Here is a 57,671-nt window from a genome sequence, read left to right on the forward strand (position 1 = left end):
GTCGACATTGGCCGCCGTACGGGTGACGCCGTCCGTCACCACGCCGGGGAACGTCGCGCCGACCGGCCCCGACCAGCCGAAATGATCCACGACCTGCTGGACGCAGTCCGCGACCGCATCCGGGGTCGCCGGATGCGGGGTCAGTACCTTGTACCGCTCGTCCGCCAGGTCACCGCGCTCCAGGTCCACCGGAGCGCCCTTGATGCCCGACCCGCCGATGTCCACACCAAAGACCTTCATGCCTAGAGGCTAGGCGGGGACGGGACGGTTCACCCCTTGGCATGCGAGTTCGGTGGAGGGGGATCGTGGAGGGTTGATGGTGGAGGGCGGAGGGTTGATGGTGGATGTGGCGGGCGGGCCGTGTCGGGTCCGTGGCGCGGCCGGCGCTCAGCCTTCGGTGGCGGTCTTCAGCGCTCCGCGGCGGTCTTCGCCTCGGAGCGCAGGTCGCGGCGGAGTTCCTTGGGCAGCGAGAAGGTGATCGACTCCTCGGCCGCCTTGACCGTCTCCACGTCTTCGTAGCCGCGCTGGGCGAGCCAGTCCAGTACGCCGTGGACCAGCACCTCGGGGACGGACGCGCCGGAGGTGAGGCCGACGGTGGTCACGCCCTCCAGCCAGCTCTCGTCGATCTCCTCCGCGCCGTCCACCAGGTGGGCGGCGCCGGCGCCGGCGCCCAGGGCGACCTCGACGAGGCGGACCGAGTTCGAGGAGTTCTTCGAGCCGACGACGATGACGAGGTCGGCCTCGGCGCCCATCTGCTTGACGGCGATCTGGCGGTTCTGCGTGGCGTAGCAGATGTCGTCGCTGGGCGGGGAGAGGAGGTTCGGGTAGCGGCCCTTGATGGCGTCGACCGTCTCCATGGTCTCGTCGACCGAGAGGGTGGTCTGGGAGAGCCAGACGACCTTGTCCGGGTCGCGGACCTCGATGTTCTGCACGTCCTCGGGGCCGTCGACGAGGGTGATGTGGTCGGGGGCCTCGCCGCTGGTGCCGATGACCTCTTCGTGGCCCTCATGGCCGATCAGGAGGATGTCGAAGTCCTCCTTGGCGTAGCGGACGGCTTCCTTGTGGACCTTGGTGACCAGCGGGCAGGTGGCGTCGATGGTGGCCAGCTTGCCCTGCTTGGCCTCGTCGTGGACGACCGGGGCGACACCGTGCGCGGAGAAGATGACGATGTTGCCCTCGGGCACCTCCGCCGTCTCCTCGACGAAGATCGCGCCCTTCTTCTCCAGGGTCTTGACGACGTACTTGTTGTGGACGATCTCGTGGCGCACATAGACGGGCGCGCCGTACTGTTCCAAGGCTTTCTCGACGGCGATCACGGCACGGTCCACGCCCGCGCAATAGCCGCGGGGCGCGGCGAGCAGGACCCGGCGGCGGTCCTCGCGCGGTGCGGCGGCTCCGTCCGGAGCGGTGGCGGGCGACGGGCTGGGCGTAGCAGCAGTCATACGATCCATCGTACGGGGCCGAATTCGGGGTGCGTGATGCCGCCGGGATGTGGCGGGGTGCGCGGCGCGGTGGGGGCGCGCGGGTGCCATGTGCACGCGGGCGTGGGCGCGGGCGCCCCTTCGGCTTACGTCGCGCTCGCCCTGGCCCCTCCCGGCCCCCTCGCGCGTCGCCCTGTCATCCGTCCTGGCGCGTCACCCCCGTCCGGGACGCGGCCTTGCCCGAAGCTGGGAGACAGCCGACGATCATCGTCGGCCGTACGTCCCCTGCTGGAGTGACCGTCATGAGCGCACCGTCCGGGCCGAACCCGCCGTCCCCGCCGTCCGCCGGCACCGCCCCGTCCGCCGGCGCGTCCGCCGAGTCCGGTGGCGGCGGGCTCCGGCGCACGCTGTCCTTCCGCGACCTGGTCGTCTACGGGCTGCTGTTCATCGCCCCGATGGCGCCCGTCGGGATCTTCGGCACGCTCCAGGCCAAGTCGCACGGCGCGATCACCCTCGTCTACGTGGTGGCGACGGTCGCGATGGCCTTCACCGCGTACTCGTACGCGCAGATGGTGCGGGTCGCCCCGCAGGCCGGATCGGTCTTCACCTACGCGCGGGCCGGGCTCGGCGACGGGGCGGGCTTCATCGCCGGATGGATGGCGATGCTCGACTATCTGCTGATCCCGGCGGTGGCGTACCTCTTCTCCGGCATCGCGATGCACGCGCTGGTGCCGTCCGTGCACCAGTGGGTGTGGACGGCGCTCGCGGTGGTCGTCACCACGCTGCTGAACCTCCTGGGGGTACGGACGGCGGCGGTGGCCGGCTTCGTGGTGCTGGCGATGGAGCTGGCGGTGCTGGTGGTGTTCGTGGTGGCGGCGGTGTGGGTGCTGGCCACGGATGGCGCGCAGCGCGGCTGGTCGGTGCCGCTGACCGGCGAGGGGGCGTTCTCCATGAGCGCGGTGCTGGCCGCGGTGTCGGTCGCGGTGCTGTCGTATCTGGGGTTCGACGCGATCGCGTCGTTCGCGGAGGAGGCAAAGGATGTGCCGCGCGACGCCCGCCCAGGAAAGGGCGGTGGCGGGCGACGGGCGGGCGGGGCCGTCGGAGTGGCGCGGGCCGTGCTGACCTGCCTGGTCGTGGCCGGTGTGCTGTTCGCCGTACAGACGTACCTGGCGGCGCTGCTGGCACCGATGACGGCGGCCGAGTTGGCGGAGCGGCCCGCCGAGCAGGGCGACGCCTTCTACACGACGGCGAACGCGGCGGCCGGCGAGTGGCTGCAGAAGCTGGTGGCGGCCAGCAAGGCGATCGGCGCGGCCTTCGCGGCGCTGGCGGGGCAGGCGGCGGCCGGGCGGCTGCTCTTTGCCATGGCGCGGGACCGGCGGCTGCCGGGTGCGATGTCGAAGGTGGACGCGGGCAGCGGGGTGCCGCGGCGGGCGCTGCTGGGCGCCGCGGTGGTGACGCTGGTCGCGGCGGTGTGGGCGGCCCGCCGCGACGACGGGCTGGACCACCTGTCCTCGATCGTCAACGTGGGCGCGCTGACCGCCTTCGGGCTGCTGCACGCCTCGGTGATCGGCTGGTTCTGGGTACGCAAGCGGGCCGAGCGGCCGAACCTGCTGAAGCACGTGCTGGTGCCGGTGCTGGGTCTGGGGGTGGTGGTCGCGGTCGTCGTGGAGGCGTCCGGGACCGCGCAGATCGTGGGTGCGGTGTGGCTGGTGGTGGGGCTGGTGGTGCTCGCGGTGCAGTACGGGCGGAGGAGGGGCGGGACGGTGGGCGGCTGACCCGACCGCCGTCGCGCCGCGCCGATCCGAGCCGGTCCGAGCCGCTTCGAGCCGCCCTGCGTTGTCAGTGCCGGGCTATACGCTCGTGGCATGAGTGTGAGGACGTCTGCGGAGGCGCCGATTCCCGTCGGCGAGGTGTCGCGGCTCATCGGGGGGTGGATCGACCGGCTGGGGGCCGTCTGGGTCGAGGGGCAGATCACCCAGCTGTCCCGGCGCCCGGGTGCCGGTGTCGTCTTCCTGACGCTGCGGGACCCGTCGTACGACATCTCGGTGAGCGTGACGTGCTACCGCCAGGTCTTCGACAAGGTCGCGGACGTGGTGAGCGAGGGCGCGCGCGTCGTCGTGCACGCCAAACCCGAGTGGTACGCCCCGCGCGGCCAGCTCTCGCTGCGCGCCGCCGAGATCAAGCCGGTCGGCGTCGGTGAGCTGCTGGCGCGGCTGGAGCAGCTGAAGAAGTCCCTGGCCGCCGAGGGCCTGTTCCGGGCAGAGCGCAAGCGGGGGCTGCCGTTCCTGCCGCAGCTGATCGGCCTGGTGTGCGGCCGGGCCAGCGCCGCCGAACGGGACGTCCTGGAGAACGCCCGGCTGCGCTGGCCGGCGGTCCGCTTCGAGGTGCGCAACGTACCGGTGCAGGGCGTGCACGCGGTGCCGCAGGTGATCGAGGCGGTCAAGGAGCTGGACGCGCTGCCCGAGGTCGACGTGATCATCGTGGCGCGGGGCGGCGGCAGCGTCGAGGATCTGCTGCCGTTCTCGGACGAGCAGCTGGTACGGGCGGTGGGCGCGACCCGTACGCCCGTCGTGTCCGCGATCGGGCACGAACCGGACTCGCCGCTGCTGGACCTGGTCGCCGACCTGCGCGCCTCGACCCCGACGGACGCGGCGAAGAAGGTCGTACCGGACGTCGGCGAGGAGTCCGCGCGCATCCAGCAGCTGCGGGAGCGGGCACTGCGCGCGGTCGGCGGCTACCTGGACCGCGAGGAGCGGGGGCTGGCGTCGGCGCTGAGCCGACCCTCGATGGAGCGGCCCCACCGGATGGTCGAGGAGCGCGAGGACCAGGTCACGGCCCTGCTGGAGCGCGGCCGTCGCACGCTGGGGCATCTGCTCGACCGGGCGGACTCCGAACTGTCGCACACCTTGGCGCGCGTGGTCGCCCTCTCCCCCAAGGCGACCCTGGAGCGCGGGTACGCGGTGCTCCAGCGGCCGGACGGCTCGGCTGTGCGCTCGCCCGGCGAGGTCGCGCCGGACGACGAACTGCGGGCCCGGGTCGCCGAGGGCGAGTTCCGGGTACGGGTGTCCGGCGCACCGTCCGATGTCACACCCCCGGATTAGGGTGGGAGCCATGGCGAAGGCGAAGACGGACGACACGGTGGCGGACGGCGCGGCGGACGCGGCGCGGCCGGAGGGTTCCGCGCTCGGGTACGAACAGGCCCGGGACGAACTGATCGAGGTCGTCCGCAGCCTGGAGGCCGGCGGGACCACGCTGGAGGAGTCCCTCGCGCTCTGGGAGCGCGGCGAGGAGCTGGCAAAGGTCTGCCGCCGCTGGCTGGACGGGGCGCGGGCGCGGCTCGACGCGGCACTGGCGGGGGAAGAGGACGAAGACGAGGAAGCGGCCGAGGACGCGACCAGGTAGAGGCCGATACGGGGCCCGGCGGAGTCCGGGGGCCGGGGGCCGGGGGCCGCTCAAAAGGCGCGGCGACGCCGCCGATGCGGCCACGCGGGCTCAGGCGCGCGGCGGCCGCCCAAGGCCCACGATCCCGACCGCCCCGCGGCCGCCCCAAACCCGCCGTCCCGGACAGCTGCGGCCGACCCCGGCCTGCACCCCCAAACACCCAACCCACCCCCTTGTGAATCGGGTCACCATTCCCTCGCATTAGTTGAAACTTAATCTATCTTGGTTACAGTTGATGACGAACACGGAAAATCACCGACCCACGAGGTGCCCTCATGTCTCTCGCGCTCGACGCCGCCGCCCAGGACCTCCTCTTCCGCGAGGCCCAGACCGCCAACTCGTTCACGGACGAGCCGGTGACGGACGAGCAGGTACAGGCCATCTACGACCTGGTGAAGTTCGCCCCGACCGCCTTCAACCAGTCGCCGCTGCGTATCACCATGGTCCGCTCCGAGGACGCCCGCGAGCGTCTGGTGCGGCACGCGATGGGTGCCAACGGCCCGAAGACGCTGAGCGCGCCGCTGACCGTGATCCTCTCCACGGACCTGGACTTCCACGAGAAGCTGCCGACGCTGTTCCCGCACGCCCCGGGCATCAAGGACACGTTCTTCTCCGAGGCCGCCGTCCGTGAGGTCGCGGGCGTCCAGAACGCGACGCTGCAGGCCGGTTACTTCATCGTCGGCATCCGCGCGGCCGGCCTGGCCGCCGGCCCGATGACCGGCTTCGACTTCGGTGCCGTCGACAAGGAGTTCTTCGGCGACGGCAAGCAGAAGTCCTTCATGGTCATCAACATCGGCAAGCCGGGCGCCGACGCCTTCTTCCCGCGGTCGCCGCGGCTGGGCTTCGACGAGGCCGTCACCACCGTCTGACACGGCCGGGGGTCCGGGGGTTGCCCCCGGAAAGACACAGCCCGCGGTCGCCGCGGCTGGGCTTCGACGAAGCCGTCACCACCGTCTGAGCCGGCGCCGACGGCTCACCCCGTACGACGAGGCCGCCGCACCCGACCCGGGTGCGGCGGCCTCGTCGTATGTGAGCCCGTCGTATGCGGCCCGCCGTCAGCCCTTCTTCGTCTCCAGGGACGCCGCCAGCTCCGCGAGGCGCCCGTACGGCGCGGTGCCGGTGAGGACGGTGGTGACGCCGTCCTCCTCGCGCACCAGCGCCCGGTACTTCTCGCCCTTGTAGCGGTCCCACTTGACGCCGCCGACGGCCTGCTTGCCCGCGGCCTTCTCCGCGCCCAGCGTGACGTCCTGGACGAACTTCTTCGCGGGGGCGTCGCTCTGCTCCAGCGCCGCGTACTCCTGCTCGGGGTCGAGGAAGCCCAGGTGCCAGGCGCCGCCCTTGCCGTCCTTGCTGGCCTTGTACGTGACGGAGGTCGCGCGCCAGCCTTCGGGCAGGCCCTTGGGCGCGGCGACCGGGTACGGCGCGGCGCGCCGGGCGGTCGCGAGCTCCACGCGGTAGTCGACCGTCTTGACCGCGTTCACCTCGGCGGTCCTGCTGTCGTTGTGCGGGATGAAGAGATAGATGCCTGCGACGAGGGCGCCGATCACCGCCATCGACAGGACCATGTCCCGAACCGTCTGCTTGCCTCGCATACCTGCCACGTCTCCATGTTCCCCCATGCCCGGCTCCGTGAAGACACGCCCCCTGTCATCGGGCGGTCGGTGCCCGCGGGGCGGGGACACGCCCGCATGGCTCCTTGTCGCCGCTCATGCGTAGGGCCCGCTGCTCATTTTGGCGACGTACCGATAAAGTCATAGCCACCCTCACCATTCCGGCCGTCGCCGTACAGAAAGGTGCGCTCGATGACCGAGCATCATCTGCCGTCCCAACTCGAGGTCAGCCCCGAGGCTCCCGACCGCAACCTCGCACTGGAGCTCGTCCGGGTGACCGAGGCCGGAGCCATGGCCTCGGGCCGCTGGGTCGGGCGCGGCGACAAGAACGGCGCCGACGGCGCCGCCGTCAAGGCCATGCGCGCCTTGATCCACACCGTCTCGATGAACGGCGTCGTGGTCATCGGGGAGGGCGAGAAGGACAACGCCCCGATGCTCTACAACGGGGAGCGGGTCGGTGACGGCACCGGCGCCGAGTGCGACGTGGCCGTGGACCCGGTCGACGGTACGACGCTGACCGCCAAGGGCATGGCCAACGCCGTCTCCGTGATGGCCGTGGCCGAGCGCGGCGCCATGTTCGACCCGTCCGCGGTCTTCTACATGGACAAGCTGGCGACCGGCCCCGAGGCCGCCGACTTCGTGGACATCACCGCGCCGGTCGGCGTGAACATCCGCCGGATCGCCAAGGCCAAGAAGTCCGCCGTCGAGGACGTCACCGTCGTCATCCTGGACCGGCCGCGCCACGAGGGCCTGGTCAAGGAGGTACGGGAGGCCGGCGCCCGGATCAAGTTCATCTCCGACGGCGACGTGGCCGGCGCCATCATGGCGGCCCGCGAGGGCACCGGCGTCGACCTGCTGCTGGGCATCGGCGGTACGCCGGAGGGCATCATCGCCGCGTGCGCCCTCAAGTGCCTGGGCGGCACCCTGCAGGCCAGGCTGTGGCCGAAGGACGACGAGGAGCGGCAGCGCGCGATCGACGCCGGGCACGATCTGGACAAGGTGCTGCAGACCGACGACCTGGTCCGCGGTGACAACGTCTTCTTCGTCGCCACCGGCATCACCGACGGCGACCTGCTGCGCGGGGTGCGCTACCGCGCCGAGACCGCGACCACCTCGTCGCTGGTGATGCGCTCCAAGTCAGGCACGATCCGCCGGGTCGACTCCGAGCACCGGCTCTCCAAGCTGCGCGCGTACAGCTCGGTCGACTTCGAGCGCCCCAACTAGGGCGCGGCGCGCCCAAACGCTCGGGCCGGGACTCCGCCGTCTTCTTCGGCGGGGCCCCGGCCCGTCACGCGTGCCGGTCGCATGGGCCGCTCAACCGGCGGCCTGCATACGGGCCGAGCGCTGCAGCTCGGGCTCCCGGCGCCGGCGGCGGGCCAGTACGACCCGGCGTTCGGCGGCGGTCAGCCCGCCCCACACTCCGTAGGGCTCCGGCTGCACGAGGGCGTGTTCCCGGCACTCGATCATCACCGGGCAGCGGGCACAGACCCGCTTGGCGGCTTCCTCCCTCGCCAGACGTGCGGCGGTCGGTTCCTTGGACGGTGCGAAGAACAGGCCCGCCTCGTCACGGCGGCACACCGCCTCCGCGTGCCAGGGACCGGCCTCTTCGCGAGAGGGAACCCGCTGGGGCGGAACAACTGCGGTGTCCTGCAGAGGCTGATGCGGTAGCAGCACGGTCTACTCCTGACGACGGCTTCGGCGAAGAGTCACCCTTGCCCGTCTCGCTGCGCACGACTTTTCGCACCCCGCAGCCGTACGAGAGACGATGCACCCAGCCCTACCCGCTGTACGCGTGCTTATGCACACGGTTGCGAACGGTCCCCGAGCAGTGCGGACGCGCGGTGGAAACACCGGCTCCGGGGGCGGGGTGCCGCCGTCGGCCCGTCGGCCCGTCAGTCGCGGTGGCCGCCGTGCAGCCGCCCGTGCCGCTCGCGCCGCTCGTCCCGGCGGTCTTCGTACCGCTCGCGCCGCTCGTCGTGCCGCTGCTCCCGCCACGCGCGCCGGGCGCCGCGCAGGTCGTCGCGCAGGTCGCGAAGCCACTTGCCGCGCTTGGCCTTCGCCTCGACGCTGCCGAGCACCGCGTAGCCGTTGACGACGACGACCGGCGCGCCGTCTTCCACCGACTCGTTGCTCTCGACCTCGAAGGCGCCGAGCACGCCGGAACCGCTGCTGCGCAGGGTCACGTTCTCCGGCACCCGGATCTCCACGCTGCCGAAGATCGCGGTGACGTTGATCTGGACGTGCTGCTGCTGGAAGATCCCTTCGGTCAGGTCGATCTCGACGCTGCCGAAGATCGCGACGGCGTTGATCCGGCCGGGCACCCGCCAGCGGCCCTTGCGGGTCGAGGCGCTGAAGATCGCGACCATGGTCTGGTCCGGCAGCGCGCCGCCCGGCTCCGCCGCGTACCCGGCGGCCGCGGGCCGGGGTCCGGGGGTGCCGGCCTCCGCGGGCAGGTCGCGTACCAGCGGCTCCAGTTCGCCCATCGTCTTGGCGCGGTAGACCAGGTCGATGCGCTCGGAGTGCTCCTCGGCGTCCAGTCGCCCCACCGCCAGCGCCTCGCGCAGGATCTCCGCGATCCGGTCCCGGTCGGCGTCGGAGGCCCTCAGCTCGGCCTCGGCCACGGGCTTGGTCAGGTTCACCGGCTGCTGGGCTCGCTTGGCGAGCGACGATTCGTCCACGGGAGGCAGCCTACCGAAACGCGATAGATCGCGACTAGAGGACGCACGCCCCCGAAGGCGTTCCAGGTGAGCCTTACCTCACAGCGGCGACCGCGGGCGGGGGTTCTACGCTGGTCAGGCGCTGCCGCAGATGTCAGCCGAAAACCACCGCCCAGTGAGGAATGGCCCCCATGCCCCCCGTCTCCCGCCCAACCGGCCCGGCATTCGCCTATACCGACCTGCTCCCCGTAGGCGAGGACAACACCCCCTACCGCCTGGTCACTTCCGAGGGTGTGAGCACCTTCGAGGCCGACGGGCGCACGTTCCTCAAGGTCGAGCCGGAGGCGCTGCGCAAGCTGGCCGCCGAGGCGATGCACGACATCTCGCACTATCTGCGACCGGCCCACCTCGCCCAGCTGCGCCGCATCCTGGACGACCCCGAGGCGTCCGCGAACGACCGCTTCGTGGCGCTGGACCTGCTGAAGAACGCGAACATCGCGGCGGCGGGCGTGCTGCCGATGTGCCAGGACACGGGTACGGCGATCGTGATGGGCAAGCGCGGGCAGAACGTGCTGACCGAGGGCCGGGACGAGGAGGCCCTGTCCCGCGGCATCTATGACGCGTACACGCAGCTGAACCTGCGGTACTCGCAGATGGCCCCGCTGACCATGTGGGACGAGAAGAACACCGGCTCCAACCTGCCGGCCCAGATCGAGCTGTACGCCACCGACGGGGACGCGTACAAGTTCCTGTTCATGGCCAAGGGCGGCGGCAGCGCCAACAAGTCCTTCCTCTTCCAGGAGACGAAGGCCGTGCTCAACGAGGCGAGCATGATGAAGTTCCTGGAGCAGAAGATCCGCTCGCTGGGCACGGCCGCCTGCCCGCCGTACCATCTGGCGATCGTCGTCGGCGGCACCAGCGCCGAGTACGCGATGAAGACCGCGAAGTACGCCTCCGCGCACTACCTGGACGAGCTGCCCGCCGAGGGCTCCCCCACCGGCCACGGCTTCCGGGACAAGGAGCTGGAGGAGAAGGTCTTCGAGCTGACGCAGAAGATCGGCATCGGCGCCCAGTTCGGCGGCAAGTACTTCTGCCACGACGTACGCGTGGTCCGCCTGCCCCGGCACGGCGCGTCCTGCCCGGTCGCCATCGCCGTGTCCTGCTCCGCCGACCGCCAGGCAGTCGCGAAGATCACCGCCGAGGGCGTCTTCCTGGAGCAGCTGGAGAAGGACCCGGCGCGCTTCCTGCCGGAGACGACCGAGGCGGAGCTGACCGAGGGCGCGGGCCCGGACCTCGACGCGGTGCAGATCGACCTGAACCGCCCGATGGACGAGATGCTCGCCGAGCTGTCGAAGCACCCGGTCAAGACCCGGCTGTCGCTCACCGGCACGCTGGTCGTCGCCCGCGACATCGCGCACGCGAAGATCAAGGAGCGGCTGGACGCGGGCGAGGAGATGCCCGCGTACCTGAAGAACCACCCGGTGTACTACGCGGGCCCGGCGAAGACCCCCGAGGGGTACGCGTCCGGCTCCTTCGGCCCGACCACGGCCGGCCGGATGGACGCGTACGTCGAGCAGTTCCAGGCGGCCGGCGGCTCGAAGGTCATGCTGGCCAAGGGCAACCGCTCCCAGCAGGTCACCGACGCGTGCGCCGCGCACGGCGGCTTCTACCTGGGCTCGATCGGCGGCCCGGCGGCGCGCCTGGCGCAGGACTGCATCAAGAAGGTCGAGGTCCTCGAATACGAGGAGCTGGGCATGGAGGCGGTCTGGCGGATCGAGGTCGAGGACTTCCCGGCGTTCATCGTCGTGGACGACAAGGGCAACGACTTCTTCCAGGACCCGGCGCCCGCTCCGACGTTCACCAGCATTCCGGTGCGGACCGCCTGACGGCCGTACTGCTCTTGCGGGGCGTACGGCGACGTACGGCCGCACGCCCGCGCCCGGGTGTACGCCCCGCGCGTACCGCCTGACGGACGAAACGTGCCGGTGCCCGGGAACAGAATCACGGTTCCCGGGCACTGACACAGGTATGAGCGACAACGGCCTGAGCGGCGACAACGGCGAGTACCGGACCGAGCACGACTCGATGGGCGAGGTGAAGGTCCCGGCCCGCGCGAAGTGGCGGGCGCAGACGCAGCGCGCGGTGGAGAACTTCCCGGTCTCCGGGCAGCGGCTGGAGCGGGCGCACATCGAGGCGCTGGCCCGTATCAAGGCCGCGGCGGCCAAGGCCAACGCCGGGCTGGGCGTGCTGGACGAGGACGTGGCGGCGGCGATCCAGGAGGCCGCGGCGGAGGTCGCGGACGGCAAGTGGGACGGCCACTTCCCCGTCGACGTGTTCCAGACCGGTTCCGGCACGTCGTCCAACATGAACACCAACGAGGTGCTCGCGACCCTCGCCACCGAGCGGCTGGGCCGCGCCGTGCACCCCAACGACCACGTCAATGCCTCCCAGTCGTCCAACGACGTCTTCCCCTCCTCGATCCACATCGCGGCGACCGCGGCCGTCACCCACGACCTGATCCCGGCACTGGAGCACCTGGCGGCCGCGCTGGAGCGCAAGGAGACCGAGTTCGCCGAGGTGGTGAAGGCGGGGCGGACGCATCTGATGGACGCCACGCCCGTCACCCTCGGCCAGGAGTTCGGCGGCTTCGCGGCGCAGGTCCGCTACGGCGTGGAGCGGCTGCGCTCGGCGCTGCCGCGGCTGGCCGAACTGCCACTGGGCGGTACGGCGGTGGGCACCGGCATCAACACCCCGCCCGGCTTCCCCGCAGCGGTGATCGCGGAGGTGGCGCGGACGACGGGGCTGCCGCTGACCGAGGCGCGCAACCACTTCGAGGCGCAGGGCGCGCGGGACGCGGTCGTGGAGACCAGCGGGCAGCTGCGCACCATCGGCGTCGGCCTGACGAAGATCGCCAACGATCTGCGGTGGATGGCCTCGGGGCCGCGCACCGGCCTCGCCGAGATCAGCCTGCCCGACCTCCAGCCCGGTTCGTCCATCATGCCGGGCAAGGTCAACCCGGTGATCCCGGAGGCGGTGCTGATGGTGGCCGCGCAGGTCACGGGCAACGATGCGACGGTGGCCGCGGCGGGTGCGGCGGGCAACTTCGAGCTGAACGTGATGCTGCCGGTCATCGCGAAGAACGTGCTGGAGTCGGTACGGCTGCTGGCCAACGTCTCCCGGCTGCTCGCGGACCGCACGGTCGACGGCATCACCGCCAACGTCGAACGGGCCCGCGAGTACGCCGAGTCGTCGCCCTCGGTCGTCACGCCGCTGAACAAGTACATCGGGTACGAGGAGGCCGCCAAGGTCGCCAAGAAGTCCCTCTCCGAGCGCAAGACGATCCGCGAGGTGGTCATCGAGTCCGGGTACGTCGACCAGGGGCTGCTGACGGAACAGCAGTTGGACGAGGCGCTCGACGTGCTGAGCATGACACATCCGTAACAGTCCGTGCGGCTTCCGTCACAGCCAGGGCACGGGCGCCCCTCTAAGATCTGCTCATGACAGCGGACATGGTGGAGACGAGGAAGGGCGCCGCCGGGGCGAAGGGCACGCGGGCCGCCGCGGACGGACCGGGCCGCTGGGCGCCCGGGGACCAGATCCTGTGGCGGTACCGCGACAACGCCGGCGACGGTATCCACATCTGCCGTCCGATGACCGTCGTACAGGACACCGACGAGCTGCTCGCGGTGTGGATGGCCCCCGGCACGCCCTGCGTCAAGCCGGTGCTGGCCGACGGGACGCCCGTCCACCGCGAGCCGCTCGCCAGCCGCTACACCAAGCCGCGCCGCACCACCCGCGACCAGTGGTTCGGCACCGGTGTGCTGAAGCTGGCCCGGCCGCTCGACCCCTGGTCGGTGTGGCTGTTCTGGGAGCCCGGCTGGCACTTCAAGAACTGGTACGTGAACCTGGAGGAGCCGCGTCGCCGTTGGGCGGGCGGCATCGACTCCCAGGATCACTTCCTGGACATCTGCGTGTATCCGGACCGGCATTGGGAGTGGCGGGACGAGGACGAGTTCGCGCAGGCGCAGCGGGACGGGCTGATGCCGTCCGCGCTGGCCGCGGACGTGCGGGCGGCGGGTCGCGCGGCGGTCGAGCACATCGCCGCGTGGGGGGTGCCGTTCGGGTCCGGCTGGGAGGACTGGCGGCCCGACCCGGCGTGGGAGGTGCCGGGGCTGCCGGAGGACTGGGACCGGGACGCGCCCGGCGCGCGGGAGTGAACGGGACGCCCGCCGGACGGTCCGGTCGCACGGGGCGGCTCCCGGCACACCGGTGAGCGGGGACGGGCGCGGTGTGGCGTGCGAGTGAGCCCCCTTGATGCGCCCCTGGGGATCAACCGTAGGATCGTCCTCCACAAGACTGCACAGGCGTAACTCAAGACTGCACGGAACTGCACGGACGTGGCTCCCGAGCCGGAGCACGGAACTTGACCGCGGTCGCAGGAGAGGCGAGGTCGTGAGCGCTGAAGGCTACGACGGATACGAAGGCCTGAACGGGTTAGTCCTGGACCGGGCGGGGCAGGCGGAGGCGTTCGACGCGATCGGCGACCGGTACGACGAGGCCTTCCCGCACAAGGACGGTCAGCTCGCGGCCGGCGCACGGCTCGCGGCCGCGCTGCCGCCCGGGTCGCGGGTGCTGGACGTCGGCTGCGGCACGGGCCTGCCGACGGCCCGTCAGCTCGCTGACGCGGGACACACGGTCGTCGGTGTGGACCTCTCCCCCTCGATGGTCTCGCTGGCCCGGGAGAACGTTCCGGCAGGCCGCTTCCACCAGCTGGACATCGCCGACCTGCGCGACGGCCGGCTCGGCGGCCCCGGCACCTTTGACGGGGTCGCCGCCTTCTTCTCGCTGCTCATGCTGCCCCGCGCGGAGATCCCGTACACCCTGCGGATGCTGCACACCCTGCTGCGGCCCGGCGGACTGGTGGCCCTGTCCATGGTCGAGGCCGATCTGGACGACTGCCCGATTCCGTTCCTGGGCAGCACGATCCGGGTATCGGGTTACCTGCGGGACGACTTGCGCCAGGTCGTGCACGACGCGGGCTTCGAAGTCACCGGGGAGGACTCGTATGCGTATGCCCCGGCCAGTACGGACACCCCACCCGAGTTCCAGCTCTTCCTGCACCTGCGACGCGCTTGAGACGCGGCGCGCCTCGCGCGCAGCCCCGGACGGATGGAATCCCACGCGTGACGGAGCACCCGACCTCCCACGAACCGCTGCAGGCCGCCCCGCCTGCCGCGTCCTCGGCGACCCCGCACGGGGGCCTGCCCGAGCCGGCGCCGTTCGCCGCGGCCGCCGATCCCCGCGATGTCCCGGGGCAGTCCGCGCCGCCCGGCTCCGGCCCGGCGGCCCGCAGACCGGCCGAGGTGGCTGACATGACGCCGGCGGCGCCGCGCGGTGACGATTCTGCGTACGCCGCGGACAGCGGGCCCGGCGGCGCCACCGGTGGCGTCGGCCGGCCGCGGGACGGCGGCCGTACCGGCGACGGCACCGGCCGGCCACGCCCCGAGGAGACGCCCGGCATCCCGCCGCCCGCCGCGCCGCACGGCGTCCCGGTGGAGACCGGCGCACGCGGCGGGGCGGCGCGGGCGCCCGAGCAGACCGGCGGCCCGGACGCGCCGCCCGCCCGCTCCGCGCACCCCGCGCAGTCCGCCGAGAGCGCCGAGCTGCTGGCGGCGCGTCAGGCGGGCGGCGACCGGCTGCGGTTCATCGGCGCGGCCACCCGGCGGATCGCCCGCGGCATAGATCTCGACGAGATCGTGCTGGGGCTGTGCCGGGCGACGGTGCCGACGTTCGCCGACGCGATCCTGGTCTATCTGCGCGACCCGCTGCCGGTGGGCGACGAGCGGCCGACCGGCCCGGTGGTGCTGCGGCTGCGCCGTACCGACCGGATTCCCGAGGAGCCGGACACCAACGGCGGGCGGCTGCCGATGCTGCCCGCGCAGCCGGACCTGAGCCCGGCGATGGGCGGCAGCGCGGCGGAGCTGTCCGAGGTGCTGCCGGGCGGGCCGCTGGCGGAGGTGCTGCGGGGCGTACGGCCGCTGTTCGGCGAGGTGCAGGCGGCGCGCGCCGCGCTGCCCGAGCTGCTCGGCCCGCTCACCCACCTGCCGGCCGGGCACCGGGTGATCCTGGCGCCGCTGCGCGGCCGCCGCCGGGTGATCGGCGCGGCGGTGTTCCTGCGCCGCCCGGACCGTCCGGCCTTCGAGGCGGACGACCTGCTGGTGGCGGCGCAGCTGGCGACGCACACGGCGCTGGGCGTCGACAAGGCGGTGCTGTACGGGCGCGAGGCGTACATCGCCGACGCGCTGCAGCGCACGATGCTGCCGGACTCGCTGCCGCAGCCCACCGGCGTACGGCTGGCCAGCCGCTATCTGCCGGCCGCGGAGACGGCGCGGGTCGGCGGCGACTGGTACGACGCGATCCCGCTGCCCGGCAGCCGGGTGGCGCTGGTCGTCGGCGACGTGATGGGCCACTCCATGACCTCGGCGGCGATCATGGGCCAGCTGCGCACCACCGCGCAGACCCTGGCCGGGCTGGACCTGCCGCCGCAGGAGGTGCTGCACCACCTCGACGAGCAGGCGCAGCGGCTCGGTTCGGACCGGATGGCGACCTGCCTGTACGCGGTCTACGACCCGGTCGCGCACCGCATCATGGTGGCCAACGCCGGGCATCCGCCGCCCGTGATGCTGCACCGCGGCGGGCGTGCGGAGGTGCTGCGGGTGCCGCCGGGCGCGCCGATCGGCGTGGGCGGGGTGGACTTCGAGGCGGTCGAGCTGGACGCGCCCGCGGGTGCCACGCTCGTGCTGTACACGGACGGCCTGGTGGAGTCCCGTATCCGCGACGTGTGGACTGGCATCGAGCAGTTGCGGGAGCGGCTGACCGAGACGGCCCGGCTGACCGGGCCGAACCCGCCGCCGCTGGAGCCTTTGTGCGACGAGGTGCTGGACATGCTCGGTCCCGGCGACCGGGACGACGACATCGCGCTGCTCGCGGCCCGCTTCGACGGCATCGCGCCGAGCGACGTCGCGTACTGGTACCTGGACCCGAAGGCCCAGACGGCCGGGCAGGCCCGCCGGCTGGCCCGCCGGGCACTGTCCCGGTGGGGCCTGGAGGAGCTGACCGACCAGCTGGAGCTGCTGGTCAGCGAGGTGGTCACGAACGCGGTGCGGTATGCGGAGCGGCCGATCACACTGCGGCTGCTGCGGACGGACGTACTGCGCTGCGAGGTCGGCGACGACGTGCCGCAGCTGCCCCGGCTGCGCCAGGCCCGGCCGTCCGACGAGGGCGGGCGTGGTCTGTACCTGGTCAACCGGATGGCCCGGCGGTGGGGCGCGACGCGGCTGAGCACGGGCAAGGTGGTGTGGTTCGAGCTGTCGATGCCGTTCGGGGGCACGCCGTAGGCACGAATCCGCGGGCGTCGCCGTACGCGGCCGCCGGGGCGCCTGGGCGCGTACCGGCGGCCGGACTTCGTCTCGAACCGGACGGCGTCCAACGGTTGCCGACACCGCGTCGGCGGAGTTGACTTCTCGGGTGGACAGGGACTGACGACCCCACCACCGGGAGGCGCTCCGCCATGACCAGCTCCGCGCACGACGTCCCGCGTACGACGACCAACGCCGGCGTCCCGGTCGAGAGCGACGAGCACTCGCTCTCGGTGGGCTCCGATGGTCCGCTGCTGCTCCAGGACCACTACCTCATCGAGAAGATGGCCCAGTTCAACCGGGAACGGGTGCCCGAGCGGGTGGTGCACGCCAAGGGCAGCGGCGCGTACGGGTTCTTCGAAGTGACCAACGACGTCAGCCAGTTCACCAAGGCGGACCTCTTCCAGCCGGGCCGGCGCACCGAGATGCTGGCCCGTTTCTCGACGGTCGCGGGCGAGCAGGGCTCGCCGGACACCTGGCGCGACCCGCGCGGCTTCGCGCTGAAGTTCTACACCGAGTACGGCAACTACGACCTGGTCGGGAACAACACGCCGGTCTTCTTCGTGCGGGACCCGAGCAAGTTCCAGGACTTCATCCGCTCGCAGAAGCGCCGCCCGGACAGCGGGGTGCGCGACCATGACATGCAGTGGGACTTCTGGACGCTGTCGCCGGAGACGGCGCACATGGTCACGTGGCTGATGGGCGACCGGGGCATCCCGAAGACGTACCGGCACATGAACGGTTACGGCTCGCACACGTACATGTGGGTCAACGGCGGCGGCGAGCGGTTCTGGATCAAGTACCACATCAAGACCGACCAGGGCATCGACTTCCTGACGCAGGAGGAGGCGGACCGGCTGGCGGGTGAGGACGGCGATCTGCACCGCCGTGACCTGCACCAGGCGATCGCGGCCGGCGATCCGCCCTCGTGGACCATGTACGTCCAGGTGATGCCGTTCGACGACGCGCCGGACTACCGCTTCAACCCGTTCGACCTGACCAAGGTGTGGCCGCACGGTGACTACCCGCTGACCGAGGTCGGCCGGATGACGCTGGACCGCAATCCGCAGGACTTCTTCGTCCACATCGAGCAGGCGGCGTTCGAGCCGTCCAACATGGTGCCGGGCATCGGCCCGTCGCCGGACAAGATGCTGCTGGGCCGGCTGTTCTCGTACCCGGACACCCACCGCTACCGCATCGGCCCGAACTACGCGCAGCTGCCGCCCAACCGCCCGCACTCGGTGGTCACCTCGTACGCGAAGGACGGCCCGATGCGCTACGAGCCGTCCCGTACGGCGGCGGTGTACGCGCCGAACTCGTACGGCGGGCCGACGGCCGACACCCAGAACTTCGGCGACCCGGCGGGCTGGCACGCGGCGGGCGAGATGGTGCGGGAGGCGTACCGGCTGCGCCGTGACGACGACGACGACTGGAGTCAGGCGGGCACCCAGGTACGCCAGGTGCTGGACGACGCGGCGCGCGGGCGGCTGGTCGACAACGTCGCCGGGCACCTGTCGAAGGGCGTGAGCCGCCCGGTGCTGCTGCGCGCCCTGCAGTACTGGCGCAACGTGGACAAGGCGATCGGTGACCGGATCGCCGCGCGCTTCAACGGCGGCTGAGCCCCGGCCCGGCCCCGGTGCGAAACGGCCGTGGCCCCCGCCCGGAGGCGGGGGCCACGGCTCAGCGGCGTCAGGCGCCGGTCACGGCAGGTCCTCGAAGCCGGGCGGCCGGCCGTTGTTGCCGTTTCCGCCGCTGCCGCCGGACGGGGAGGCCGGGGGCGACTCCGGGGGCGACGAGGGCGTCCGCGACGGCGAGTGCGACGGTGTGCGGGACGGCGTCCCCGACGGCGAGTGCGACGGTGTGCGGGACGGCGTCTCCGACGGCGAGTGCGACGCCGTGGGGGGCGGCGAGTGCGAGGGGGGGCCGGCCGGCGGCGGGGTGACGGTCGGGGCCACTCCGGCGCCGAGGTTCGTGTCGAGGTCGAACTTGGCCCCGGTCTCGTCGCCGATCGCCGCCGCGGTGTAGGCGGCCCAGACCTCGGCCGGGTAACCGCCGCCGTTGACGCGCCCGCCGCCGCCGGCGCCCTTGAGCGAGACCTGCTTGCCGCCCTTGGTCTCCTCGCCGAACATGCCGACCGCGGTGACCAGCTTCGGCGTGTAGCCGACGAACCACGCCGACTTGTTGTCGTCGGAGGTGCCGGTCTTGCCCGCCGCCTGGTAGTCGGTGCCGCCGATCGCGTTCTTGGCCGTACCGTCGTTGACCACCCCGCGCAGCACGGAGGTGACGGTGTCGGCGGTCTCACGGGTCAGCACCTGGGAGCCGATGGGGCTGGCCAGCTCGACCTCCTGCGCGCCGTGCTGGGCCTTGGCGACCAGGGCCGGTTCGACCTTCTTGCCGTGGTTGTCGAGCGTGGCGTAGGCGGCGGCCATCTGCATCGGACTGGCGCCCATGCTGCCGAGCGTCATCGCGGGCTGGACGTCCATCCGGCTGCCGTCCATGCCGAGGCTGACCGCGGTCTTCTTGACCTCGTCCAGGCCGACGTCCGCGCCCATCTGCGCGAAGACGGAGTTGACGGAGTTGTTGGTCGCCTGCTGGACGCTGACCTTGCCGTAGGAGACCTCGTCCTCGTTCGGCGGCGCGAAGGGCTTGATGCTGTTGGCCACCGGGCGGCGGTTGCGGCCGTCGTAGACGGTGTCGGGCGTGATGGGCACGCCGGCCTGGGTCTTGGCGTGGTTCTCCAGAGCCGAGGCGAAGATCAGCGGCTTGAACGTGGAGGCGGGCTGGAAGTCGGCGCGCGTGGCGTTGTTCGTGTAGTGCTTGGTGTAGCCCGCGCCGCCGTACATCGCGACGACGTGACCGGTCTTGGGGTCGACCGAGACGGCGCCGAGCTGGGCGTCCCGGTCGGCCTTGCGGCTCTCCGGCTGGAGCTTGTCGGTCAGCTTGCGCTTGACGGCCTTCTCCAGCTCCTGCTGCTTCTTCTTGTCGATGGCCAGGGTGATGGTCCAGCCGCCGGCGGCCAGTTCCTTCTCGTCGACGCCCTTGCGGATCAGCTCGTCGTTGGCGGCGTTGATGAAGTAGCCGACCTGGCCGGCCACGCCGGGCAGCGGCTTGGGCTTGATGGGCTGCTGGAACGTCTGCTGCTGCCGGTCGGCGGCGTCGAGCCACTTCATCTCGACCATGTTGTTGAGCGTGTACGCCCAGCGCTCCTGCACGCGCTTCTTGCCGGCGTCGGAGGCGATGGCCCAGTCGTACTGGCTGGGCGCCTGGAGCAGGGAGGCCAGGTATGCGCCCTGGCTGACGGACAGCTTGTCGACGTCCACACCGTAGTACGCCTGGGCCGCGGCCTGGATGCCGTACGCGCCGCGGCCGTAGTAGCTGGTGTTCATGTACCCGGCGAGGATGTCGTCCTTGCTGAGCTTGTTGTCGACCTTGAGGGAGATGACGATTTCCTGGAGCTTGCGGCTGACCGTCTGCTCCTGGCTCAGGTAGTAGTTCTTGACGTACTGCTGGGTGATGGTCGAGCCACCCTGCTTGCCCTGGCCCTTGAGGGTGTTGAGGACGCCGCGCAGGGTGCCCTTCAGGTCGACGCCGGAGTCCTGGTAGAAGGTCTTGTTCTCGGCCGCGACGAAGGCGTGCTGGACGTGCTTGGGGATCTGGTCGATCTTGACGGTCTCGCGGTTCACCGCTTTGTCCGCGCCCTTGCGGGCCATGACCGAGCCGTCGGCGTACTTGTAGACGTTGCTCTGGCTGGTGGCCTGGAAGTTGCCCTCGTCGGGGACGTCCACGTACAGGTACAGCCCGATGAAACCGAGGATGCCCAGCAGGCACACGCCGAGGAAGGCTCCGAGGACCTTCTTCCAGGTGAAGAACCGGCGTATGCCGCCCTTCTCGCCCTTCGGCTTCGCCCGGCGTTTACGCCCTTGCGCCGCTCGCCTCGCGTCCGCTCGCCCCATCGCTCCCGCAACTCCAGTCGTTCCGCCCCCAATAACTCAGCTCACGAAGCTAACACCGCATCTGTCAACAAATCCTCATCGATCAAGGCTTTTCCCGACGTGACAAAGAGCACCCGGACCGGGGGAACCGTCCCGTCAGGATGCCGTACCGACCTGAGAGCCCCCTTAAAGTGCTATCACTTTGCTAAGCTGACGACAGCACAATCGATCCGTACGGCCACGGACGCGGCAACGATCGCGCCGCGGCCCGCCACGGGGAACTCACGAGGAACGGGGACCACCCATGACCGACCAGACACCGGCCGGCGGCAACGACGCGACGGGCGGCGACGCACAGCTCGCGGCCGACGCGCCGGAGATGCCCCGCCCGCAGGTCCGCGAGACGCCGGCGCACAGCATTCCGGGCGGCCTGGGCCTGCTGCTCACCGTCCTGGGCGTGTTCGCCGGGCTCGGCATGATCATCGGTGGCGGCGTGCTCGCCTCCAACGGGACCAAGGCGGTGGGCGTACCGCTGATCATCGTCGGCGTCCTGCTGCTGGTGGGCTCGCTGTTCTGCATGACCGGCGTGAAGATGGTCGCCCCCGGCGAGGCCCGGGTCATCCAGCTCTTCGGCCGCTACGTCGGCACCATCCGCGAGGACGGCCTGCGCTGGGTCAACCCGCTGACCGCCGACCGCAAGATCTCCACCCGCGTGCGCAACCACGAGACCGCGGTCCTGAAGGTCAACGACGCGTACGGCAACCCGATCGAACTGGCCTCCATCGTCGTGTGGCAGGTCGAGGACACCGCGCAGGCGCTGTTCGAGGTCGACGACTTCCTGGAGTTCGTCGCCACCCAGACCGAGGCGGCGGTGCGGCACATCGCGATCGAGTACCCGTACGACGCGCACGACGAGGACGCGCTGTCGCTGCGCGGCAACGCCGAGGAGATCACCGAGAAGCTGGCCGCCGAACTGACCGCCCGGGTGCAGGCCGCGGGCGTACGGATCATCGAGTCCCGCTTCAGCCACCTCGCGTACGCTCCGGAGATCGCCTCGGCGATGCTCCAGCGGCAGCAGGCCGGCGCGGTCGTGGCGGCCCGCCAGCAGATCGTCGAGGGCGCGGTCGGCATGGTCGAGATGGCGCTGGCCCGCATCAGCGAGCAGGACATCGTGGAACTGGACGAGGAGCGGAAGGCAGCCATGGTCAGCAACCTGATGGTGGTGCTGTGCGGCGACCGGGCCGCCCAGCCCGTACTGAACACCGGCTCCCTCTACCAGTGAGTGCGGGCGGCTCCCAGGACGCGCCCCGGGACGCTTCCGGGGCCGCCGGACCCGCGGACGGCGACCGGGCCGCGAAACGGCGGGCGCAGCGGCGCAAGCAGATGCTGCTGCGGCTCGATCCGCTGGTGCACGACGCGCTCGCCCGCTGGGCCGACGACGAGCTGCGCAGCGCCAACGCCCAGGTGGAGTTCCTGCTGCGGAAGGCGCTGGCGGACGCGGGGCGGCTGCCGAAGGGCGCGGGCGGGCTGCCGCGGCGGGGGCGGCCGCCAAAGGCCGCCGGGCCGCGGGACGAGGCGGCCGGCGGGGAGCCGGAAGGGCCGGAGGAGTCCGGGCCGGGCGGGTGAGACACCAGGGAAGCCGGAGGTCCGGTCCGTGCGCGGGCGGGGCCTCCGGCCGCTTCCGGGCCGGGTATACACCACAGGTATACACGCCATGTAGAGTGACGCCATGTCCTACCGGGGCAGTCCCGGAGACCGCCAGCGGTCCCCGGCGCCCCTCGGCGGAGCCCCGGCCCCGCCGCCCGGACCACCCCCGTCCGCACTTCCGGAGGCCCTCGTATGACCCCGGCCGGTTCTCTGCTCAAGGCCAGCGCCCTGCACAAGGCGTACGGCTCGACCCGCGCGCTCGACGGCGCCGAGTTCTCCATCCACCCCGGCGAGGTCGTCGCCGTCATGGGCCCCTCCGGCTCCGGCAAATCGACCCTGCTGCACTGCCTCGCCGGGATCGTCCGCCCGGACTCCGGCAGCGTCATGTACGGCTCCCGCGACCTGACGCAGATGAGCGACGCCCAGCGCAGCGCCCTGCGCCGCGCCGACTTCGGCTTCGTCTTCCAGTTCGGCCAGCTCGTCCCCGAACTGACCTGCGTGGAGAACGTCGCGCTGCCGCTGCGCCTGAACGGCGTCAAGCGCAAGGAGGCCGAGGAGCGCTCCCAGGAGTGGCTGGAGCGGCTGGAGGTCGGCGCGGTGGCGGCCAAGCGGCCCGGCGAGGTCTCGGGCGGCCAGGGCCAGCGGGTCGCGGTGGCCCGCGCGCTCGCCGCCCGGCCGCGCGTGATCTTCGCCGACGAGCCCACCGGCGCCCTGGACTCCCTCAACGGCGAACGGGTGATGACCCTGCTGACCGAAGCCGCCCGCGACACCAGCGCCGCGGTCGTCCTGGTCACCCACGAGGCCCGGGTCGCCGCGTACTCCGACCGCGAGATCGTCGTCCGCGACGGCCAGGCCCGGGAAATGGCGGGCACCGTATGACCACCGTCGACCACCACCCCGGCCCCACGGACCAGGAGGAACCTTCCGGCAAGGCCCCGGCCGGTCTCGCCGTCTGGTTCCGCGACCTCGTCATGGGCATGCGCTTCGCCGTCGGCAGCGGCCGCGAGGGCTGGACCCGTACGGCGCTGACCGCCGTCGGCGTCGGCCTGGGCGTGGCCCTGCTGCTGGGCGCCTCCTCCGTACCGACCTTGCTGGGCAACCGCACCGAGCGGAGCGACGCGCGCCGCATCGTCATGTCGGAACATGAGGCGAAGCCCTCCGACAGCACCGTCGTCTACCGGCACCTGGGTTCCAAGTTCCGCGGCACCGACGTGGACGGTGTCCTGCTGCGCCCGGACGGCGTCAGTCCGGCGCTGCCGCCCGGCGTGGACCGGATGCCGGGCCCCGGCGAGATGGTGGTCTCGCCCGTACTGAAGAAGCTCCTGGAGTCCCCGGACGGCGAACTGCTGCGCGAGCGGCTCCCGTGGCGCGTGGTGGGCACCATCGGCGACGAGGGCCTGGTGGGCCCCGCCGAGCACTACTACTACGCGGGCAGCGCCAGTCTCGTACCGGGGGACGGCGTCAACCGCACCACCGGGTTCGGCGAAACCATCCGTTCGCAGGGCATGGACCCGATCCTGCTCGTCCTGATCCTCGTCGGCTGCGTCGTCCTGCTGATGCCGGTGGCCATCTTCATCGCCACCGCCGTCCGCTTCGGCGGCGAGCGCCGCGACCGGCGGCTGGCCGCGCTGCGCCTGGTGGGCGCCGACAACCGCATGACGCGCCGGATCGCCGCCGGGGAGGCCCTGCTCGGCTCGCTGTTCGGGCTGGCCGTCGGCGCCGGGCTGTTCCTGTTCGGCCGGCAGTTCATCGGCGCGGTCGACATCAGCAGCCTCAACGCCTTCCCCGCCGACCTGTCGCCGGTCCCGGCCCTGGCCGTCCTGATCCTGCTGGCCGTCCCCGCGTCGGCCGTCGCCGTCACCCTCTTCGCGCTGCGCGGTATCGCCATCGAGCCGCTGGGCGTCGTACGCAACGCCGTACCGCGCCGGCGGCGGCTGTGGTGGCGGCTGCCGATCCCGCTCATCGGGCTGGGGATGCTGGTGGCGTACGGCTCGCTCGGCAAGGAAACGGAGTCCGTCAACCCGTACCAGATCGGCGGCGGCGCGGTCCTGACGCTGCTGGGCCTGACCATGCTGCTGCCCTGGCTGGTGGAAGCGGTCGTGACGCGGCTCAACGGCGGCGCGGTCCCGTGGCAGCTGGCCACCCGCCGGCTCCAGCTGAGCAGCAGCAGCGCGGCCCGCGCGGTCAGCGGCATCACCGTGGCCGTGGCCGGTGCCATCGCGCTCCAGATGCTGTTCGCCGCCGTCGGCAGCGACTACAAAGAGGCCACCGGGCAGGACTCCTCACGGGCCCAGCTGCAGGTCATGCTGCCGGCCCGGGACGGCGCCGCCACGGAGAAGATGATCGCCGACTTCAAGCGGACCAAGGGCGTCAGCGGCGTCATCGCCACCGTCAGCTCACAGATCCTGTCCGCCAAGGGAGAGCGTGGCGAAGGAGGCTTCCCGCTGAGCACCTCGGTCTCGGTCGGCTCCTGCGCGACCCTGCGGGAGATCGCCCGGCCGGGCGGCGCGTGCAAGGACGGTGACGTCTTCCTGATCAAGGGCCGTCCCGGCTCCTTCACCGACGAGGACCTGCCCAAGGTCGTACGCCCCGGCGGCACGGTGCTCCTCAACGACTTCGACGAGGACGGCAAGCGCGTGGGCGCGCCCAGGCCCTGGGCCCTGCCCCGTACGATCCCCACGGTCGACGCCCGGCCGGACCCGAGCGGTGAGCAGGTCACCGGCCTGTTCGCCACCCTGGGCGCGGTCGACATGCAGAAGCTGGCGCGTCCCACGGCCAAGGCCATGATCCGACTGGACCCGGCCGTCCCGGACGCCGCCGAGTACGCCCGTAACACCGCGGCCCGCGTCGACCTGACGGCCACCGTCTTCCAGCTGTCCGACACCAAGGAGGACCCGCGCTACGTGACCGTGCGCCGGGGCCTGATGATCGCGTCCATCGCGACCATGACACTGATCGCCGCGAGCATGCTGGTCACCACCCTGGAGCAGCTGCGCGAACGCCGCCGTCTGCTGTCGGTCCTGGTGGCCTTCGGCACCCGGCGCGCCACCCTCGCCTGGTCCGTCCTGTGGCAGACCGCCCTTCCGATGGCCCTGGGCCTGGTGCTCGCGGTGGCCGGCGGCCTCGGGCTCGGCCGGGTGCTGCTGACGCTGGCGGGCAAGAGCGGCGTCGCCTGGTCGGCGGTGTGGCCGCTGCCCCTGGTCGGAGGCGGGCTGGTCGTACTCGTGACGCTGCTCAGCATGCCGCCGCTGTGGCGCATGATGCGCGCGGACGGGCTGCGTTCGGAATGACCGGAACGGCGTCCCGGGGCCCGCGCGCCATGGCCCCGGGACACCGGCGGTGCTATGCACGATGCGTATACACCACGGCCGTAGCGACGAAGTAAGGTGGTCGGCATGTCAATCGGTCATACGCTTCTGGGCCTCCTGGAGTCCGGCCCCCGCCATGGCTACGACCTCAAGCGGGCGTTCGACGAGCACTTCGGACACGACCGCCCGCTGCACTACGGACAGGTCTACTCGACCATGTCCCGCCTGCTGAAGAACGGCCTCGTCGAGGTGGACGGCGTCGAGGCGGGCGCGGGCCCGGAGCGCAAGCGCTACGCCATCACGGACGCCGGCGTCACCGACGTCGCCCAGTGGCTGGCCCGGCCCGAGAAGCCCGAGCCGTACCTCCAGTCGACGCTCTACACGAAGGTGGTGCTGGCCCTGCTCACCGGGCGGGACGCCGCCGAACTGCTGGACACCCAGCGCACCGAGCACCTGCGCCTGATGCGCGGCCTGACCGAGCGCAAGCGCAAGGGCGACCTCGCCGACCAGCTCATCTGCGACCACGCCCTGTTCCATCTGGAGGCGGACCTGCGCTGGCTGGAGCTGACCGCCGCCCGCCTGGACAAGCTGGCCGCGGTGATCACCACGTGACGCCCGAGGGTTCGCTGCTGGCCGCCGAGGCCCTGCACAAGTCGTTCGGACAGACCCACGCGCTGGCCGGGGTGGACTTCTCCATCCACCCCGGTGAGGTCGTCGCCGTCATGGGCCCTTCCGGCTCCGGCAAATCGACCCTGCTGCACTGCCTGGCGGGCATCGTCCTGCCGGACTCCGGCAGTGTCCGCTACGGCGACCACGACGTGACGCAGCTGAGTGACGCCCAGCGCAGCGCCCTGCGCCGCGCCGACTTCGGCTTCGTCTTCCAGTTCGGCCAGCTCGTACCGGAACTGACCTGCGTGGAGAACGTGGCCCTGCCGCTGCGCCTGAACGGCGTCAAGCGCAAGGAGGCGCAGCGGCACGCCCGCGAGTGGCTGGAGCGCCTGGAGGTCGAGGACACCGAGGGCAAGCGGCCCGGCGAGGTCTCCGGCGGCCAGGGCCAGCGCGTCGCGGTGGCCCGCGCCCTCGCCTCCCGGCCCCGCGTGATCTTCGCCGACGAGCCCACCGGCGCCCTGGACTCCCTCAACGGCGAGCGCGTGCTGACCCTGCTGACCGACGCGGCCCGCGACACCAACGCCGCCGTCGTGCTCGTCACCCACGAGGCCCGGGTCGCCGCGTACTCCGACCGCGAGATCGTCGTCCGCGACGGCAAGGTGAAGGACATGCTGGCGGGCCTGCTGTGAGTCCGCACGGCGCCCCCGTCACGCCCGGCCCGGCCGGGACCGCTGCCCCGATCGGCACCGCCGGATGACGCTGCTCGGCCCGCGTACCAAGCACGGCGCCGCAGGATCCGGCGGGCGCGGCAGCCCGTCGGCCGCTCCCGGGGAGCCTGCCATACCCGGCTCGTCTCCCGCCGGCCCCGCCGTCTGGGCCCGCGACCTCGCCGCCGGACTGCGCTTCGCCGCGGGCGGCGGCCGTGAGGGCTGGATCCGTACGGCGCTGACCGCCGTCGGCGTCGGGCTCGGCGTGGCCGTCCTGCTGCTGGGCGCGTCCGTACCGTCCCTGCTCGACTCCTGGCACGGCCGGGAGAAGGCCCGCGAGAACCTGGGGCAGGCGCACGAGCCGCGCCCCGCCGACGACACGCTGCTGTACGCCCACGCCGACACGCGTTACCACCACCAGAACATCCGCGGCCGGCTCGTCAAACCCGACGGGACGCACCCGCCGAAGCCACCGGGCGTCGCCGCTCTGCCCGGGCCGGGGACCATGCTGGTCTCCCCCAAGCTCAAGGAGCTGCTGGACTCGCCCGGCGGCAAGGCGCTGCGCGACCGGCTCCCGTACCGCACCGTGGGCACCATCGGCGACGCCGGCCTGCAAGGCCCGGCCGAACTGACCTTCCTCGCGGGCAGCTCCACGCTGTCCGAACGGCTCGGTGCCTATCGCCTCGACCACTTCGGGCTGGAGTTCGTCCAGCGCCCGATGCGGGCCCCCGCGGTGGTGCTGGTGATCATGACGTGTGTGGCGCTGCTGACGCCGGTCATGGTCTTCATCGGTACGTCCGTCCGGTTCGGCAGCGAGCGCCGCGGCCACCGGCTCGCCGCGCTGCGCCTGGTCGGCGCCGACATCCGCACGACCCGGCGGATCGCCGCCGGGGAGGCGCTGCTCGGTTCGCTGGCGGGCCTGGCGCTGGGCGCCGGGTTCTTCCTCGGCGGGCGGCAGTTCGCCTCCGTGGTGACGCTGTGGGACATCAACGTCTTCCCCTCGGACATCACCCCCGACCCGCTGCTGGCCACGCTGGTCGCGGTGCTGGTGCCGTCCGCCGCCGTACTGGTGACGCTGTTCGCGCAGCGCGGTGTGACGGCCGAGCCGCTGGGCATCGTCCGCAACCGGCCGCCCGTCCGGCGGCGGCTGTGGTGGCGGCCGCTGGTGCCGCTGGCCGGGGCCGGACTGCTGCTGACCGTGTCCCGGGACGTCGACCGGGTGGACAGCGCGCTGAACACCTCCCGGCTCGCCATCGGCGCCACCCTGCTGCTGCTCGGCGTCACGGCGCTGCTGCCGTGGCTGGTCGACGCGGTGGTACGGCGACTGCGCGGCGGCCCGGTGCCCTGGCAGCTGGCCACCCGGCGGCTCCAGCTGAACAGCGGGGCCGCCACCCGCGCGGTCGGTGGCATCACCGTCGCGGTCGCCGGGGCCATCGCCGTCCACATGACCTTCACCGGGATGCAGGCCGGCTTCGCCGAGTCCTACGCCCGCAACGGCCGCCCGGTGGTCGAACTGACCGGGGGCACCACCGGCTGGAAGCAGACCCGGCACGCGCTCACCGTGCTGCGCGGCACCCAGGGCGTCACCCGGGCGGGCGGCTCGATCGAGTCCTCGGTGGCGGCGGCGGACGACCGGGGCCGGCTGATGGGGGGCAGCGAATTCCGCGTGGTGGACGGGGTGTTCGCCACGGTCGCCGACTGCGCCGAGCTGGCCCGGCTGGCCGAGGTCGGCACCTGCCGGGACGGGGACGTCTTCCTCACCGACAACCTGCGGAACGGCACCTTCGCGAAACCGGGCGCCCGGCTCAACCTCGACCCGCCCGAGGGCACCGGCCCCGCCCGCCCTCCGCAGTTGTGGACACTGCCCGCCACCACCCGGACCGTGCACGCGAAGACCGGCACCGACGACCTGCCCACCCGCGGCATCCTGAGCACCCCGTCCGCGGTCGACGTGAACCGGATGTACCACCCCCTGATGCATCTGACGGTCCGCTACGACCCCGCCGTACCGGACGCGGTGGAGCACATCCGTACCGCGGCGGCGCGCGTCAACCCCTCGATGTCCGTGGTGCCGCTGGCCGAGAACCGGCACGACGGGCAGTACGACAGTCTGCGCACCGGCCTGTTCATCGGCGCGGTGGTCACCCTGCTGCTGATCGGCGCGGGCCTGGTGATCTCCACCGTGGAGCAGCTGCACGAGCACCGGCGGCTGCTGTCGGTGCTGGACGCGTTCGGCACCCGGCGCACCACGCTGGGCTGGTCGGTCCTGTGGCAGACCGCGATCCCCGTCGTCCTGGGCCTGATGCTCGCCGTCGGGGGCGGGCTGGCGCTCGGCACGCTGCTGCTGTGGATGATCGACAGCGCGGTGTTCGTGGACTGGCCGGTGGTGGCGGGCATGGCGGGCGCCGGGGCCGGGGTGATCCTGCTGGTGACCGTGGCAAGCCTGCCGCCGCTGTGGCGGATGATGCGGCCGGACGGCCTACGGACGGAGTGAGCACAGGTGGACGAGCCCCTACGGCACCTGGTCCGGCGCTGGTGCCGTGACCTCGCCATGGGCGTACGGTTCGCGGTCGACGGCGGCCGCGAAGGCTGGATCCGTACGGCGCTGACCGCGCTCGGCGTGGGGCTGGGCGTCGCGGTGCTGCTGATCGCCGCCGCCGTCCCGCAGGCCGTCGGCACCGCCGTCGCCCGCGACAAGGCCCGCTCCGAGCTGTTCGGCGTCGCCGCCTCCGCCTCCGACCGCACGCTGCTGGTCGACCGGTCCGACACCGCCTATCACGGCCGGTCCGTCCGCGGGCGCCTCGTCCGGGCGGACGGGGACCGGCCCGTCACCCCGCCCGGCGTGCCGCACCTTCCGCGGCCCGGTGAGATGGTCGTCTCGCCCGCCCTGGCCGATGTGCTGGCCTCCTCGGACGGCGCGGACCTGCGCGACCGCTTCAAGGGCGTGCGTACGGTGGGGCGGATCGGCGCCGAGGGGCTGACCGGGCCGGACGAACTGGCGTACTACCAGGGGTCGGACCGGCTCACCCACGCCCATCCGGGCACCACGCGGATCGCCGCCTTCGGACGCGGCCCCGATGAAGCCTTCCCTGCCGAAAATCCCCAGCTGCTGCTGGCGATCCTGGTCGGCAGTGTGGCGCTGCTCGCTCCCGTGGCGGTGTTCATCGCCGCCGCGGTGCGCTTCGGCGGCGAGCGCCGCGACCGGCGGCTGGCGGCACTGCGGCTGGTGGGCACCGACCGCGCCACCACCCGGCGCATCGCGGCCGGCGAGGCGCTGGCCGGGTCACTGCTGGGCCTGCTCACCGGCGCCGCCGTCTTCCTGGCCGCCCGGTATCCCCTGTCCGGGATACGGGTGCTGGACTACGGCGTCTTCCCCTCCGACGTCGTACCGGACCCGTGGCTGACCGCCCTCGTCGCGCTGGCCGTCCCGCTCTGCTCGGTCGGCGTGGCCCTGCTGACGATGCGCCGGATCACCGTCGAACCGCTCGGTGTGACCCGGTCGGCACCGCCGGTGCGGCGCCGCCTGTGGTGGCGGCTGCTGCTGCCCGCCGCGGGCGTCGCGCTGCTGTGGCCGATGACGTTCGGCGGTACGGCGATGGTGGGCACCAGGTCCGGGGCCCAGGTGGTCGTGGGCACCTCACTGCTCCTGCTGGGCGTCGCCGCGCTGCTGCCGTGGCTGCTGGACGCCGTGGTCTCCCGGATCGGCGCGGGCGGCGGGCCGTCGTGGCAGCTGGCGGTGCGGCGGCTCCAGTTGAGCACCACCGCGGCGGCCCGCTCGGTCAGCGGTATCACCGTGGCCGTCGCCGGTGCCGTCGCGGTGCAGTTGCTGCTGGCCGGTGTCCAGACGAACGACCTGCCGGATCCGCTCCCGCCGTCCGGCAAACACCAGATGGTGATCGCTTCCCGGGAGGGAGAGCTGCCGGTGTCCGGCGCTCCCGGGATGTACCAGCGGCTGCGGGAGACCGCGGGCGTGCGGAGCGCGTACGGCGCGCTGCTCAGCAGTGCGGGCCCGCCGCCGTCCGGGGGCCGCCGGGCAGCTGCGCAGGGCGCCCCGGACGAGGTGGCCGACCCCGCGCCCTACCGGCTGGCCGTGGCCGACTGCGACGCGCTGCGCCGGATGGTCCGTACCGACCGGTGCGCCGACGGCGACGTGTTCTACACCCCGCCCAAGATCACCCGGGAGGACGGCACGGAAACCGGCCTGCCCGCCCCCGACGCACCGCCGGTCCCCCGTCCCGGCACCCGGCTGCTCATCTCCCCGGACACCGAGGGCCGGCCGGCCGCCTGGACGGTCCCGCGCGCCCTGCACACCGCCGACACGCTCCCCAGTTACTTCTCCCTGCACGACGCCAACATCCTCGCCACGCCCGGCGCCCTGGACCCGGCGCTGCTGCGGCACGCCGCCGTCGAGGTCGAGGTCCACCTCGACGGGGACCGGCCGGAAGCCACCGAGTACGTACGCAACACGGCGGCGCAGATCGACCCGCGCCTGGCCGTCATGGCGCTGGAAGCCGACCCGCACGGGGCCGGCCTGCGGGAACCCGGACTGTTCGGCGTCGTCGGCCCGGCGCTCCAGGCCGGTGCGATGGCGGTGCTGTGCCTCATCGGGGCGGGCCTGCTCATCTCCGTACTGGAGCAACTGCGCGAACGCGGGCGGCTGTTGTCGGCCCTGGACGCCTTCGGCACGCCGCACCGCACACTCGGCCGGTCGGTGCTGTGGCAGACCGCCGTCCCCGTCGTCCTCGGTCTGGCCCTCGCGGTCGGCTGCGGCATGGGACTCGGCCTCCTGCTGCTGCGCCTGGTGAACAAGCCGGTGCTGCCGGACTGGACCGGCATCGCCCTGCTCACCGGCACGGCCGGGGCGGTGATCCTCGCGGTGACCGCGCTCAGCCTGCCGCTGCTGTGGCGGCTGATGCGGCCGGACGGACTGCGTACGGAGTAGCCGGGCCGCGGCCCGTGGGGCAGGCGGCCCGGCTCACTCGGCGATCCGTACCGGAAGGCCCTTCATCGCCTCGCGCAGCGCGGCCGCGAACTCCTCGAACTCGCCCTGGCGCGCCGCGCCCGACCGCATGGCCAGGGCGATCCGCCGGGACGGTGCCGGGTCGGCGAAGTACCCGGTCGTCAGCTGGTCGTTGCGGGCCGTCTCGACGCGCAGCGCGGTACGCGGCAGCAGTGTGACGCCCAGGCCGCCCGCGACCAGCTGCACCAGGGTCGACAGCCCCGCCGCGCTGGTCGTCACCGGCGCGCCCTCGTCGCGGCCCGCCTCCCGGCAGATGTCCAGCGCCTGGTCGCGCAGGCAGTGCCCCTCGTCCAGCAGCAGCAGGTCCATGTCCTTGAGCGCCTCGCGCGGGATGTCCCCGCGCCCGCCCAGCCAGTGGTCCTTCGGCGCGACCAGCACGAAGTCCTCGTCGAACAGCGGCAGTTCGGCGACCGTCGGGGCGCCCAGCGGCACGGCGAGCAGCAGCAGGTCCAGCCGCCCCTGCTGGAGTCCGTCCAGCAGCGAGCCGGTCTGCTCCTCGTGGACCTGGAGTTCCAGATCGGGGTACGTGTCGTGCACCAGCCGCAGGACGGTCGGCAGCAGGTACGGGGCGACGGTCGGGATCACCCCGAGCCGCAGTACGCCGGTGAACGGCGCACGGGCCGCCTCCGCCTCCTCCATGAGGCCACCGACCGCTTCCAGGACGGCGCGGGCACGGGCGGCGACCCGTTCCCCGGCGGGCGAGAGCAGCACCTTGCGGGTCGTGCGCTCCAGGAGCTGCACCCCGAGGGCTTCCTCCAGGGCCGACACGGCGCCGGACAGCGCGGGCTGGCTCATGCCGATCTCCGCCGCGGCCTCCCGGAAGTGCAGATGTTCGGCCACGGCGACAAAGGCCCGCAGCTGCGCCAGACTGGGCTGCCGCGGCCGGGCCCCGGGATTCGTGGGGGATGCCACCGATAGCCACCTCCGATCAGAGTGATCCAGTCTAATGGCGCTCGGGGGCCTGCCGAGGGGGAGGATTTCCCGGGGGCGGTTCCGGCGTACGGCCGGCCGGACAATTGCCGCGTCGTGTTACCGGTGGGTTTCGGGGCAGGCGTCCGTCCACACCGCCCATGCGCCGCCACCCGCATTCCGGGGGCCGGGAATCCGTCATCCATTTCCGGGGATCACCGCGGGATTGCGAGAGCCGACCGCCCGTCCGGTATTACCCGGACACGGTGCGATTTTCCCTCCGCGGGGCACCTCACCCGCCACCCGCACCCGTCACACGGGCACCCCGCCGCGACACCGCCGCGGATACGGCCCGGGTGGATACGGCGCGGCCGGATACGAGCCGTTCCCGGCACCCGTACCGCCGGGATTTCGGCGGCCGCGGTCAACCGTAATTCGGACGGCGGCAGCCGACGCCGATTCTCCGGCGCACCGGCTGCCACCAGCACCGTTCACCAGGCCATACCCCTGGACCGGCCGATATCCGGCCACTGCCGTGGCACCTTCGGCCGGCGGGGGACACTGCTACTTGTTGGCGTTCTGGTACGCCTCACGGATATCGGCGGACACCCGTCCGCGCTCGTTGACCTCGTAACCGTTCTCCTTGGCCCAGGCGCGGATCTTCGCGGTCTCCCCCGACCCCGATCCCGAACCCGAAGCGGAGCCCGACTTGCGCGCCCCGGCACCCGTCTTCATACGCCCGGCGCGGCGGCCGGCCTTCAGGAACGGGCCGATCGCCTCCAGCAGCTTGTCGTAGCTGTCCGGGGCGAGGTCGACCTCGTATGCAATACCGTCGACCGAGAGGGAGTGCGTGGCGACCTCCGTGGATTCTTCCCCGGTGAGGTCATCCGTGTAAATAGTGACGATCTTCTGTGCCATGCGGGTGATTGTACGTCTCACGGCTCGCGATGGGGCCAATCTTTGGCGAGGTGAACGAACCGGGGAACATCGTTTCGGAGATAGCCGGTGGATTCCCCGGATTTCCGTCCCTTTTCGACCGATCCGGCATTGTTGTGCACGACTGTGCATACATGATGACGACCGGCCTCACGTCACTCCACCCTCCGCACCCCCGGGGCAACTGATAGCCAGCGCCGATCAACCCTTCATGATCTGGCTATTTCCCCGATCAATGCCCCCTGTGGCACTGTAGGGAACCGTCCAACCCCTCGCGTAAGCCCTGAACCAGGACTTACGTGCACACGAAGGAGAGTCTGTGCTCACTGTCGGAGACAAGTTCCCCGAGTTCGATCTGACCGCCTGCGTGTCGCTGGAGAGCGGCAAGGAGTTCGACCAGATCAACCACAAGACCTACGAAGGCAAGTGGAAGATCGTCTTCGCGTGGCCCAAGGACTTCACCTTCGTGTGCCCGACGGAGATCGCCGCCTTCGGCAAGCTGAACGACGAGTTCGCCGACCGCGACGCCCAGGTCCTCGGCTTCTCCGGTGACTCCGAGTTCGTGCACCACGCCTGGCGCAAGGACCACCCGGACCTGACCGACCTGCCCTTCCCGATGCTGGCCGACTCCAAGCACGAGCTGATGCGCGCGCTCGGCATCGAGGGCGAGGACGGCTTCGCGCAGCGTGCCGTCTTCATCGTGGACCAGAACAACGAGATCCAGTTCACCATGGTGACCGCCGGTTCCGTCGGCCGTAACCCCAAGGAGGTCCTGCGGGTCCTCGACGCGCTGCAGACCGACGAGCTGTGCCCCTGCAACTGGAGCAAGGGCGACGAGACCCTCGACCCGGTCGCGCTGCTCTCGGGCGAGTGAACCGCAGCTAGCGAACCGGAAGGAGATCCGACATGGCTCTCGACGAACTGAAGTCCGCCGTTCCGGACTTCGCCAAGGACCTGAAGCTGAACCTCGGTTCGGTGATCGGCAACAGCGAGCTGCCCAAGCAGCAGCTCTGGGGCACCGTCCTGGCCTGCGCGATCGCCTCGCGCTCGCCGAAGGTGCTGCGCGAGCTGGAGCCGGAGGCCAAGGCCAACCTCTCCGACGAGGCGTACGCGGCGGCCAAGTCCGCCGCCGCCATCATGGCGATGAACAACGTGTTCTACCGGACCCGGCACCTGCTGTCGGACCCGGAGTACGGCACGATGCGCGCCGGTCTGCGGATGAACGTCATCGGCAACCCGGGCGTGGAGAAGGTCGACTTCGAACTGTGGTCGCTGGCCGTCTCGGCCATCAACGGCTGCGGCATGTGCCTGGACTCGCACGAGCAGGTGCTGCGCAAGGCGGGCGTGGACCGCGAGACGATCCTTGAGGCCATCAAGATCGCTTCCGTGCTCCAGGCCGTCGGCGCCACCCTCGACTCCGAGGCCGTCCTCGCCGAATAGGTGAACCGGAGGTGCCTTGCGGCGCCTGGGCCGGTACGACAGGGCCCCGCGGACCACGTGTCCGCGGGGCCCTGCGCATAATGAGAGCAAATGTCCGTCCTGCACCTCGCCGTCCGGTGGCTCAAGCACCCCTACTGGGACGCGCCCGACCCCTCCTGGATCGTCCGCCGCTGGCCCGACCTCACCGCCTGCTGCGTCGCGGCGCTCTTCTTCTGGCTCTCCCTCACCCCCTCGCTCCTCCCTCGCCCCTGGTACCTCCAGGGACTGATCGGCGGCATCACGGCCGCCATCGGCTACGCCCTCGGAGCCGCGGCGAGCGGCCTCTTCCGTGCCCTGTGCCGGTACCGCCCCGCCGCACGCACCCGCGCCCGCTGCTGGCTGGCCTTCCACGTGCTCGGCATCGCGCTGTCCACGGCGGCCGTCTCCTGGAGCGCGCACGCCCAGCGCCGCCTGCGCCGCCTCCAGGAGGTCGAGCCCTCCATGGTCTGGCACACCCCGATGATCATCCTGATCACGGTGGCGGTCTGCGCGCTGTTCGTGCTCCTCGCCCGCTGCGTGCGCCTGGTGGCCCGCCGGCTCGCCCGGTTCTTCGGCCGCTGGGTGCCGCGCCCGGCCGCGTACGCGATCGGCGTGGCGCTCACCGCCCTGCTGGTCACCATCGGCTCCAAGGACGTCCTGTACGAGCGCGGCTTCATCGACATCGTCGACCGGATCTCCAAGGCCGCGAACCTGAGCACCGCCGACGGCATCACCCGGCCCGCCTCCGCGTACGTCTCCGGCGGCCCCACCTCCGTCGTCGACTGGGAGGAACTGGGCGCCGAGGGCCGCAATTTCATCGGCTCGGTGCCCCGCAGACAGGACATCACCGCCTTCACCGGCCGCCCCGCCAAGGACCCGGTGCGCGTGTACGTCGGCGAACAGGACGGCGGCGACGCGCATTTCCGCCGCACCGCCGACCTCGCCGTACAGGAACTGGAACGCACCCGCGGCTTTGACCGCAAGGTGCTGGCACTGCTGGGCACCACGGGCAGCGGCTGGGTGGACCCGCGGATGCCGGAGCCGCTGGAGTACATGTACGGCGGCGACTCCGCGATCGTCGCGACCCAGTACTCGTACCTGCCGTCCTGGATCTCCTTCCTCGTCGACAAGGAGAAGGCGGCACGGGACGCCCGCGCGGTGTTCGACGCGGTGTACGCGAAGTGGTCCGCGCTGCCCGCCGACGACCGTCCCAAGCTGGTCGTGGGCGGTGAGAGCCTCGGCACGTACGCGACCGAGGCGGGCTTCGACGGGCTGGACGACCTGCTCGGCAAGGTGGACGGCGCGCTGCTGGCCGGGCCGCCCAACGTCAGCCCCATCTGGCGGGAAGTGACCGCCGGGCGTGATCCCGGCAGCCCGGTGTGGCGGCCGGAGTACGACCACGGGTGGCACGTCCGCTTCGCCCAGTACCCGGAGCGCGACCTCAAGCGCCCTGACGGCCCGTGGGAGCACCCCAGGGTGGTCTACCTCCAGAACGCCTCGGACCCGGTGGTGTGGTGGTCCCCCGCCCTGCTCCTGCACCGTCCCGCCTGGCTGGACCGGCCGCTCGGCCCGGACGTCACCGACGAGATGCGGTTCTGGCCGGTCATCACCTTCTGGCAGACCACCGTCGACCTCGCGGTGTCCTTCGGCGCACCGCCGCCGCACGGCCACCGCTACGGCACCGGCGCGGTGGACGGCTGGGCGGCCGTCGTCCCGCCGCCGGGCTGGACCGACCGGGACACGGCCCGGCTGCGGGCGTACGAGGGCGCGAAGAAGGCGCCGTACTAGGTGGTCCGTTCCGCTGTCGATGCCGCTCCTCCGCAGTCGCCGGGCCGGTGCGGACGTTCGCGACGGCAGGCAGCGCCACCGCCCCGGCCCCCGCAATGACCGGTGCAGGAAGCCACTTGGGCCGGGAAAACGCAACTTCGACAGGGCCCGCGGAGGCAGCTACCTTCACCTGGTCTGCGGCGATCACCCACGGTCGCGCCGGAGTTCCCTCAAGCTGAGCCACCCGTGACGGGATGAGCCGGTCACGCCTCACGACCCCTCGTCCCCATGCGTACGCCGCCGAACCGGGTCCACACCAGGAGCCCCCAACCAGGGAGAGATGCATGCCCCGTCTTGCGCTGTACACCTTCGGCGTCCTGAAGTCACCTCTCGCCGATCCCACACCTCTCACGCACGAGTTCTACGACATCGGTGAGGCCGTCTACCGGACGCTCAGTCAGCACCCCGGATTCCTCGGGCATGCCGAAGCGGCAGACGGCGGCCGGGGATCGCACTTCGAGGCGGACTGGGGCGCATGGGGGCAGTTCACCGTACCGACCTGGTACGACAAGGGCCGTACGGTGGAAACCACCGCCCTGGCCGCGACCCTCTCACTCTGGACCGGCCTGCGCCCCGCCTTCGACGCCATCTACACCGGCCTGCACCGTACGGCGCTGAACAGGCGTTACGACTGGTTCGAGCGGACAGAACACCCGGGTTACGTGTTCTGGTGGGTCCCCGACGGCGTGATACCCACCTGGCGGGACGGGGTTTCCCGGCTGGAACACCTCCACGACCACGACCCCGCGCCGCACGCCTTCACCTTCCACCACTCCTTCACCCCGGACGGGACCCCGACCAGGACCAGAGGCATCGGGCCGAAGAGCGACCAGGTTCACTGAGAAGGGCGAGCGGCTTGCCAGCGCCGCCCGACGGCGGAGATCAGCGCCGGGTACACGATCAGGTGTCGAAACGGCGCGATCGCGGCCATGTAGGCCCTCCCGAGCCGTCCGTTCGGCTTCACCAGGACGGCCATCTGGCCGTGGTGACCGCCGGTTCCGTCCGGGACCCAGCCGATGTGCATCACCCCGTGCACGGTCCGGTTGGCCATCTCGGCGGCCCACTCGTCCCGCAGCAGGTACAGGGAGGTGAACGGCGGCGCGGGAAACTCCGGGTTCGGTGCGTCGCGCAGGTCCCGTGGCATCCGCTCGCGCAGTGACCGCACCCGCGTGCCGACGTCGGCACCGGGTTTGTCCCAGCCGAGCAGCGCACCGATCTTCTGCCGGAGCGCCCAGAGCGTGCGGGCGGGAAGCGACCAGTCCGACGGATCATCCGAGGCCATCAGCGCCACCAGCCGCGGGAGGTCGTCCGGACCGCCCGGCGTCGGCAGCGCCCAGACGTCTTCCAGCCGGAAATCGCCGGTGAGCTCGTGGATCCGCCACGGCCGGGATGTGTGCGCGGTGTTCGGGAGCCTCATGAGTGAACCCCATCCGTGCAGCCATGTATGGAGGGAAGGTAGCCGCCGTGCGGTGGCAGGGGAAGGGCTCCGTGGCGGACGCGGCCCGGACGACGAGAATCCCATGGCGGCACCGAGCGCACCCCGAGAACACTTCCTGGCCGCCGGCCACGGCACGCGCAGCCGCGCCGCCCGGGCGCCGGGTCCGGGCCCGAAGTCCCGACCCGGCGTCCGGCCCCGGCGTCCGGTCAATCCTGCGGGCCGGCCTTCTTCGGCGGGGTCGGCGCGACGTCCAGCGCCGTGGCGCCGTGCGGTGACGGCGTCATCCTGAGTGCCTGTTCCTTGGAGTACGAGCGCAGATAGCCGACGACGGTGTTGGTGACGGCGACCAGCGGGACCGCGACCACCGCCCCGCCGATACCGGCGACCAGGCCGCCCGCGGCCACCGACAGGATGACGGCGAGCGGGTGGACCCGTACCGCGCGGCCCAGGATGAAGGGCTGCAGGATGTGGCCCTCGATCTGCTGCACCGCCAGTACGACCGCGAGCACCATCAGCGCGGCGAAGACGCCCTGCGTCACCAGCGCGACCACACACGCCAGCGCGCCCGAGACCACCGCGCCGACCAGCGGGATGAAGGCGAACAGGAAGATGAAGACGGCGAGCGGCACGGCCAGCGGCACGTCGAGGAAGTAGATGCCGATGCCGATGAAGATGGCGTCGATCAGTGCCACTATCACCGTCCCGCGCACATAGGCGGTCAGCGTGCGCCAGGCGCGCGGCCCGGCGCCCGCCACGCCCTCGCGCGCCGCGCTGGGCACCAGCCTGAGCACCCAGTTCCAGATGCGCCGGCCGTCGTACAGCAGGAAGAGCGTGGTGAACATCGCCAGCAGGATGCCGGTGAGCACCTCCAGGACGACCGTGACGCCCTCCAGGCCGGCCGAGGTGATCGCCTCCGTGTTGGCGCCGACGGCGTCCTGGAGGTTCTTGGCGATGTTGTTGATCTGGTCCTCGGTGACATGGAACGGACTGTCGAGGAGCCAGCCCTTCAGCTCGGTGATGCCTTCCTGGATGCGGCTGGACACCGAGTCGATGTTGTCCTGGACCTGCCACACGACGAACCAGCCGACCAGGCCCATGATGATGAACCCGGCGATGAACGTGAGCGCCGTGGCCAGCCCCCGCGGCAGGCCGCGGCGCTTGAGCCAGGCGACGGTCGGCTGGAGCAGCGCGGTGATCAGCAGCGCGGCGACGAACGCCAGCACCACGAGCTGGATGGAGGTGATGACCTTGGCCAGCACCCAGATCGCGGCGGCCAGGATCAGCAGCCGCCAGCTCGCCTCGGCCGCGACCCGCACCCCCCACGGCACGGCGGCCACCGGGTCGGGCCGGGGCGCGACGGCGGGTGCGTACGTCGGCGGGGCCGGCACCGAGTCGGGCTGCCGGTGCGCGTCCTCCTGCGGAGCCGGTACCGAGTCCGGCTCCCGGTGCGCGTCCTCCTGCGGGGCGGCGGGCCCGGCCGTACCTGCGTACGCGTCACCCTCGGACGCCCGGGGCCCGGCCGTACCTGCGTACGCGTCGTCGCGCGGCGCCCGGGGCCCGACCGCGTGCCCGGCGCGCCTGCGCCCCTCCGGGTCGCTCTCCTCCTCCGCGGCCTCCGCGCGGCGGCGCTGTTCCTCCAGCCGCTGCGCGATCCGCGTCAGATGGGCGCCGAGGCCACCGACCCATTGCGGCAATCTGGACATGTCGCTTCCTCTTCCCCTCCCGCCCCCCGGTGCTGTCAGGACGACGTTACCGGTGCGGGACGCGCGAAACCCCCGACGCCGTCGCGGCCGGGGGTTTCGCGTACGAAGCGGAGAGGCGGACCACCTTACGCGGTGGACCGCCCTCACGTTCTAGTACCAGTGGTTGTTCTGCCAGAAGGACCAGGCACCACAGGGACTGTTGTAGCGGCTGTTCATGTAGTTCAGCCCCCACTTGATCTGGGTGGCCGGGTTGGTCCGCCAGTCCGAGCCCGCGGAGGACATCTTGGTGCCCGGCAGCGCCTGGACGAGGCCGTAGGCGCCGGAGGAGGCGTTGGTGGCGCGGTAGTTCCAGCCGGACTCGTGATCCACGATGTTGCTGAAGCACTGGAACTGGTCGGCCGGCAGCATCTGCCGGGCGATGGCCTGCGTCTCGGCGATCGAGTACGACGCCTTGGCGGTGAAGCTGGACGCGTCGCGCGTGGCGGAGCGGGAAGCTTCGGCTTCCTTCTCCTTCTCGCGCTCCTTGGCGTCCTGCTCGGCCTTCGCCTTCTTGTCGGCCGCGTCCTTCTTGTCCTGCGCGTCCTGGGCGGCTGCCTTGCGGGCCGACTCCTGCGCGGACTTCAGCGCGGCGGCGTCCGCCTGGGTGGACGCTTCGTCCGCCTGCTGCGTAAGGGAGGCCGTCTGCACCTGGGCCTGGAGGCCCGCGGGTATGTCGGCGATCGTCGCGTCGGCCGCGGCGGCCTCGGTGTGGGCGACCGAGCCCTGCTCCTGACCTGACGCGACACCGACAACGGCGCCGACGGTGGTGACCGCGGTGGCGGAGGCCACGGCGAATCCCCGGACCGAAATCCGGCTCACACGCTTTCCTTCCAGCATCGTCCGCATAGGTGACCTCGCGGACGCAATCGTGCCCCTGGCGCTGGTCTCCCCTTGTTCCGCCCCCGATTGAGCGGCGGGAACGGCTGGTCACGGGAGGCACGGGCCCGGTACGTCCCCCTCGGGGTCCGCGTGGTGCTCGGGCGGCATACGGCGACGCTATGCAGTTCTGGGGTTCCGCACCGCTGGGGGTGCTGGTGTGCCGTATGCGGGGCCTGACAGGACCCAGACTCTGCCCGAACCGGACGCGTGGAATCAATTCATCGTTGCGTGTGAAAGCTCACACCCCGTTTGCCACAGGTGATTTGCGGAAATCCCCGCGCAGCGCGGCGCCGCCCGGCTAAGCTCCTGCGCTCCTGCCGGGCGGCGCCGTACTCCACAAGGGGCGGTTCTCCCTGCAACGGGGTCAGATCCTGCCGTCCTCCAGCATTTCGGTCACCAGTGCCGCGATCGGCGACCGCTCCGAGCGGGTGAGCGTGACGTGCGCGAACAGCGGGTGGCCCTTGAGCTTCTCGACGACCGCCACCACGCCGTCATACCGGCCGACCCGCAGGTTGTCGCGCTGCGCGACGTCATGGGTGAGCACGACACGCGAGTTGGCGCCGATCCGGGACAGCACCGTCAGCAGCACGTTGCGCTCCAGCGACTGCGCCTCGTCGACGATGACGAAGGCGTCGTGCAGCGACCGGCCGCGGATGTGGGTCAGCGGCAGCACCTCCAACATGCCGCGGCCCACCACCTCTTCGATCACGTCCGAGGTGGTCACCGCCGAGAGCGTGTCGAAGACGGCCTGGGCCCACGGGCTCATCTTCTCCGCCTCGGTGCCCGGCAGATAGCCCAGCTCCTGCCCGCCGACCGCGTACAGCGGCCGGAAGACCATCACCTTGCGGTGCTGCTGGCGCTCCAGCACCGCCTCCAGGCCCGCGCAGAGCGCCAGCGCCGACTTGCCCGTACCGGCCCGCCCGCCCATCGAGACGATGCCGACCTCCGGGTCCAGCAGCAGGTCGAGCGCGATCCGCTGCTCGGCGCTGCGCCCGTGGATGCCGAACGCCTCCCGGTCGCCGCGCACCAGCCGTACTGAGCCGTCGGCCGTGACCCGGCCGAGTGCCTTGCCGCGCTCGGACTGGAGCACCAGCCCGGTGTGCACGGGCAGCTCCCCGGCCTCGGGCAGATACACGGTCTCCTCGGCGAACAGGCCGTCGATCTGCTCCGCGCTCGCGGTCAGCTCGGCCATGCCCGTCCAGCCGGAGTCGGTGATGGCCAGTTCGGCGCGGTACTCCTCCGCCAGCAGGCCCACCGCGGACGCCTTGATGCGCAGCGGCAGGTCCTTGGAGACCACCGTGACGTCGTAGCCCTCCGCCTGGAGGTTGCGGGCCACCGCGAGGATCCGCGAGTCGTTGTCGCCCAGGCGGAAGCCGGCCGGCAGCACCCCGGGGTCGGCATGGTTCAGCTCGACCCTGAGGGTGCCGCCCAGCTCCCCGATGGGGATCGGGGCGTCCAGCCGTCCGTGCCGCACCCGGTACTCGTCGAGCAGGCGCAGGGCCTGCCGGGCGAAATAGCCGAGTTCCGGATGATGCCTCTTTGCCTCCAGTTCGGTGACCACGACGACCGGCAGCACGACTTCGTGCTCGTCGAAGCGGGACATGGAGCCTGGATCCGCCAGCAGCACGCTGGTGTCGAGGACATAGGTGCGCCGGCCGTTCTCACGGCGCTGCTTGCTGTTCACCACGGGTGGACGTACCCCCTCGGATGAGGTCGGGGTGCGACGGCGTCGCGGGAGTGGAGCCGCCGCGCCGTCAGGCGGCGGGCGACGAGGCCGGGCTCGGGCCGCGATGCACGGGCCGAACGCCGGCCCTCCGCGTCGTCCGTGCGGTCCGCACGGTCGTCCGTGATGTGCAAAGGGCCTCCCGGGCGGACGGCCCCGTGCCGTCCGCTGAGATACGGCATCCGATGACTGGTCCTGCCGGATACCGACCTGGAAGGGATATTCCCGCGAACGTGCGCACCCATGCAATGGCATATGACGCACGGTCGGTGAACGCTTGGTTACGGATTTGACGCGGGAGTGCTCCCGCGCCGGGAGGGGTGGGCTGGTTGGCCTAAAAGCCGTAACGCCGGTGACGGGCGGCGTAGTCGCGCAGGGCGCGCAGGAAGTCCACCTTGCGGAAGGCCGGCCAGAAGACCTCGCAGAAGTAGTACTCCGAGTGGGCGCTCTGCCAGAGCATGAACCCCGAGAGCCGCTGCTCGCCGCTGGTGCGGATCACCAGGTCCGGGTCCGGCTGGCCGCGGGTGTAAAGGTGTTCGGAGATCAGGTCGATGTCGACGATGTCGGCCAGTTCCTCGAAGGAGGTGCCGCGCTCGGCGTGCTCCAGGAGCAGCGAGCGCACCGCGTCCGCGATCTCCTGCCGGCCGCCGTAACCGACGGCGACGTTCACCAGGATGCCGGTGTGGTCGGCGGTGGCCTGCTCGGCCTCCTTGAGCACCCGCTGGGTGCCGTCGGGCAGCAGGTCGCGGTTGCCGACGTGGTGCACCCGCCAGCGGCCGTCGGCGGCCAGGCCGCGCACGGTGTTCTCGATGATCCCCAGCAGCGGGGTCAGTTCCTTCTCGGGCCGGTCCAGGTTGTCCGTCGACAGCAGCCAGAGCGTGACCACCTCGACGTCGGTCTCCGCGCACCAGCCCAGCAGCTCGCTGATCTTGTCGGCGCCCGCCTGGTGGCCCTGCACGGTGGTCCGGCCGTCGGCCCGCGCCCAGCGGCGGTTGCCGTCGAGGATCACGCCGATGTGCTTGGGGACCTGGTCATGGTCGAGGCGGCCTTCGACCCGGCGGGCGTAGAGCCTGTAGACGAGGTTGCGCAACGCGGGCGGGTACGGGATGCGCACCCCGGAAGATCGCAGCATGTGTGGTCAAGCCCCTCCGTGCAAATGGCGGTCGCCCCCGTCGCCTCAAGTCGGCAACTTTACGTCGCTCACGTCCCGGCGGCCCAATCAGGTGTGTCACAACTCCGTGATAAGGAGATGACCATGACTGATGGCTCTGTCCACATTGCCGCGAATACGCGCTACGACTCCATGGAGTACCGCCGCACCGGCCGCAGTGGTCTCAAACTCCCCACCGTCTCCCTGGGCCTGTGGCACAACTTCGGCGACGACCGGGCCCTGGCGTCCCAGCGGGCGATCCTGCGCCGCGCCTTCGACCTGGGCATCACGCACTTCGACCTGGCGAACAACTACGGCCCGCCGCCCGGCTCGGCCGAGCTGAACTTCGGAAAGATCTTCTCGCAGGACTTCCGGCCCTACCGCGACGAGATCGTCCTCTCCACGAAGGCCGGATATCGGATGCACCCCGGCCCGTACGGCGAATGGGGTTCGCGCAAATATCTCCTCTCGTCGCTGGATGCCTCACTGAAGCGGATGGGTGTCGATTACGTCGACATCTTCTATTCGCACCGATTCGACCCGGACACGCCGCTGGAGGAGACGATGGGCGCCCTGGCGTCCGCCGTCCGGCAGGGCAAGGCGCTGTACGCGGGCGTCTCGTCCTACTCCGCCGAGCAGACCCGCGAAGCCGCCCGCATCCTGCGGGAAATGGGCGTCCGGCCGCTGATACACCAGCCCTCCTACTCGATGATCAACCGGTGGACGGAGGAGGACGCCCTCCTCGACACCCTGGAGGCGGAGGGCATGGGCTGCATCTCCTTCGCTCCCCTCGCCCAGGGCCTGCTGACCGACAAGTACCTGGACGGCATTCCGGAGGGCTCGCGCGCGTCGCAGGGCAAGTCGCTCGATCCGGGCCTGCTCTCGGACGACGTACGGCGGCGGCTGCGCGGCCTGAACGGGATCGCCGCGCGCCGCGGGCAGTCCCTCGCCCAGCTGGCGCTGTCCTGGGTGCTGCGGGACGAGCGGATGACCTCGGCGCTGATCGGGGCGAGCAGCGTGGCGCAGCTGGAGGCCAATGTGGCGGCGGTGGGTGCCCCGAAGATCACGGACGAGGAATTGTCCGAGATCGAGGAGTTCGCGAAGTCGACCGACGGTGTGAATATCTGGGCCAAGCGCGGCTGATTCTGTTCGGTCCATGCCGCCTTCGCGGGGCGCTCCCCGCACCCCGTAGAGACGTTCGCCCGATCCGTGTACGAAACCCGCTCCGACATGATCATGGCGAGATCCGTACCCGGGCAAAAAAGCGGGCCGGTCCGTGGGGGGGATACGGACCGGCCCGAGGGGGGGTTTCCACCATAACCCCGCCGAGGGGGTGCTCAGTGCAACTTCGCGCGGAACGGCGCGCCCGGTTTTTGGATCAAGACGCCGCCGCGGCCCCCAGAAGCACCCCGAGAAGAGCCCCAACGATCATGAAGGGGCCGTACGGCATGGCCGGTTTGGGCCCATCATCACGGCGATCCGGGCTCCCGCGGCGCCTCAGCAGCAGCCCGCAGCCATAGACCGCGCCGAGCAGCAACCCCAGGAACGCGCCAGTGATCAGAATTGCCCAGCCATACCACCCAAGAGTGACCCCCAGCCCGATCGCCAACTTGACGTCACCGAGCCCCATTCCAGCTGGATTGGCCAAATATAGGACGAAATAGAACCCCCCAAGGGCCAGCCCCCCGAGCAGCCCCCCTTTCCACACCCCCACCCCTCCCCCACCCAGCGCGACAAGCCCCAGCACCATCACGACACCGGCCGCCAGCGGCAGCGTCAGCACATCGGGCAGCCGGTGCACCCGCCAGTCGACGACGGCGAGCAGCACGGCCACAGGAGCAGCCGCGAGCCACACGACCAGCTCGGGGCGTGCGCCCGCAGCGGCCGCGAGCAGCACACAGACCAATGCCGTGACCAGGGCGGTCACAGCCGCCCCAGGCCCATACGGCCCACACTCACGACAACGCCCCACCCCCACCCACCCGCGCGCGGGCCCGGTGATCACCCGCCCGCACGGACAGCGAGCGCGCCACTCCTCCCCCGGCTCAACAGCCAGCCGGTACGCCGGCCGCGGCACCAGCAGACCGACCACGCCCCCGTACCCAGCGGCGAGAACCATCAGCATCACAGCCACACGGCCGACCCTAGGCTGATAAAACGCTTCCCATGCCCCGCTGGCAGAACGGATCAGGAACGCTCCGCTTCGTACAGACCGAAGACGGAGAAACGACGCCCACGCACACGGGGGCACCCGGGAGCGGGACGGCTCGGAACGGAGCGCCCGCCATCCCCTTGGAGATCGCCGCCTCCTACCGCGCCCGCTCCCGAGGCCTCCTCGGCCGCGACGGCATCCACGGCGCCCTGCTGCTCACCCCGGCGAGCGCGGTACACACCTTCCGTATGCGCTTCGCCATCGACGTCGCGTACCTCACCCGCGACCTCACCGTCCTCGCCGTACGCACCATGCGGCCGGGACGGCTCGGCCTCCCCCGCCTCCGCGCCCGCCATGTCCTGGAGGCGGAAGCCGGCGCGATGGCCCGCTGGCACCTGCGCCCCGGCGCCCGCCTCACGATCGACACCCCCTGACCCTCCGGTCCGGCCCTCCGCCCACCCGACAGCTCGGCACCGCCCGGACGCCGCATCAGCTGGTGGCTCGTCTCCCTGCCGCGGACCGGCCTCTCCCAGGGCAGGAGCAAGCGGGCAGGCCCGCGCGATGCGCTTCCAGCTGATCGCGTGTGAGCGGTGCGAAAACGACCATAGGGCACATACCCACATATGTACTATCTTCCAGCACCAACCCACCTTCCTTCACCCCGCAATTACCCCTTCCAGTCGCCAGCCCCGACCACCGCCCCCGCAAACACCGCCCCGTCCCGTCAACACGGACATGACCGCGCCACTCCGGCCCGCGGGGCGCGCCCCTTGGTGGGCCGGTACGACTATGTGGTCGCCGGTGCACCCGCGCGACCATCTCACCGAGCCCGAAGAGACCGCACCAGCGCAGCAAGCACAAAGGAACTGACAGCGACGGCCACGAAAGGGGCCTCACTCTCACGCAAAAGCACTACGCCCCCTGGGCCTACGGCAAGCTCAAGGCAGTTGTTGCCTTCACTGCTGTAGGTCGACTTCAGAAATCGCGTCAGCGCTGCCGGGGTGACCATGACTTGCACCGAAGGCTGATCGCTCTCGCGTATGAGAACTGCTTCACCGGGCGATGCCGCCATTTCGACGCAGTTGCTCGCGTTGCCGCTGTATGAAAACTTCTGCCAGTTGCTCATGGACACGATTGCGTCCTCTCGCAGGCCGTTGACACTGCCCCATGCTCAGCGCCGAGTTGCACCGCGTCCAGCCATGGGACGGGCCAGAGCATCCTGTGTCCGAACCAACGTCGTACGGGAGTTCGCCCGGCGCTGGAGAGCAGCCGCCCAGAGTGCCGCTCCCATCGCCGCCGCGCCCACCCCTGCTCCCACCCAGGCCACCGATGTGAAGCCGAAGCCCGCGTCGATGGTCAGGCCGCCCAGCATCGGGGTGAGGGTGATGCCGACGTTGAAGGCGGAGGTGTTGAGCGCGGGGGCCAGTGTCGGCGCGTCGGGGGCGAGGGCGAAGACCCGGGACTGGACGACCGGGTTGGTGACGTAGCCGGTCAGACCCAGGGCGAAGATCAGCACGATCGTCACGGTCAGGTTCGCGGCCGTCAGGGCCAGCAGGGCGGAGGCGGCGGCCAGTCCGGCGATGCCGAGGAAGAGGGTGCGGAGCGGGTGGCGGTCGGCGGCGCGGCCGCCGAGGGTCATGCCGAGGAGGCCGCCGACCCCGTACAGCGCGAGTACGGCCGGGACCAGCCCCGCCGGCAGTCCGCTGACCTCGGTGAGCAGGGGTGCGAGGTAGCTGAAGGTGACGATGGCGGCGCCGAAGCTCAGTGTGGTGACGAGGTAGGAGAGCCAGAGGGCGGGCCGGGACATGGCCTTGACCTCGCGGCGTACGGAGGGGAGTTCGCCGTGGTCCGGGCGTCCGGCGGGCAGGGCGGTCAGCAGGGAGGCCAGGCTGATGACGGTCAGGGCGACCACGCCCCAGAACGCCGCGCGCCACCCGACGTGCTGGCTCAGCACCGTGCCGGCCGGTACGCCGACGATCGTGGCGAGGGTGAGTCCGGTGCCGACGACCGACAGTGCCTTGCCCCTGGCCCCGGGTGACACCAGGCTCACCGCCGTCGCGGCGGCCACCGCCCAGAACCCCGCGTACGCGAAGGCGCTGACGACGCGCGTCGCGAACAGCACCCCGTAGCCGGGTGCCAGCGCACCGACCACATGTCCGGCCACGAAGACGAGCTGGAAGGCGACCAGCGCGGTCCGGCGCGGCAGGCGCAGGGTGCCGATGGCGAGTACGGGCGCGCCCACCACCATGCCGATGGCGAACGCGGACACCAGCAGTCCGGCGTCGGGGATGGAGACGCCGAGGTCGGCGGCCACGTTGGGCAGCAGTCCCGCGAGCATGAACTCGGATGTTCCCTGGGCGAAGATCCCCAGGCCGAGGAGGTAAACGGCTATGGGCATGAGGTACGGGCTCCTGTGGATGGGTGAGGGGTTGGAGGGATTATGTATCGGACGGTCCAAAACGGAGGCAAAAAAAGGGCCGACCGGAGCCGGCCCGAGGGGAGCCGCGAGTGCCGGGCGCCGCGTCAGAACGCCGCCATGAACCCCGCCACGACCCCTTCGAGCGCCGCGCGATCGGCCCCGCAGCGCGCCGAGACGCGCAGGCCGCCGACGGCCGCGATGACCAGGTGGGCGAGAGCGCGCGGGTCCTTGTCCGCCGCGATGCCGCCGTCCCGCTGCCCGGACGCGATCGCGGCGCCGATCTTCTCCAGCCGCAGCCGGTAGTCCCGCGCCAGTTCGCCCGCGACCTCCTCGTCGCGAGCCGCCACCTCGACGGCGGTGTTCACCACCAGGCAGCCGCGCCGGGCCCCCTCGTCGCCGCACTCCTCGTCGACGACCCGCTGGAGGTGCGTGCGGATCTTCTCCCGTACCGGCAGGTCGCCCTCCAGGAGCGCGAACAACTCGCCGTTGCGGTCCGCCATGTAGCGGTCCAGCGCCCGTTCGAAGAGGTCGTGCTTGCTCTTGAACGTGTTGTAGATGCTGCTGCGGCCGAGGCCGGTCGCCTCGCACAGGTCCTGCGTGGACGTGGCTTCGTACCCGGCGGCCCGGAACGCCTCCGCCGCGGCGCCGACCGCCCGCTCCTCGTCGAACTTCCTGGGTCGGGCCATGGGGAGGACACTACAGGTATTGGATCGAGCGGTCCAATACCTTGCTGATCCGACCGCCGGCTCTCAGGGGAAATGGCCGGCGGCCTGCGCGGGTCCCAACGCTCCTCCGCTCGCCGCAAGCTGAAAGAATCGACGGCCGAGGATCAGCCAGATCGGCTCGCGCCTGACAGGGGAGTTGTTGATGCACCCGTTATCGAACGCGTCTGCCGAGGACTCGCATTTCGGCTCCATCCGCATCCAACTCGATCACGATGCCGGAGTACTTTCCGTGAGCGGCGACGGCGTGCCGCGCGTCGAGGTGCGCCGGGCCGCCGGAACACCTCTGGAGAGCCACGTGCCGATCGGCACGCGTGATCCGATGTGCCTGACCATGAGCATCGACGGGGCCCTCGTCCCTCTGTGCCCCACAAAGGGGTTCCTGACGCGCCGGTCCTATCGGGTGGACATCGCATCCGGGGATAAGGGGTACGGGCACCGGCTGCTGCCCGTGACGATCGGCACCAGCCGCCTGTTCAGGGACGGCACGCTCCTCGGTGCCTTCGCGTCGACCGGCGACGGAAGCGTGACGGCCGAGTGGGAGACAAACGCCGTACCGGAACCGTACGACGCATCCGTGGGGTACACACTCGCCGCCGCGTTCGGTACCGGAGCCGAACCGATGTGGAAGCTGACTTTCGACGCGATTCTCGGTGTGTGGATGTGAAGAACACTCACTACCGCTCACTTTCCCCGGGCGGCAGGAGGCGGGAGCAGGTCGAGCGGCCGACGAACGCTATGCCGTCGTAGTCCTCGGCCGGCACTAACGGTGCCACGTGGAAGCGGTAGGTGAACCGCGGCACATTGGCACCGAAGCTGCGCTGAGCCTGCGGGGACCGCAGCCACTGCGCGACTGCGGGTGATAAGCCTGCGGTAGCCAGGTTGACGTAGTAGTCGCCGGATACGGCATCGGCGAGCCGTGCTTCGACGGACCGGATGCCCGTACCGATCCGGTGCCGCACCGGCGAGCCACGGACGTCGTCGCCGCGTCGCGCAAGAAAGAAACCCTTGCCGAAGAGGAGGGCCAGCGCGTAATAGGCGTCGCCGTAACGTTCGCGGAGTCTGCTGCCGAGCGCCGGAACTCCCTCGCCGTACGTGCCCTTCGCGATGTGCCCGTTGTGCGCCCAGACCATCACGCGCGCCGCGGGATCGTCGTCCACGAGGCGCGCCACAGCTTCGGCCATGTAGCGGTCGCGCACGGCGAACACGCTGTCCTCTCCAGCGCCCGGGTCGGGGGAGCGGGTCACCAGGTCTGCGGTGCGGACGAGGATCTGTACATGTTCCAGGATGGCGCTGTGGGCCGCCGCCAGCTCTGAAGCTTCTTCAACGCCGTCCGCCGCCGCCTGCCGGACGAGTTCGTCTCCGTGGTTCGACAGGAAGACGGCAAGTGCTTCGGCGCGGCGAAGGAGGGACTGCTGCGGGTCCGGGCGAGAAGCTGGCCGGGCCTGCGCGAGCACGTCCAGGACACGTACGTCGCCCATCCGGTCGGGTGCGACCCGGTGCAGGAAGCCGGCGACAGCCTCGACCGAATCCGCAGAGCGTTGGGGGTCCATGCCCACGAAGCGCACCTGTCGGCCCTCGGACAGACCGCGGTTGTGGGCCCGCATCCACTCGATGAGGTCGAGCATCTCCTCCGTCCGCCACGTCCAGAACCCAAGGCGGGTGATGAGACGCGCAGGATCTCCGGTGCCGTGGCACACGTACGCGTCCAGAGCGCGGGCGGCCGACGCGCTGGCCTCCATGACCAGGACGGTGAAGCCCTTCTCCCGCACCAGGAACTCCACGATCCGGTGCTTCAGCCGGAAGAACTCGCGGGTGCCGTGCGTGGATTCACCCAGCCCGACGATCCGCACGTCTCGCAGCATGTCGCCCAGCGGTCCGAGGTCCGGACAAGCGCTGCCCGGTGTCAGCGTGCCGAGAGGCCTGGCGTGCTCGGCGAGCCAGCGCGCGATGTCGTCGGGCACTGCGTGCGTCTCCTATCTGCGTACGGATCGAGTTGCTTCTCGGCGTGCCCGTACACCCGCAGGGGGACAAGGGTCAATGCCAGGTCTCACCCCGGGCAGGCGGCGAGGATGTCCTGAAGATCTCGCACGGCGTCCGGGTGCCCATGCTCGGAATACACGCCGGCGACATTGACGACAACTTCGTCCACGCCCGCACGACCGTATTCGGCCAACTGTGCGGCTATGTCTTGGGGCGATCCGTGGACGAAGGTGCCGGAGTCGACCAGGGCGCGAGCTCCCAGGTTCGGCCGGCTGTGGTGCACTCGCAGGCCGGCGCGACGCAGCATGTCGGTGTAGTGCGGCCCGGCGAGGTGGGCGCGGGCGGCGGTGTACGCGAGCCGGTACGGGTTGCGGTGCGGGCGATCGACGGCGGCGTGCACCACGGTCACCATCCTCGGTACGGGCCGACCGGCATCGGCTGCGCCCTTCGCCATGGCGGGGAGCAGGGTGTCACGCACGTAACCAGGCGGCGTCATCCAACTGATCGACGCATCGGCCGCCCGCCCGGCTACACGGGCGAGCACAGGCCGGAGCACTCCGAGTCCCGTTTCTACTCCCGGGTGCGTCATGCCCGGGAGGCCGGCGGTTCCGGGATCGACCGTCGCCGGACCGCCGCCGGACTCGTCCCCGAGTAGGCGCCGGACTTCGGTGAGGTAATCGAGGCAGGCGTCGCGCGGGCTGCTGTACGGCTTGCCGTGCAACCCGGTGACGAAATCGGGCGTCGCTGGACCTAGTCCGAGGACCACTCGGTGCCCCGTGTGCAGCGCCAGGGAGCGGGCCTGGATCGCCGATTCCATGGGATGCCTCAACGGCATCAAGGCGATGCTGGTGCCAACGGGGATGCGGTACCCCATGCCGGCCAGGTAGGCGAACACCTGGAAGGTGTCCGCGCTCAAGGACTGGCCCTGCCACAGGCGAGCGGCCTGCCCGGTACGGACCAGTTCGGCGAAGGGAGTCACGGGCTCGGGGGCCGTGGGCATGACGGGAAACAAGAGGGAAACGCGCATATCTCGACCTCTAGTGGGACGCAGCTTCGGTCAGATAGCCCGAAGCCTGGAGATGGAAGAGACGGGCATAGACACCATCGGCGTGCACGAGCTTGTCGTGCACTCCCTGCTCGACCACCTTGCCGTTCTCCACGACCACGATCTGGTCCGCGATGCGGATCGTGGAAAAGCGGTGAGCGATGACCAGGGACGTTGCTCCGCGGGCGATGTCCCGGAGGCGGGTGAAGATCTCCGCTTCCGCCTCCGCGTCAATGGCGGCCGTCGGCTCGTCGAGGACGACGACGGGCGCCCGCCTCATGAAAGCCCTGCTGAGAGCGATCTTCTGCCACTGGCCGCCGGAAAGCTGGTGACCGGCCTCGAAGTGACGGCCGAGCATGGTGTCATATGTCCGTGGCAGCGCTTCGACGATTTTGGCGGCGCCGCCGGCCTCCGCGGCCTCTGCCACGCGTGCGGTGTCGTGGCGGGCGTCGACACAGCCGAAGCCGATGTTGTCACGTACCGGCAACTCGTACCGTATGAAGTCCTGGAAAATGACGCCCATATGACGTTGCAGGTCGTCGATGTCGTATTCCTCGATAGGTACGTCATCGATGAGTATGTGGCCGCTGGTCGGCGCATACAGCCGGGTGAGCAGTTTGACGAGCGTGGTCTTTCCCGCGCCGTTCTGCCCCACAAGGGCGACGCACCGGCCCGCTGGGATGGTGAAGCTGACGCCGTCCAGGACGACGCGGTCGGTGCCCGGGTAGACGAAACGCACATCGCGGAACTCGATGCCCTTGTTGATCTTGTCTGGGAAGGGCCGGGTCCCTCCCTTGAGCTGGCGTTCCGGCAATGCGAAGAAGTCGAAGAGGTTTCCGAGGAAGAGACTGTCCTTGTAGAGGGCCGCGATGCCGAGCAGGATGCCGTGCGCGGACACCTGCACAGAGCCGACCGCCTGGAGGTATCCGGCGAGTTGCCCGACCTGGCCCAGGTGCGTCGTGCTGTGCACCGCCCACAGCACGGCACCGGACGAAGCGGCGACACTGACGAGGCCAAGGGCGCCACCGAGCAGGGACTGACGGCGTGCGAGCCCTCGGTCGACGTCGAAGAAGGTGCGGACGAGGCGGGTGTACAGGTCGAGGAGATGCGGGCCGAGCTGGAAGAGTCGGATCTCTTTGTACGAATGGTCGGTGGTCGCCAGATGCTGGTAGTAGTACAGACGGCGCCGATCGGCCGCCCGGTCGTACTCGATCTCGTACGCCTTGTGACTGAAAAACATGTAGGAGATCACCGACGGTACGGGGGACATCAGGATCACCAGCGCGATCCACGGATTCCACGAGAACAGCACGGCGCTGACCGTCGCCAGCGTGACCAGTTCCCTGGCGACTTCGAGCAGTTGGGTGAACACCTGATAGACGCGTCCTCCGTTGCTCTCCTGGAAGGCGCGCTGCATGTTGTCGTAAACCTCGGCGTCTTCGTACTGCTGGAGGTCCAGCATGGTGCCCTTGCGCATCACCCACTCGCCTACGCGCGCGGTCAGCTCCAGCCGCAGCAACGAGTCAAGGTACTGCTGGCACGTCCCCAGCAAGTGGTTCGCGAAGCCGACCGCCATCAGAGCACCGCCCGCAAGCAGGGCGGACCGCCCGGCGCCCGCGTCACCGGCGACGGCGTCAGCCACGCCCTGCACGGCCGCGGCCACGAGCGCGATCTGGGCAGCCGGCACGAGGGCGACGAGCACGGACACGACCGCGAAACCGGACACCCGCAGCGGGCTGAGTCGCCAGAACAGCCCGGTGACGCGTAGCCAGATCATCGCTCCTCCTTGATGGTCGCGGCCATGCGGCCACGGATCGCGTGCAGCACCTGAGCCCACAGAGCGTGGGCGCGGGCCTCTCGATCCAGATCGATCGGCAGCAGCCGATTGACGTGCATGTGCGCCAGACTTGCGAGAATCTGGTCTTCCGATCCCACGAGGGTGCCACCACGGGCCGCCTCTCGCACAGCTTCGGCCGCCCGTGCCACGGCTGGCGCCTGGGCCGCGAAGGCACCGGCGAGCAGCTCCCGGTGAGCCTTGCCCTCCTCGTGCGGGGCACGCGGCCACGAGCTGAGGAGTTCACACAAGTAGGCGCGGTGGTCACGAAACAGCATCCGGGTCTCGCGCACATGGTCGTCGTCCTTACCTGCGTGGCCGGGGCGCTGAGCCGGCTCGACGCCCCATTGCGCGTACAAGGTGTCCAGAGCGGCCACTGCGAGGAACTCGGGCCTAACATCCAGCCGACGGGACAGCAGCAGCGCGGTGACCTCACTGTTCGCCTGGAACAGCTGCTCGACCGCGTCATAGCTCTCCGGACCGCCGTACCGGGCGACCTCCGGTGCATAGCCGGCGATCTCCATGTCCCGGGCCATACCCTGCCGGACCAGCTCCCGGCCCCAGGCCACAATGCGGATGAGGGTCTGCTCCGCGTCCGTGCCGCGCACACGGAGCCGCAGGTGCGGAAACGGGTCGGCGTAGCGGATGTAGAACCACCGGTCCAGCGCGCCCTGGTCGCGCAGTTCGGTGACGAAGTCCCGCAATGGTCCGGCGACTATCTCGTCCTGCCGCTCGGGGGCCGCATATATTTTGAGGAAGGACCACTCGCCGCCCGGCAGGTGACGTTCGATGGACACCTCCCGCCGACGGCGTGGCACGGGGCGCCGAGTGGACCGCATGGCGTCGCTGGTCACGACCGGCACGACGACTTCGGCCGCGTAGCGCTCACCGTCGGCGTCCTGGAGCCACATTCCGTCGAAGGACGGCAACATCTCGTGGAGGACGAGCGTGCGTCGCTTGTGCAGTTCCTGCCGCAGTTCGTCGCGGCAGACGGGCAGGTCAAGGTCGAGCAGCAGCCGCTGGTCGGATTCGACGAGGTAGACATGGCGGGGCACGCCCCACCGTTCGCGCCAGCCGTCGAGATCGTCGGCAGTGCCTGCCACAAGCCGCCACTGCGCCGGTCGTAGCACCACCTTTCCGCGGACCACCCGGGGCAGGTACGGAGCCGCCTCCGCCGGGCCCCAGTGAAATCCGGTCGGGTGGACGCAGCCGTCCTGCGACACCTCGATGAGGAAACGCGCCACATTCGGCGCGAGATCGGGGCTGAGCATGTGGTGTTGGGCAACGACGATCTCCTGGTCGAGACTTCGCGACCACAAGTAGAAGCGTTCGTTGGAGACGCCGACAAGAACGTCCTCCAGTGGGATGACCCGATCCGGCCCCACCGATGGCGTCGTGTTGACGGGTATCTCGTACGGCCGAATGGCCGGCCGCAGTGTGACGTTTGCCGCCCGGCCGTAAGGCGGCAAGAAAGCCAGCTCGGCGTATGCGACGTCCGGGAAGAGTGACTCCTCGCCCCGGGCGTAGTCACGCAGCCGGTCCACGGCGGACTCGCCGAGCAAGTCGCTGAAACGCCCGAAGGTGCGCCCACCGAAGGTGAGGCTGTCGGAACGCATGACGGCGCGCCATTCCCCCCGATCGACGGCCTGCCGGTCGGCGGCGTGAATCTGCAGGTAAGCCTCCATGACGGGCGGAGGATCCAGCGCGCGTCCGGCCGGAGCGAGCCGGCCCAGCCAAGCATCGGTCAGCTCGACCTCGGTGGCTCGGTCCCACCACGCTTGCTGGGCGAACTCGACGAGCAGTCCCTCCAGGTGTCCGGTGTCGTCGGGGGGTGTGGCCTGCAACCCGAAACTGCGGGGCGGGTTGGTGTACGTGGGCGGGGCGTCCAACCCGGTGTCGGGACTGAGCAGGCTGAGCACTGGTACGCGCGTCCCAGCGCCGTAACGCTCGCTGAACTCCTCGCGATACCGGGTGAGGTGGTTGCGCGATCCGTGGGCCGAGCTGAGCCGCATGAGGACGCTCACCGCTTCGGCGGTGGCATGGGCGATCGCATCGCTCAGCACCGGGTCGCGCAGGTCGACGGCGGTGTCGGCCTGGTATGTCCGGCCTTTGTAGTCCTTGACCAGCTCACGCTGGGCGGCCTCCAGGCGGCACAGCGATTCGGGGCTGTGCGAGCGGTCAGCGAGGTCGGCCACCGCCCGCAGGCGTTCGGCGGTGCCGGCGGCGGCCGGGATGCCGGTGAGTTTTTTCAAGAGGTGGAGTTCGGGCCGCTCCGCGGTTTGCGGGGGCCGCAGGTCACCAGTGAGGAAGCCGAGGTCCCACATCTGCCGCACGAGGCCCTCAACGCGCTCGGGTGCCACGTCGGGGAAGGCAGCTGAGAGTTCGGCGGTGAGCCGCTCGTACGGGACCGGCATGGCCGCAGTACGCATGACCAGGTCCACGGCGGGCGTGGCTCGGATCCGCACGGTGCGTTCGTCGTGCCGACCGTACTTGTCGGCTTGCGGTAGCACGTAGCGGTCGCCGGCGAGGTGAGCCATCGGGTTAAGAACGAGGTGGAGTTGACGCAGTACGGCGGGGTCCTTCTCCAGGTGCTCGATGAGGGCGAGCAGCCAGCCCATATCGGCACGCACCCTGACCCGGTGCCCCTCGGGCCGGCCGAGGCGGGCCAGGGTCTCGGTGCCGAACTCCCCCATCGCCACACCCGAGAACGCCCCGAACGGCGTTGGCCTTGTCGCCATACGCGTCACGTAGCGGAGCAGCCGTGAGTACAACCGCCGGGTGCGCTTGTCGCTCAGACGGTTTAGACGGTCCAGGCCGTCGGCCAGGTCTTCACTCGCGATGAGCAAAGCGCGTGCGACATCGGGGCGCCGGGCGAGTTCGAGCAGTGCCTGCGGGGTCCGGGCAGGATCCGCGGTGACGTCGAGGTAGGTACGGGCCGGCAGGACCGGAGTGCGTAGGAGGAAGAACCCGGCGGGCTCGTACAGAGGCATGGGCATCACCGGGCGAGGAAGGCGCGGAACCATTGGGGACGCTCGTCGCCGATGGCCGCGAGCAGGGTGAGGGCGATGCCGGCGGCGCCAGTGAGGAGCCCCGGGTCGTCGACATGCTTGCCGGGTACCTCCACATCGGCGAAACCGAGCGGACGCCCCGGGTCATGGTGGTCGAGCAACTGCCCGACCAATTCCGGGAGCCGGTGGCGGGCGTAGTCGCTCCAGGGGGCGAAGTCCAGGGCAAGCAGAACCAGGCCCGCGAGACCGTGACACAGCGTGGGCGACAGTGGCCGGATATGCACGGCACGGGCCAGTACGCCGTCGAAGGCTCTGACTGCGGTGGTGTGCAGTTCCTCGTCAGCGGTGGCCGACGCGACGGTCAGGAGAGCACCTGCCACACCTGCGGTGCCGTAGCACCAGGCGATCCGGTCATGTCCGCACCCGGCCCGCTCCTCCCGGCCGTGCGCGTCGACGGGAGTACCGTCACCCCAGACCGGACCGTGTGCGTCGAAGCCGGCTTGGTCGCGGATCCAGTGTACGAGAGTTGCGATGGCCTCCGAATGGCCTGGGCGGCGGTGTCCCGCCTCCCAGGCGGAGGCGAGCGCGGCCGCTACGCCCGGCATCCCGTGCGACAGCCCCAAGTTGAGGTAACCGTGCGGGTACTTGGCGTGGTAGTCGCCAACTGGCGGGTAGT

At 71.0% G+C, this 57,671-nt stretch carries 48 protein-coding genes (2 of these 48 running past the window's edge); 26 read left to right on the forward strand and 22 right to left on the reverse strand.

All coding sequences use genetic code 11. The features are described 5' to 3' along the window. Positions 1-240: the beginning of a polyphosphate--glucose phosphotransferase gene (gene ppgK, locus ACZ53K_RS01000; protein WP_468830311.1), read on the reverse strand. The gene continues 627 nt to the left of window position 1, outside the view; the window shows 240 of its 867 coding nt (coding positions 1-240); its start codon is at positions 238-240; its stop codon lies beyond the left edge, outside the window. A 167-nt stretch (positions 241-407) separates the two neighbouring features. Beyond that, positions 408-1,451, reverse strand: coding sequence for a 4-hydroxy-3-methylbut-2-enyl diphosphate reductase (locus tag ACZ53K_RS01005; RefSeq protein WP_468830313.1), 1,044 nt, complete (start codon positions 1,449-1,451; stop codon positions 408-410). A gap of 272 nt (positions 1,452-1,723) precedes the next feature. On the opposite strand from ACZ53K_RS01005, the gene ACZ53K_RS01010 reads away from it, so the two are divergent. The 4 genes from ACZ53K_RS01010 (at position 1,724) to ACZ53K_RS01025 (ending at position 5,731) form a co-directional block, all read left to right on the forward strand. Then, a complete protein-coding gene (locus tag ACZ53K_RS01010; RefSeq protein WP_468830315.1) occupies positions 1,724-3,196 on the forward strand; it encodes an APC family permease in 1,473 nt (490 codons plus the stop codon). A gap of 90 nt (positions 3,197-3,286) precedes the next feature. Continuing rightward, complete coding sequence (xseA, locus tag ACZ53K_RS01015) at positions 3,287-4,522, forward strand: exodeoxyribonuclease VII large subunit (RefSeq protein ID WP_468830317.1); 1,236 nt, start codon at positions 3,287-3,289, stop codon at positions 4,520-4,522. A gap of 10 nt (positions 4,523-4,532) precedes the next feature. Continuing rightward, positions 4,533-4,823, forward strand: a complete 291-nt coding sequence (locus tag ACZ53K_RS01020) for an exodeoxyribonuclease VII small subunit (protein WP_468830319.1) — start codon at positions 4,533-4,535, stop codon at positions 4,821-4,823. 314 nt (positions 4,824-5,137) lie between these two features. Then, positions 5,138-5,731 (forward strand): malonic semialdehyde reductase, encoded by a 594-nt coding sequence (locus ACZ53K_RS01025; protein WP_468830321.1) that lies wholly within the window; start codon positions 5,138-5,140, stop codon positions 5,729-5,731. 186 nt (positions 5,732-5,917) lie between these two features. Here ACZ53K_RS01025 and ACZ53K_RS01030 read toward each other — a convergent pair whose 3' ends face one another. Continuing rightward, positions 5,918-6,454: a DUF4245 domain-containing protein gene (locus ACZ53K_RS01030; RefSeq protein ID WP_468830785.1), complete on the reverse strand. Its 537-nt coding sequence runs from the start codon at positions 6,452-6,454 to the stop codon at positions 5,918-5,920. Positions 6,455-6,664: 210 nt separating this feature from the next. On the opposite strand from ACZ53K_RS01030, the gene glpX reads away from it, so the two are divergent. Next, the gene (glpX, locus tag ACZ53K_RS01035; protein WP_468830323.1) at positions 6,665-7,696 is read left to right on the forward strand and encodes a class II fructose-bisphosphatase; all 1,032 of its coding nucleotides are present in this window, start codon (positions 6,665-6,667) and stop codon (positions 7,694-7,696) included. Between the two features lie 90 nt (positions 7,697-7,786). On the opposite strand, the gene ACZ53K_RS01040 is transcribed toward glpX, so the two are convergent. Together ACZ53K_RS01040 and ACZ53K_RS01045 are read right to left on the reverse strand one after the other, a co-directional pair. Continuing rightward, positions 7,787-8,146, reverse strand: coding sequence for a WhiB family transcriptional regulator (locus tag ACZ53K_RS01040; protein ID WP_468830325.1), 360 nt, complete (start codon positions 8,144-8,146; stop codon positions 7,787-7,789). A 218-nt stretch (positions 8,147-8,364) separates the two neighbouring features. Further along, on the reverse strand, positions 8,365-9,150 hold the full coding sequence (locus tag ACZ53K_RS01045) for a DUF1707 SHOCT-like domain-containing protein (RefSeq protein WP_468830327.1): 786 nt from the start codon (positions 9,148-9,150) through the stop codon (positions 8,365-8,367). Positions 9,151-9,320: 170 nt separating this feature from the next. Here ACZ53K_RS01045 and ACZ53K_RS01050 point away from each other — a divergent pair, with 170 nt between their 5' ends. The 6 genes from ACZ53K_RS01050 (at position 9,321) to ACZ53K_RS01075 (ending at position 18,166) form a co-directional block, all read left to right on the forward strand. Then, positions 9,321-11,015: a fumarate hydratase gene (locus ACZ53K_RS01050; RefSeq protein ID WP_468830329.1), complete on the forward strand. Its 1,695-nt coding sequence runs from the start codon at positions 9,321-9,323 to the stop codon at positions 11,013-11,015. A 142-nt stretch (positions 11,016-11,157) separates the two neighbouring features. Then, entirely contained in the window at positions 11,158-12,570 is a 1,413-nt protein-coding gene (locus ACZ53K_RS01055; protein WP_468830331.1) for a class II fumarate hydratase, read from the forward strand. Positions 12,571-12,626: 56 nt separating this feature from the next. Further along, positions 12,627-13,346 (forward strand): cytidylyl-2-hydroxypropylphosphonate hydrolase, encoded by a 720-nt coding sequence (gene fomD, locus ACZ53K_RS01060; RefSeq protein WP_468830333.1) that lies wholly within the window; start codon positions 12,627-12,629, stop codon positions 13,344-13,346. 235 nt (positions 13,347-13,581) lie between these two features. Next, complete coding sequence (locus ACZ53K_RS01065; protein WP_468830335.1) at positions 13,582-14,265, forward strand: class I SAM-dependent DNA methyltransferase; 684 nt, start codon at positions 13,582-13,584, stop codon at positions 14,263-14,265. Between the two features lie 47 nt (positions 14,266-14,312). After that, positions 14,313-16,526 carry a SpoIIE family protein phosphatase gene (locus tag ACZ53K_RS01070; RefSeq protein WP_468830337.1) on the forward strand — a complete coding sequence of 738 codons (2,214 nt, stop codon included), beginning with the start codon at positions 14,313-14,315 and terminating at the stop codon, positions 16,524-16,526. A 173-nt stretch (positions 16,527-16,699) separates the two neighbouring features. After that, complete coding sequence (locus ACZ53K_RS01075) at positions 16,700-18,166, forward strand: catalase (protein WP_468830339.1); 1,467 nt, start codon at positions 16,700-16,702, stop codon at positions 18,164-18,166. An 81-nt stretch (positions 18,167-18,247) separates the two neighbouring features. On the opposite strand, the gene ACZ53K_RS01080 is transcribed toward ACZ53K_RS01075, so the two are convergent. Then, a complete protein-coding gene (locus ACZ53K_RS01080) occupies positions 18,248-20,500 on the reverse strand; it encodes a transglycosylase domain-containing protein (RefSeq protein WP_468830341.1) in 2,253 nt (750 codons plus the stop codon). 283 nt (positions 20,501-20,783) lie between these two features. Here ACZ53K_RS01080 and ACZ53K_RS01085 point away from each other — a divergent pair, with 283 nt between their 5' ends. The 8 genes from ACZ53K_RS01085 to ACZ53K_RS01120 all read left to right on the forward strand — a co-directional run bounded on the left by ACZ53K_RS01085 (position 20,784) and on the right by ACZ53K_RS01120 (position 31,692). Then, a complete protein-coding gene (locus ACZ53K_RS01085; protein WP_468830343.1) occupies positions 20,784-21,761 on the forward strand; it encodes an SPFH domain-containing protein in 978 nt (325 codons plus the stop codon). Beyond that, positions 21,758-22,105 carry a type II toxin-antitoxin system antitoxin gene (locus ACZ53K_RS01090; protein ID WP_468830345.1) on the forward strand — a complete coding sequence of 116 codons (348 nt, stop codon included), beginning with the start codon at positions 21,758-21,760 and terminating at the stop codon, positions 22,103-22,105. The genes ACZ53K_RS01085 and ACZ53K_RS01090 overlap by 4 nt, the downstream gene beginning before the upstream one ends. A 213-nt stretch (positions 22,106-22,318) precedes the next feature. After that, positions 22,319-23,005: an ABC transporter ATP-binding protein gene (locus ACZ53K_RS01095; RefSeq protein ID WP_468830347.1), complete on the forward strand. Its 687-nt coding sequence runs from the start codon at positions 22,319-22,321 to the stop codon at positions 23,003-23,005. Continuing rightward, entirely contained in the window at positions 23,002-25,416 is a 2,415-nt protein-coding gene (locus ACZ53K_RS01100) for an ABC transporter permease (RefSeq protein WP_468830349.1), read from the forward strand. Before ACZ53K_RS01095 ends, ACZ53K_RS01100 begins: the two co-directional genes overlap by 4 nt. 105 nt (positions 25,417-25,521) lie before the next feature. Continuing rightward, positions 25,522-26,046: a PadR family transcriptional regulator gene (locus ACZ53K_RS01105; protein ID WP_468830351.1), complete on the forward strand. Its 525-nt coding sequence runs from the start codon at positions 25,522-25,524 to the stop codon at positions 26,044-26,046. Continuing rightward, a complete protein-coding gene (locus tag ACZ53K_RS01110) occupies positions 26,043-26,732 on the forward strand; it encodes an ABC transporter ATP-binding protein (protein WP_468830353.1) in 690 nt (229 codons plus the stop codon). Before ACZ53K_RS01105 ends, ACZ53K_RS01110 begins: the two co-directional genes overlap by 4 nt. A gap of 64 nt (positions 26,733-26,796) precedes the next feature. Further along, positions 26,797-29,244 (forward strand): ABC transporter permease, encoded by a 2,448-nt coding sequence (locus ACZ53K_RS01115; protein ID WP_468830355.1) that lies wholly within the window; start codon positions 26,797-26,799, stop codon positions 29,242-29,244. Between the two features lie 57 nt (positions 29,245-29,301). Beyond that, on the forward strand, positions 29,302-31,692 hold the full coding sequence (locus ACZ53K_RS01120; protein WP_468830788.1) for an FtsX-like permease family protein: 2,391 nt from the start codon (positions 29,302-29,304) through the stop codon (positions 31,690-31,692). Positions 31,693-31,725: 33 nt separating this feature from the next. Here ACZ53K_RS01120 and ACZ53K_RS01125 read toward each other — a convergent pair whose 3' ends face one another. Further along, positions 31,726-32,682 (reverse strand): LysR substrate-binding domain-containing protein, encoded by a 957-nt coding sequence (locus ACZ53K_RS01125; RefSeq protein WP_468830357.1) that lies wholly within the window; start codon positions 32,680-32,682, stop codon positions 31,726-31,728. Between the two features lie 561 nt (positions 32,683-33,243). Continuing rightward, positions 33,244-33,597, reverse strand: coding sequence for a histone-like nucleoid-structuring protein Lsr2 (locus ACZ53K_RS01130; protein WP_468830359.1), 354 nt, complete (start codon positions 33,595-33,597; stop codon positions 33,244-33,246). A gap of 337 nt (positions 33,598-33,934) precedes the next feature. Between ACZ53K_RS01130 and ACZ53K_RS01135 the strand changes: the two genes are divergently transcribed. From ACZ53K_RS01135 to ACZ53K_RS01150, 4 genes are all read left to right on the forward strand, one after another. Next, positions 33,935-34,489 (forward strand): peroxiredoxin, encoded by a 555-nt coding sequence (locus ACZ53K_RS01135; RefSeq protein ID WP_073758668.1) that lies wholly within the window; start codon positions 33,935-33,937, stop codon positions 34,487-34,489. A gap of 32 nt (positions 34,490-34,521) precedes the next feature. Beyond that, a complete protein-coding gene (locus tag ACZ53K_RS01140) occupies positions 34,522-35,055 on the forward strand; it encodes an alkyl hydroperoxide reductase (RefSeq protein WP_073758671.1) in 534 nt (177 codons plus the stop codon). Positions 35,056-35,145: 90 nt separating this feature from the next. Then, positions 35,146-36,861, forward strand: a complete 1,716-nt coding sequence (locus ACZ53K_RS01145) for an alpha/beta hydrolase (RefSeq protein WP_468830362.1) — start codon at positions 35,146-35,148, stop codon at positions 36,859-36,861. Positions 36,862-37,184: 323 nt separating this feature from the next. Next, on the forward strand, positions 37,185-37,742 hold the full coding sequence (locus tag ACZ53K_RS01150) for a DUF3291 domain-containing protein (protein ID WP_468830364.1): 558 nt from the start codon (positions 37,185-37,187) through the stop codon (positions 37,740-37,742). Here ACZ53K_RS01150 and ACZ53K_RS01155 read toward each other — a convergent pair. The 5 genes from ACZ53K_RS01155 to ACZ53K_RS01175 form a co-directional block, all read right to left on the reverse strand. After that, positions 37,736-38,317 (reverse strand): DUF2867 domain-containing protein, encoded by a 582-nt coding sequence (locus ACZ53K_RS01155; protein WP_468830366.1) that lies wholly within the window; start codon positions 38,315-38,317, stop codon positions 37,736-37,738. The genes ACZ53K_RS01150 and ACZ53K_RS01155 overlap by 7 nt on opposite strands. A 227-nt stretch (positions 38,318-38,544) precedes the next feature. Next, positions 38,545-40,041, reverse strand: coding sequence for an AI-2E family transporter (locus ACZ53K_RS01160; protein ID WP_468830368.1), 1,497 nt, complete (start codon positions 40,039-40,041; stop codon positions 38,545-38,547). Positions 40,042-40,191: 150 nt separating this feature from the next. Then, complete coding sequence (locus tag ACZ53K_RS01165; RefSeq protein WP_468830370.1) at positions 40,192-40,899, reverse strand: aggregation-promoting factor C-terminal-like domain-containing protein; 708 nt, start codon at positions 40,897-40,899, stop codon at positions 40,192-40,194. Between the two features lie 424 nt (positions 40,900-41,323). Next, on the reverse strand, positions 41,324-42,646 hold the full coding sequence (locus tag ACZ53K_RS01170) for a PhoH family protein (protein WP_468830372.1): 1,323 nt from the start codon (positions 42,644-42,646) through the stop codon (positions 41,324-41,326). Between the two features lie 370 nt (positions 42,647-43,016). Next, a complete protein-coding gene (locus ACZ53K_RS01175) occupies positions 43,017-43,814 on the reverse strand; it encodes an isoprenyl transferase (protein WP_468830374.1) in 798 nt (265 codons plus the stop codon). A 117-nt stretch (positions 43,815-43,931) separates the two neighbouring features. Between ACZ53K_RS01175 and mgrA the strand changes: the two genes are divergently transcribed. Continuing rightward, entirely contained in the window at positions 43,932-44,975 is a 1,044-nt protein-coding gene (mgrA, locus tag ACZ53K_RS01180; protein ID WP_468830376.1) for an L-glyceraldehyde 3-phosphate reductase, read from the forward strand. A gap of 235 nt (positions 44,976-45,210) precedes the next feature. On the opposite strand, the gene ACZ53K_RS01185 is transcribed toward mgrA, so the two are convergent. Continuing rightward, positions 45,211-45,966, reverse strand: a complete 756-nt coding sequence (locus ACZ53K_RS01185) for a prepilin peptidase (protein WP_468830378.1) — start codon at positions 45,964-45,966, stop codon at positions 45,211-45,213. A gap of 32 nt (positions 45,967-45,998) precedes the next feature. Here ACZ53K_RS01185 and ACZ53K_RS01190 point away from each other — a divergent pair, with 32 nt between their 5' ends. Beyond that, positions 45,999-46,418 carry a DUF192 domain-containing protein gene (locus ACZ53K_RS01190; RefSeq protein ID WP_468830380.1) on the forward strand — a complete coding sequence of 140 codons (420 nt, stop codon included), beginning with the start codon at positions 45,999-46,001 and terminating at the stop codon, positions 46,416-46,418. Between the two features lie 386 nt (positions 46,419-46,804). On the opposite strand, the gene ACZ53K_RS01195 is transcribed toward ACZ53K_RS01190, so the two are convergent. From ACZ53K_RS01195 to ACZ53K_RS01205, 3 genes are all read right to left on the reverse strand, one after another. Then, positions 46,805-47,110, reverse strand: a complete 306-nt coding sequence (locus ACZ53K_RS01195; RefSeq protein ID WP_468830382.1) for a DUF397 domain-containing protein — start codon at positions 47,108-47,110, stop codon at positions 46,805-46,807. Positions 47,111-47,155: 45 nt separating this feature from the next. Beyond that, positions 47,156-48,382: a Cmx/CmrA family chloramphenicol efflux MFS transporter gene (locus ACZ53K_RS01200; RefSeq protein WP_468830384.1), complete on the reverse strand. Its 1,227-nt coding sequence runs from the start codon at positions 48,380-48,382 to the stop codon at positions 47,156-47,158. A gap of 125 nt (positions 48,383-48,507) precedes the next feature. Next, positions 48,508-49,089, reverse strand: coding sequence for a TetR/AcrR family transcriptional regulator (locus ACZ53K_RS01205; protein WP_468830386.1), 582 nt, complete (start codon positions 49,087-49,089; stop codon positions 48,508-48,510). A gap of 181 nt (positions 49,090-49,270) precedes the next feature. Here ACZ53K_RS01205 and ACZ53K_RS01210 point away from each other — a divergent pair, with 181 nt between their 5' ends. Continuing rightward, positions 49,271-49,792: a hypothetical protein gene (locus ACZ53K_RS01210; RefSeq protein WP_468830791.1), complete on the forward strand. Its 522-nt coding sequence runs from the start codon at positions 49,271-49,273 to the stop codon at positions 49,790-49,792. Positions 49,793-49,802: 10 nt separating this feature from the next. Here ACZ53K_RS01210 and ACZ53K_RS01215 read toward each other — a convergent pair whose 3' ends face one another. From ACZ53K_RS01215 to ACZ53K_RS01235, 5 genes are all read right to left on the reverse strand, one after another. Beyond that, complete coding sequence (locus ACZ53K_RS01215) at positions 49,803-51,089, reverse strand: erythromycin esterase family protein (protein ID WP_468830388.1); 1,287 nt, start codon at positions 51,087-51,089, stop codon at positions 49,803-49,805. 86 nt (positions 51,090-51,175) lie between these two features. Continuing rightward, positions 51,176-52,108 (reverse strand): LLM class flavin-dependent oxidoreductase, encoded by a 933-nt coding sequence (locus ACZ53K_RS01220; protein ID WP_468830390.1) that lies wholly within the window; start codon positions 52,106-52,108, stop codon positions 51,176-51,178. 37 nt (positions 52,109-52,145) lie between these two features. Continuing rightward, positions 52,146-53,930 carry an ABC transporter ATP-binding protein gene (locus ACZ53K_RS01225; RefSeq protein ID WP_468830391.1) on the reverse strand — a complete coding sequence of 595 codons (1,785 nt, stop codon included), beginning with the start codon at positions 53,928-53,930 and terminating at the stop codon, positions 52,146-52,148. Further along, the gene (locus tag ACZ53K_RS01230; protein ID WP_468830393.1) at positions 53,927-56,977 is read right to left on the reverse strand and encodes a lantibiotic dehydratase; all 3,051 of its coding nucleotides are present in this window, start codon (positions 56,975-56,977) and stop codon (positions 53,927-53,929) included. Before ACZ53K_RS01230 ends, ACZ53K_RS01225 begins: the two co-directional genes overlap by 4 nt. Positions 56,978-56,982: 5 nt before the next feature. After that, positions 56,983-57,671, reverse strand: the 3' end of a protein-coding gene (locus tag ACZ53K_RS01235) for a lanthionine synthetase C family protein (protein WP_468830395.1). 718 nt of this gene lie beyond the right edge of the window; the window shows 689 of its 1,407 coding nt (coding positions 719-1,407); its start codon lies off the right edge, out of view; the stop codon is at positions 56,983-56,985.

Source organism: Streptomyces sp. NPDC033221 (genome assembly GCF_055577005.1).

What these genes read in the sequence shown, in the direction of transcription:
- fomD (WP_468830333.1), top strand. Translation starts at nt 12,627, where the DNA reads ATGACAGCGGACATGGTGGAGACGAGGAAGGGCGCCGCCGGGGCGAAG.
- ACZ53K_RS01100 (WP_468830349.1), top strand. Translation starts at nt 23,002, where the DNA reads ATGACCACCGTCGACCACCACCCCGGCCCCACGGACCAGGAGGAACCT.
- ACZ53K_RS01150 (WP_468830364.1), top strand. Translation starts at nt 37,185, where the DNA reads ATGCCCCGTCTTGCGCTGTACACCTTCGGCGTCCTGAAGTCACCTCTC.
- glpX (WP_468830323.1), top strand. Translation starts at nt 6,665, where the DNA reads ATGACCGAGCATCATCTGCCGTCCCAACTCGAGGTCAGCCCCGAGGCT.
- ACZ53K_RS01105 (WP_468830351.1), top strand. Translation starts at nt 25,522, where the DNA reads ATGTCAATCGGTCATACGCTTCTGGGCCTCCTGGAGTCCGGCCCCCGC.
- ACZ53K_RS01120 (WP_468830788.1), top strand. Translation starts at nt 29,302, where the DNA reads ATGGGCGTACGGTTCGCGGTCGACGGCGGCCGCGAAGGCTGGATCCGT.
- ACZ53K_RS01130 (WP_468830359.1), bottom strand. Translation starts at nt 33,597, where the DNA reads ATGGCACAGAAGATCGTCACTATTTACACGGATGACCTCACCGGGGAA.
- ACZ53K_RS01145 (WP_468830362.1), top strand. Translation starts at nt 35,146, where the DNA reads ATGTCCGTCCTGCACCTCGCCGTCCGGTGGCTCAAGCACCCCTACTGG.
- ACZ53K_RS01225 (WP_468830391.1), bottom strand. Translation starts at nt 53,930, where the DNA reads ATGATCTGGCTACGCGTCACCGGGCTGTTCTGGCGACTCAGCCCGCTG.
- ACZ53K_RS01200 (WP_468830384.1), bottom strand. Translation starts at nt 48,382, where the DNA reads ATGCCCATAGCCGTTTACCTCCTCGGCCTGGGGATCTTCGCCCAGGGA.
- xseA (WP_468830317.1), top strand. Translation starts at nt 3,287, where the DNA reads ATGAGTGTGAGGACGTCTGCGGAGGCGCCGATTCCCGTCGGCGAGGTG.
- ACZ53K_RS01095 (WP_468830347.1), top strand. Translation starts at nt 22,319, where the DNA reads ATGACCCCGGCCGGTTCTCTGCTCAAGGCCAGCGCCCTGCACAAGGCG.
- ACZ53K_RS01030 (WP_468830785.1), bottom strand. Translation starts at nt 6,454, where the DNA reads ATGCGAGGCAAGCAGACGGTTCGGGACATGGTCCTGTCGATGGCGGTG.
- ACZ53K_RS01140 (WP_073758671.1), top strand. Translation starts at nt 34,522, where the DNA reads ATGGCTCTCGACGAACTGAAGTCCGCCGTTCCGGACTTCGCCAAGGAC.
- ACZ53K_RS01075 (WP_468830339.1), top strand. Translation starts at nt 16,700, where the DNA reads ATGACCAGCTCCGCGCACGACGTCCCGCGTACGACGACCAACGCCGGC.
- mgrA (WP_468830376.1), top strand. Translation starts at nt 43,932, where the DNA reads ATGACCATGACTGATGGCTCTGTCCACATTGCCGCGAATACGCGCTAC.
- ACZ53K_RS01190 (WP_468830380.1), top strand. Translation starts at nt 45,999, where the DNA reads ATGCCCCGCTGGCAGAACGGATCAGGAACGCTCCGCTTCGTACAGACC.
- ACZ53K_RS01205 (WP_468830386.1), bottom strand. Translation starts at nt 49,089, where the DNA reads ATGGCCCGACCCAGGAAGTTCGACGAGGAGCGGGCGGTCGGCGCCGCG.
- ACZ53K_RS01085 (WP_468830343.1), top strand. Translation starts at nt 20,784, where the DNA reads ATGACCGACCAGACACCGGCCGGCGGCAACGACGCGACGGGCGGCGAC.
- ACZ53K_RS01160 (WP_468830368.1), bottom strand. Translation starts at nt 40,041, where the DNA reads ATGTCCAGATTGCCGCAATGGGTCGGTGGCCTCGGCGCCCATCTGACG.
- ACZ53K_RS01155 (WP_468830366.1), bottom strand. Translation starts at nt 38,317, where the DNA reads ATGAGGCTCCCGAACACCGCGCACACATCCCGGCCGTGGCGGATCCAC.
- ACZ53K_RS01220 (WP_468830390.1), bottom strand. Translation starts at nt 52,108, where the DNA reads ATGCCCACGGCCCCCGAGCCCGTGACTCCCTTCGCCGAACTGGTCCGT.
- ACZ53K_RS01010 (WP_468830315.1), top strand. Translation starts at nt 1,724, where the DNA reads ATGAGCGCACCGTCCGGGCCGAACCCGCCGTCCCCGCCGTCCGCCGGC.
- ACZ53K_RS01055 (WP_468830331.1), top strand. Translation starts at nt 11,158, where the DNA reads ATGAGCGACAACGGCCTGAGCGGCGACAACGGCGAGTACCGGACCGAG.
- ACZ53K_RS01005 (WP_468830313.1), bottom strand. Translation starts at nt 1,451, where the DNA reads ATGGATCGTATGACTGCTGCTACGCCCAGCCCGTCGCCCGCCACCGCT.
- ACZ53K_RS01025 (WP_468830321.1), top strand. Translation starts at nt 5,138, where the DNA reads ATGTCTCTCGCGCTCGACGCCGCCGCCCAGGACCTCCTCTTCCGCGAG.
- ACZ53K_RS01175 (WP_468830374.1), bottom strand. Translation starts at nt 43,814, where the DNA reads ATGCTGCGATCTTCCGGGGTGCGCATCCCGTACCCGCCCGCGTTGCGC.
- ACZ53K_RS01080 (WP_468830341.1), bottom strand. Translation starts at nt 20,500, where the DNA reads ATGGGGCGAGCGGACGCGAGGCGAGCGGCGCAAGGGCGTAAACGCCGG.
- ACZ53K_RS01230 (WP_468830393.1), bottom strand. Translation starts at nt 56,977, where the DNA reads ATGCCTCTGTACGAGCCCGCCGGGTTCTTCCTCCTACGCACTCCGGTC.
- ACZ53K_RS01210 (WP_468830791.1), top strand. Translation starts at nt 49,271, where the DNA reads ATGCACCCGTTATCGAACGCGTCTGCCGAGGACTCGCATTTCGGCTCC.
- ACZ53K_RS01050 (WP_468830329.1), top strand. Translation starts at nt 9,321, where the DNA reads ATGCCCCCCGTCTCCCGCCCAACCGGCCCGGCATTCGCCTATACCGAC.
- ACZ53K_RS01115 (WP_468830355.1), top strand. Translation starts at nt 26,797, where the DNA reads ATGACGCTGCTCGGCCCGCGTACCAAGCACGGCGCCGCAGGATCCGGC.
- ACZ53K_RS01020 (WP_468830319.1), top strand. Translation starts at nt 4,533, where the DNA reads ATGGCGAAGGCGAAGACGGACGACACGGTGGCGGACGGCGCGGCGGAC.
- ACZ53K_RS01195 (WP_468830382.1), bottom strand. Translation starts at nt 47,110, where the DNA reads ATGAGCAACTGGCAGAAGTTTTCATACAGCGGCAACGCGAGCAACTGC.